This window comes from Actinomycetota bacterium (assembly GCA_005888325.1).
Lineage (GTDB): Bacteria > Actinomycetota > Acidimicrobiia > Acidimicrobiales > AC-14 > AC-14.
The window spans coordinates 1-42,668 of the sequence record VAWU01000030.1 but is presented as its reverse complement, the minus strand read 5'-3'; the positions used below and the strand labels follow the sequence as shown (position 1 = coordinate 42,668).

Below are 42,668 nucleotides of genomic sequence, written 5' to 3'. Positions count from 1 at the left end.
GCGCATCGGACGCTTCCGGGAGGCGGCGGTGGAGCTCGAGGCTGAGGCCGAGGCTCAGCCCGCGGGCGCCGCCGCACTGCTGAGCGAGGCCCGGCAGCTGCGGGGCCGGCTCAACTAGCGCCCTGACGGCACTAGCGCGTCACTGGTACAGCGACACCATCGCCGCGGCGGTGGTGGCCAGCCGAGACCGGAGCGAAGGCGGATCGATCACCTCGACCTCGGCACCCAGCTGCAACAGGTCGTCGTACGCCTCCTCGAGGTTCTCGAAGGCGACGGTGCACCGCGCACGGGGCTCGTCGAGCCCGTCTCGCTCGCTGATCGAGCGCCCACCCTGACGCTCGAGCCCGCACAACCACGCGTAGCCCGCATCCGACACGCGGACCACCACCTCGACCGTCGGGACGCTCGCCTCATAGTGCTCGACCGTCGCCTGCCAGAACCGGGCCAGGTCGAAGTCGTCGGGCCGCTCGAACTGTTCCTCGAGCAGCGAGACCTCCTCGACGCGCGAGAGCCGGTAGGTGCGGAGCTCACCCTCGCGTCGGGCCACCAGATACCAGACCCCGGCCTTCAACACGAGGCCGAGCGGTTCCAGGTTTCGGGTCGCGGCCTCCTTCGCCCCCGGGTGCCGGTAGCGCACCGTGATGCGCCGGTCGTCCCAAACTGCCGCGGCGACCTCGACGAGATGGGGCTGGTTGCGTCCCCCACGGAACCAACGCGGGGCGTCGAGGTGGAATCGCTGGCGCGCCAGCGACGCGCGCTCGGCGAGCTCCTCAGGCAGTGCGGCCAGCAGCTTGAGCTGGGCCGCGCCGAGCACGGTGCCGAAGCCGAGCTCGCCGACCGGCCCGGCGACGCCGGACGCGAACAGCGCCTCGGCCTCCTTTGCCGTCAGCCCCGTCAATCGGGTGCGGTAACCGTCGATGAGCTGGCACCCCCCGTTCGGCCCCGCCTCCGCGTAGACGGGCACCCCCGCCGCGCTCAACGCCTCGAGGTCGCGGTAGATCGTCCGCACGGAGACCTCGAGCACCTCGGCCAGCTGGGCCGCCGTCATGCGGCCACGCGTCTGGAGCAGGAGCAGCAGCGAGACCAGCCGGCTGGCTCTCATCGGCTCACGTACCCGACGCGGCTGCCGTACCTGCGCTTCGGCGCTCGCACCGGTCCACTCTAGATGGATTCCACTGACAGGGGATGTCAGTGGGAGAGGCGCAGAATCACATCGATGTCATCGCTCGACGCCGAGGAGGACACGATGCACCCATTGCTGGCCGGCGACCTCGCCCGGCAGCGGATCGACGCGTGCGAGCAGCGGGCCGAGCACCGCCATCTCATCGGCAACCGGCCCCACGGGCCGGGTGCGGCCGTTCGCATGGCGGTGTGGGCTGCCGCCTCTTCCTGTCCGGGCACCGCGAGAGGGGCGCCCTCCCGTCCGGTTGACGCGGGGGTGTCGGCTACGCCACCTCGACGACCGACGAGGGGTCCCACGCCGCCAGGTCCGCGAGGCGGGTGTCGTTCGAGAAGACCTCGACGATCGGCTGGTGCACACCGAGCCGCTTCTGGAGCCGCTCAACGTGCAGCATCTGGTCCCACAGCACCAGCGTGGCCACCACGCCGGCCACGCCGGCGCGCGCCGTGCGTCCCGAGCGGTGGAGGTAGCCCTTCTGGTCCTCCGGCGGGTCGTAGTGCACGACCACGTCGATGGCGTCGACGTGGATGCCGCGAGCGGCGACGTCGGTGGCCACGAGCACCTGCTGCGTGCCGGCGGCGAAGTCCTTCAGCGCCTTCTCCCGCAGGCTCTGGCGCAGGTCGCCGTGGATGGCGTGCGCCTGCACCCCCTCGCGCCGCAGTTGGAGAACGAGGCGGTCGGCACCGCGCTTGGTGCGGACGAACACGAGCGTGCGATTGGCGCCACGCGCGATCGCGGCGGTGACCTTCACCTTGTCCATCTGGTGGACCGCGAGGAAGCGGTGCTCCATCTCCTCGACCGTTGCCTGGGTGGAGACCACTTCGTGATGCACGGGATCGTGCAGGTAGTGGCGGATGAGATAGCGCACGTCGCCGTCGAGCGTGGCCGAGAAGAGCAGGGTCTGCGCGGGGTGATCGAGCTTGCGCAGCACCCATTCGACCTGCGGCAGAAAGCCCATGTCGGCCATGCGGTCGGCTTCGTCGATGACGACGAAGTCGACGTCGGACAGCTTCAGGGCGCCGCGGTCGAGGAGGTCGATGAGTCGCCCGGGTGTCGCCACCGCGATGTCGAGCCCGGCCTGGAGCGCGCTGATCTGGCGCTCGACCGCGGCGCCGCCGTAGAGCACACCCACCGTGCGGTCACGCGCCGCAGCGATCGGTGCAAGTGCATCGCTCACCTGCAACGCGAGCTCGCGGGTGGGCACGAGAACCAAAGCGCGGGGACGGCACGGGGCCGCCTTCTCGGTGCGTTCGATCATCGGAAGGCCGAAGGCGAGGGTCTTGCCCGAACCGGTCTTCGCCTTGCCGCACACGTCGCGACCGGCCAGGCCGTCGGCGATGGTCAGCGCCTGGATGGGAAACGGATCGGTGATGCCGGCGGCCGTGAGGGCTCGCACCACGTCGGGCGAGAGCCCGAGCGTGGCGAAGGTGGTCGTCATCAGGTGTCGTGTGCTCCTGTCGTCTCGTCGGTTCGGTGGGTCGTCCTCCAGGGCGACTCCGACGAGAGACGGTGCGTCTTGACGGCTGCTCTCGAACGACGGTGAACGCTGATGAGGTGACCCGCGAGGGCACCGGGACGGTGCTCGCCCGCAACTACAGAAACAATGCTAACAGACGACGGCGTCGATCAGCGGTACGACGGGACGAAGCGCGGCCACGGACGGGCCTGCTCGTAGAGCCGCGCCAGACGAAGCACGACCTCGTCCGCGTGACGGCGACCCACGACCTGCAGGCCGACCGGCAACCCTTCCGACGTGAGCCCCGCGGGAACCGACACCGCCGGGTTCCAGCACAGGTTGGCGAGCATCGTGAACGGCACCGGGCCGCAGTGAGACGCGTCGCGCCCGTCGACCTCCATCGGCATGGGCCCCGCAGCCGCGAAGGCGGCGACCGCGGTCGACGGCAACAGCAGGATGTCGACGTCGCGGAACAGATCGGCCACGGCTTCCTCGAGCGCCCGGCGGTGCCGGAGGGCGCGCGCGTAGCGGGGAACGGTCCACTGCTCGCTCCTCTCGAGACCGGCGCGCACCAGGCCGGTGAAGTCGGCCGCGCGCTCCGGCCACATCCCGGGCTCGAGGTCGAGCCAGGGGTCGACTGCGCCCGCCGACAACCATGTGCGCATGGCGTTGTCGACCGCGAACGGTCGCTCGACGAGCTTCAGCCCGGCCGCGTCGACGAGCGCGTGCGCCGCGGCATGGCAGAGATCGGCCACCTCCGGGTCGACCACCGCGAAGCCGAGGTCGAGCGACCACGTGGCCCGCAGGCCGCGCACGTCCAACGACTCGATGGCCTCCTCGTAGCGAACCGTCGGTACCGGCAACGAGGCCCGGTCGCGGTCGTCGGGGCCCGCGGCCACGTCGAGATGGCGCGCCGCGTCGGCCACGGTCGTGGTGAGCGCGCCGAGGACCGACGTCTGTGACAGCGCCGCGTCCTCATGCGCGATGCGCCCATAGCTGGCCTTGTGCCCGAGGAGGCCACTGAACGCGGCGGGGATGCGCGTCGAGCCGCCGCCATCGCTCGCGGTGCAGAAAGGCACCATGCCCGACACCACCGCGGCCGCCGACCCGCCGCTCGAGCCCCCGGGCGTGCGTTCGAGGTTCCACGGGTTGCGCGTCGTGCCCCACGCCTTGGTGTGTGTGAACGCAGTGCTGCCGAACTCGGGAGCCGCGGTCTTGCCCACGGGCACCGCGCCGGCGCGGCGCAGCCGGCCCACGTGGATGGAGTCGGCCGCGACCGGCGGGCGGCCCTTGTACAGAAGCGAGCCCTGCGACGTCGGCATGCCCTCGCAGTCCTCGAGGTCCTTCACACCGAACGGCACCCCGGCCAGCGGGCCCGGGTCTTCGCCGCGTGCGATCGCCGCGTCGACCGCCTCGGCGGCGCGGTGCGCGAGCTCGGGGTCGACATGGACGAAGGCGTTGAGCGGTGCGTTGTGGGCGTCGATGGCGGCGAGGCACTCGTCGAGCACCTCGACCGCCTTCATCTCGCCCGCGCGCACCGCCTCGGCCGTTTCGATGACGGTTCGCATGCGCGCATCTTGCCACGGTGACCGCAACAGCAACCGGTGCGGTCGTCGCGCCGGCCGCTAGCCCGCGCGGCATCAGGCGGCGGCTCGGCCGGCCGCCTCGTCGGCCGGCTCGAGCGCCAGGAACAGCACCTCGCGCACGTCACCCACGAGGTGGAACTTCATCGCGTCGCGGACGGCCTCGGGCACGTCGTCGAGGTCGGGACCGTTGCGCTCGGGCAGGATCACCTCGCGCAACCCGGCCCGGTGCGCCGCGAGCACCTTCTGCTTCACCCCGCCGATCGGCAGCACGCGACCCTGCAGGGTGACCTCACCGGTCATGCCCACGCTCGAGCGCACCGGGCGACCGGTGAGCAGGCTCACCAGCGCGGTCGTCATGGTGATGCCGGCCGATGGCCCGTCCTTGGGCACCGCGCCCGCGGGCACGTGCAGGTGGAAACGGCGGGCGAGCGCGTCGCGGCCCACTCCGAGGTCGCCGGCGTTCGAGCGCACGTAGGACAGCGCGATCTCGGCCGACTCCTTCATGACGTCGCCCAGCTGGCCGGTGATGCCCAGCCCGGCCTCGCCATCCATCGCGATGGCCTCCACGAAGAGGACGTCGCCACCCGTGCCGGTCACCGCCAGGCCCGTCGCCACGCCGGGAAGACGGGTGCGGTCGGGCACCTCGAAGAAGAAGCGCGGCCGGCCGAGGTAGGTGCGCACGTCGGCACCGTCGACGGCGAGGGGCGCGTCGGCGTCGCCCGACGAGATCCGGGTCGCGGCCTTGCGCAGCAGACGCCCCAGCTCACGCTCGAGGTTTCGCACGCCCGCCTCGCGGGTGTGGTCGGTGACGATCGTGTGGAGTGCGTCGTCCGTCAGGACCACCTCGTCGGGACCGAGCCCGTTGCGCTCGAGTTGACGCGCGAGCAGATGGTGGCGGGCGATGGCGACCTTCTCGTCCTCCGTGTAGCCGTCGAGATGCACCAGCTCCATGCGGTCGAGCAGCGGCCCCGGGATGGTGTCGGCCAGGTTGGCCGTCGCGAGGAACAGCACCTCGGACAGGTCGAGGTCGACCTCGAGGTAGTGGTCGCGGAAGGTGTGGTTCTGCGCGGGGTCGAGCACCTCGAGCAGCGCCGACGAGGGATCGCCCCGCCAGTCGCTGCCCACCTTGTCGACCTCGTCGAGCACGATCACCGGGTTCATCGTGCCCGCCTCCTTGAGCGCGCGCGCGATGCGGCCGGGCATGGCCCCGACGTAGGTGCGCCGGTGGCCGCGGATCTCGGCCTCGTCGCGGATGCCGCCCAGCGCGAGACGCACGAACTTTCGTCCGAGGGCGCGCGCGATCGACTCGCCCAACGACGTCTTGCCGACGCCGGGCGGTCCCACCAGGGCGAGGATGAGGCCGTTGCCGCGGCCCACGAGCTGCACGCCCTGCTGCGCCCGCCGCTGACGCACGGCGAGCTCCTCGACGATGCGATCCTTCACGTCGTCGAGGCCGGTGTGGTCGGCGTCGAGGATGCGGCGCGCCTGGGCGATGTCGAGCCGGTCGTCGCTCCGCTTCCCCCAGGGCAGCTCGAACATGGTGTCGAGCCAGGTACGGATCCAGCCGTGCTCGGGGCTCTGCTCGGCGGTGCGCTCGAGTCGGTCGATCTCCCGTTCGACCGCGCCGCGCACGTCGTCGGGCAGCTCCACCTCGTCGAGGCGGCGACGGAACTCGTCGGTCGCGCTCTCCTCGCCATCCTCGCCGAGCTCCTTGCGGATCGCCGACAACTGCTGGCGCAACAGGAACTCACGTTGCGTCTTCTCCATGCCGTCGGCGACGTCGGAGCGGATGCGCTCCTTGAGCGTGAGGTCGGCCAGCGTCTCGCGCGCCCAGGCGAGCACGAGCTCGAGGCGCTGCTCGACGTCGAGCGTCTCGAGCACCTCGACCTTGCGCTCGAAGCTCAGGTCGGGCGAATAGCCCGCGGTGTCGGCCATTGCCGCGGGGTCGGTAATGCCGCGCAACGACTCGGCGACCTGTCGGGCGCCACGGTGCTCGAGGATGTTCTCGATGACGGCGCGGTACTCCCGCGCCAGCTCACCGGCGCGCGCAGACACCGAAGCCGTCTCGTCGACGAGCTCGGCCTCGACCCAGAGGCCGGGCCCCTGCCCCGCGACGCCCGCTCCGATGACGGCGCGCTGCAGGCCGCGGACGACGAGGGCGCGGATGCCGCTCGGCAGGTCGCCGGCGTCTTCGATGTGGGCCAGGGTGCCGACGCGCGCGTAACCCCGCTCCGTGCGGGGCACGAGCAGGACGCGACGGTCGCCGGCCAAGGCGGCATCGGCTGCGGCCCGGGCCTCGCCCGTCTCGAGGGCGAGCGTCACCACCATCTGGGGCAGCACGACCCCTGTGGTCAGGGGCAGGACCGGAAGTGTGTGGGTGCGTTCGGAAGTTTCCACGACTTTGGGCTCCTTCGAAGTGAGAACCTTGAAGTGCTCAACTATCGAGGCGTACCGGCTATTCCGTCCCGGCGGGCAGCGGGATCCATCGCTCCGACCATGCGCCCAGCGCTTCGAACACCGGCACCAGCTCGCGGCCCTTCGCCGTCAGCCGGTAGTCGACCCGGACGGGCGTGCTCGGGACGACCACCCGTTCGACGATGTCCTCCGCCTCCAGCTCCTTCAGGCGCTCCGAGAGGAGGCGGTCGCTGATGCCGGGGACGGTGTCGGCGATCTCGCTGAACCGGCGGCTTCCGGTCATGAGCGCCCGCACGACGGCGCCCGTCCAGCGCCGGCCGATGACCTCGACGGCCCGCTGGAAGCGGGGGCAGTACGGAGAGATCTCGGTCGCATCCATCAGGAACCTAAGCTTACTGGAAATAATTGACCTGCGAAAGGGTTAGTGACGGCGTCAACCCATTCCGACAGATCGAGAGGAACGTGCCCACCATGACAAACGCAACCTCCACCCACAGCGTCGAGGCCCACGAGGTGCCCGCCGCAGGTAACTGGAACATCGACCGGTCCCACACCTCTGTCGAGTTCGTGGCTCGCCACCTGATGATCGCCAAGGTACGGGGCCGCTTCACCGACGTCGAGGGAACCATCGAGATCGGCGAGGATCCCGAACAGTCGTCCGCCCACGTGACGATCCAGGCAACCAGCATCAGTACGGGCGACGAGGCACGTGACGCCCACCTGCGCTCCCCTGACTTCCTCGACGTCGAACGCTTTCCGACGCTCGAGTTCCACAGCACCACCGTCAAGAACGACGGCTCGCAATGGTTGTTGGCAGGCGACCTCACCATCCGTGACGTCACCCGCCCAGTGGTGCTCGAGGTCGAGTTCGACGGCGCCGCGGCCGACCCGTGGGGCAACAGCAGGATCGCGTTCAGCGCGACGACCCAGGTGAACCGCGAGGACTTCGGGCTCACGTGGAACGCGCCGCTCGAGGCCGGTGGCGTGGTCGTCGGGCCCAAGGTGCGAATCGACCTGAACGTCGAGGCCGTCAAGGCCTGAGCTCAGAGCAACTGGAGGAAGCGGGCGGCGAGGGGCGCGGCGACCTCGCCGCCGAAGCCACCACCCTCGACGAGAACCGCGAACGCCAGATCGCTGCGGAACCCGACGAACCAGGCGTGCGTCTGGGGCGGTTGCCGCGTTCCGAACTCGGCGGTGCCGGTCTTCCCGTACACGGGAGCGCCCGCGACGTTGGCGGCCGTGCCCGTTCCCGACGTGACGACGAGGCGCATGAGCTCGCGCAAGGTCGGCGCCACCGGAATCGCCTTCACCGGGCCCGGTGGCGCCGACCGCACGAGGCGCGGGGCCTTCCACGTTCCCGACGAGACGCCCGCCGCGACGGAAGTCATGTGGAGCGGGCTGGCCTCGACCCGCGCCTGGCCGATGGCGGAGGCCGCCCGTTCGACGACGTCCTTCGGTGGCGGGAACCGAGCCGAAAAGGCCGGCACCGGCAGGTCATAGCCTCCGAACCCGAAGGTCGCGGCCGCCGCACCGAGCGCGTCGGCGGGCAACCCGGTGGCCACGTTGATGAACGCGGTGTTGCACGAGCGGTAGAACGCGGTGCGGAACGGGATGGGCCCGAACGCTTCGCCCTCGGCGTTGACGAAGCGCCGGCCGCCGACGACGACCTCGGGCGGGCACGACACGCTCGCGTCGGGCGACTCTCCGGAAGCGAGCGCGGCGGTCGCGGTGACGATCTTGAACGTCGAGCCCGGCGGGTAACGGCCCTGGATGGCGCGCGGGAAGCCGCCCGCAGGTCTGCTCACGACGGCACGCACCTCACCGCTCGGCGCGTCGATCGCGACCAGCGCCGCCGGCTGGGTCACGCCCTGCAGGGCCTGCCCCGCCACCCGCTGGATGCGGGGGTCGATGCCCGTCTGCACTGACTCGGGCGGCCCACCCGCGGTCCGCAGCAGCGTCTCGACGACCGCGCCATCGCCTTCGACCACGCGCAGCTCGCTCGCGGGCTCCCCTGCCAGGCGGCGCTCGTACGCGGACTGCAGCCCCGACTGACCCACGACGTCGCCGGCCCGGTAGGGCGCGCCGAGCGCCGCGGCCTGTTGGGGTGTTGCCTTGCCGACCGCTCCTGCGATCGTGCGCAGGTCGGGATCACGCACGTCGAGGGGCGCACCGGCCGCGTCGAGGAGGCCCGCCCGGGGCGCGAACAGCCGGGCCCGGTCGAAGCGGCGGCCGCCTGTGAGCTGCGGGTGCAGCACGGCCGGCGTCCAGCGCACGCGCCACGTGCCGTCGCGGCGCCGGATCGGCAGCCGGCCGGCACACCGGTAGGGGCCGAAGCCTTCGAGCTGCAGCTGGGCCGTGAAGGTGGCACCGGGGTCGGCCCCCTCGAAACGGACGACGCCGTGGCGGTAGCGAGCCTGCTGGATCCCCAGCGTGGCCGACGCGTCGGAGTAGGTGCGCACGAACGAGCGGGGAGGTGCATCCACCAACCGGCGCATCGCGGTCCAGTCCGAGCGCGACCACAGGCGCAGCCAGCTCTCCACCAGCGCGACCGCCTCGCGACGCGACTGGCGGCGGGCCCGGTCGCGCCGTATCGCCGTTCCCTCGACGACCCCCACGGCGACGAGCGCGATGACGACGACGCCGACGACCCCGCGCTTCACCGGCTGCGGTCCTCCGCCTCGCCTCGCTCCTCGCTCACGTGACCTGCACGGTGTGCCCTTCGCGCCAGCTGCGGAGCACCAGATAGGGCCCCTTGAGGGCGGCGTGGTCCCAGCTGCCGAAGCCCATCATGGTGCCCTCGCGCCCGCTCGTCGCCGGCAGTTGCTTCACGTGCTCGAGGCCGTCGCGGATGCCGTCGCGCGTCAGATGAACGGCGCGGGCGATGCCCTCGCCGAGGAGACGACCCATGTCGTAGGCCGCCACGCCGATCGGTCCCGCGGCCGACGGGCGCGAGCGCTCGCGCAGTCGGGCGCGCATCTCGTTGTCGTCGGCGACGGTGTCGACGTAGACCCAGCCCTCCCATGCGGCGCGCCAGTCGTGCTGTGCGTAGCCGAACATGAGCGCGGAGTTGGCGACGACGGGAACATCCCATCGCTCCGCCTGCAACGCGAGAGCCACCGTGCGCGCCGAGACGCCCAGCCCGAGGTACAACAGCCCGTCGGGATCAGCGGCACGGAGGCGGGACACGAGCGCGCTCGCGTCCTGCGCCAGCGGCGAGATGGCGGCGGTGCCCGTCACCTCGAGGCCCAACAGGCCGCGCGCCTGCTCGAAGAAGTCCGCGTAGCGCCGGCCCACGGGCGAGTGATCGTGGATGACCGCTACCGTCCGCCGGCCCTGGTCGACGAGGTACCGCGCCAGCACCGCGGGCTCCTCCTCGAGCGAGCCCACCTGGTAGTGGAACATGAGCTCGCTCCGGGTGTGCTCGCCTCCGGTGTAGTTGATGCACGCCAGCCCCGCGTCGTCGGCCAGGTCGCGCACGATGAGCCCGTTGTCGCTGATCGACGGCCCGAGGATGGCCAGTACCCCCAGCGCCTCGAGGTCGTCGAAGCCGTTCTCGACGTCGCGCGCGGTGCCGAGCGGAAGCCCGCGCGCGAGGTGGGGCACGAGCTCGACCGCGCGGTCGATGCGACCCGTCGACGCCACGTCGTCGAGGCCCAATCGCACCGCGTCGAGGAAGCTCGCCCCCTCGTCGGCCTGGGGGAAGTCGAACAGCGAGCCGACGAGGATGGGTGCGGCCGTCACTTGCATGGCCGGCAGTGTATTGATAGGTCACGTCCGTGTTCGTGAGCGACGAGGTCCACGACCGGGCGGAGCGTTTCGGTGACCGGACGGCTCTACGGGTTGACGGCGTGCGGGTCGACGGCGCCTCGGAGATGAGCTTCGCGGCGTGGGACAGGCGCGCCAACGCCGTGGCCCGGGGGCTGACCGCCGCGGGTGTGCGCAAGGGCGACCGGGTCGCGCTCCTCATGACCAACCACGACGCGTGCGCGCTGCAGGTCGCCTACGTCGCCGTCCTGCGGGCGGGCGCGGTCGCAGTGCTCGTCAACCCGCGCTACGCCCGGCGCGAGATCGAGCACGTCCTCTCCGACAGCGGGGCGAGAGCGGTCGTCACCGCGGGCGACCAGACGGCTCGCGCCCACGAGCTCACGAGTGGTGCGCCCGGCGTCGCAGTCCTGCCGTACACCGATCTCGTCGATCGCGACGACTCAGCGTTCCGGGTCGACGTCGACGGCGACGACCCAGCCGACATCTTCTACACGTCGGGCACCACCGGCCTGCCCAAGGGCGTCGCTTCGACCCACGACAACGCCGCTCATCATGCGATGGAGCCGCTCAAACGGGGGGGCACGTTCCTGCACGCCATGCCGCTCTCGACGTTCACCGGTGTGATCGGCGCCCAGCTCACACCGATGCGGCTGGCGGTGACGAGCGTCGTGCAGCCCACGTTCGAGACCGGTCGCTTCGCCGAGCTCATCGAGCGCGAGCGGGCCATGTTCGTGCTGATGGTGCCGGCGCACATCCTGCTCCTGCTCGAGTCGGGCGCGCTGCGCGACCGCGACACGTCGTCGGTCGTCGTCGTGATGTTCGGCGGTGCGCCCACGCCACCCGCGGCCGTCGAGGTGCTCGCAGCTGCGTTCCCGAATGCGACGCTCACCCAGGGCTACGGCCTCACCGAGGGTGGCAACAGCGTGTGCGTGCTCCCGCCCGGTGAGGCCCTGAACCGCCCGGGCTCGGTCGGGCGGCCCATGCCCGGTGTCGAGATCCGCATCGTCGACGAGCTGGAGCACGAGGTGACGACCGGTGAGGTGGGCGAGATCACGCTCAAGCTGCCCGCGGGCCGGCGCTCGTACCACAACGACCCCGACGGCACCGCCCGCACGTGGCGCAACGGCTGGGTGTTCACGGGTGATCTCGGTCGTCTCGACGACGAGGGCTACCTGTTCATCGTCGACCGGAAGAAGGACATGGTGCTGCGCGGGGGCTACAACATCTACTCGGTCGAGGTCGAGAGCGCGCTGTTCGAGCATCCTGACATCGCCGAGGTCGCCATCATCGGTGTGCCCCACGCGATGCTGGGCCACGACGTCTGCGCGGTGGTGCGGCTGCGCGACGGCGCGCCGGCGCTCACGCTCGACGACGTGCGCGCGTTCGTCGTCGACCGCCTGGCCGACTACAAGCGGCCCCGCCGCCTGGTGCTGCGGGCGGAGCCGCTGCCCCGCACCGGCATGGGCAAGGTCGACAAGGCGCGGCTGCTGGCCGAGTTATCGTGACTCGACGTCGGGGGGCTGAGACGTCAGGGGTCCGGGAGGCAACATGAGCAATATCGACATCGACGACCTGATCCTCGTGAGCGTCGACGACCACGTGGTCGAGCCACCTCATCTGTTCGACGGGCGCCTCGAGGCGCGCTTCCAGGACGGCGCCCCCCGGCTGATCCGCAAGGACGACGGCACCGACGTCTGGACCTACGACGGCCGCGAGATCCCCAACATCGGGCTCAACGCGGTCGCCGGCCGCCCACCCGACGAGTACGGCATGGAGCCGACCTCGTTCGACGAGCTGCGAGCCGGTTGCTACGACATCGACGAGCGCGTGCGCGACATGAACGTCAATGGCGTGCTCGGCTCGATGTGCTTCCCGTCGTTCCCGAACCTGTGCGGTCAGCTGTTCGCCCGCTCGTCCGACAAGGAGCTGGGCCTCGCGGTGCTCCGGGCGTACAACGACTGGCACATCGACGAGTGGTGTGGCAGCTACCCCGGTCGCTTCATCCCGCTCGCCATCCCCCCGATCTGGGACCCCCAGCTGATGGCAGACGAGATCCATCGGGTGGCGGAGAAGGGCTGTCACGCGGTCTCGTTCTCCGAGAACCCCGAGAAGCTGAAGCTCCCCAGCCTCCACAACGAGCACTGGGACCCCTTCTGGTCCGCCTGCAGCGACGAGGGCACGATCGTCTGCATGCACATCGGCTCGTCGTCCACCCTCGTCGTCACGTCGGTCGAGGCGCCGATCGACGTGCTCATCAGCCTCCAGCCGATCAACATCGTGCAGGCCGCCGCCGACCTGCTCTGGTCGCCGGTGTTGCGGAAGTACCCAACGCTCCGGTTCGCGCTGTCCGAGGGCGGCATCGGCTGGATCCCCTACTTCCTCGACCGCGTGGATTGGATCTACCAGCGCCACCACCAGTGGACGGGGCAGGACTTCGGCGACATGCTGCCGAGCCAGGTCTTCCGTGACCGCATCGTCACCTGCTTCATCGATGACCCGTCGGGCCTCGAGAGCCGTCACCGCGTGGGCGTCGACACGATCTGCTGGGAGTGCGACTACCCCCACTCGGACTCCACCTGGCCCATGTCGGCCGAGACGCTGGCCAAGTCGTTGAACCCGCTCGACGACCTCACCCGCGCCGAGGTCGACGCCATCACCCACGGCAACGCCATGCGCCACTTCCGCTACGACCCGTTCGCCCACCGCCAACGCGAGTCCTGCACCGTCGGCGCGCTGCGCGCCGAGGCGAGCGACGTCGACATCACGCCGCGCAGCCACGGCAAGCGGGCTCAGAAGATGACGAAGGCCACCGACATCGCGCGCGTGCGCAAGAGCTGACTGCGCCTACACCAGTCGCGCGTTCAGCGTGATGTCGACGGCGGCCAGTGCCTGCGAGACCGGGCAGCCGACCTTGGCCGCCGCGGCCTCCTTCTGGAAGGCAGCGTCATCGATGCCGGGCACGTCCGCCTCGGTCTCGAGCTCGATGGCCGAGATCCGGAAGCCGGCGTCGCCCTTGTCCAGGTGCACCTTGGCGGTGGTGTGGACGCGGTTGGGCACGTGGCCGGCGCGCGACAACGCGCCCGACAGCGCCATGGAGAAGCAGCCCGCGTGGGCCGCGGCGATGAGCTCCTCGGGGTTGGTGCCCGTGCCGCTCTCGAAGCGCGACGCGAACGAGTACTGCCCTTCGAAGGCCCCGCCCCCGAACCGCATCGTGCCCTTCCCGGACGGGAGGTCGCCCTCCCACTGCGCGTCTGAAGTGCGTACCGGCATCCTTCTTTCTCCTTAGCTCGCGTGCTCGATGGTGAAGGCCACCTCTTGGCCGTGGGAGAGCTCGAGGTTGTGGCCGTCGGGGTCAGCGATGAACATCCAGTAGCCGACAGGAGGTCCGGAATCGTGGGGACCGAGCACCGTTCGTCCTTCTGATCGCGCCTGCTCGCCCCGCCGGTCGACCTCGTCGCGGCTCTCGCAGGCCACACCCAGGTGGGCGAACCCACCGAGCCCCCCGTCGACGCGCGTCGACTCGACGAGCACGATCACGAACGGACGGGTGAGGTCGCTGAGCCACACGACCGTCGTGCCCGCGGCCTCGTCGCGCCTGCGGTGCACGACCTTCATCGCCGCGTAGCGCTCGTAGAACTCGACGCTGGCGTCGGGATCGGTGACCGGGAGGGCCACGTGGGTGAGGCCCATGTCGATGTCCGTCATCGGCGACACCCTATGGCTCGCCCATGATCGACGGAAGATCCTCGGCGTGGACGACGACGAGACGACGGGTGGCGCGGGTGAGCGCCACGTACAGGCTGCGGGGCCCCTGTGCCGACTCCGCGACCAGCCGGGCCGGTGAGACCACGATCACCACGTCGAACTCGAGGCCCTTCACCATTCCGACGTCGACGAGCGTCACCGGCGCCGAAAGGCCGCGGCGGGTCGCGTCGCCGAAGTCGACCTCCGCGACCCGCAGCGCCTCGGCGAGGTCGTCGCGCTGGGACACCGCGCAGACGACGGCGATCGTGCCTCCCGATGCCGCCTGGGCCGCGGCCACCTCGGCCACGCATGCGGGAAGCGCGGGGGGATCGCAGCGCACGAACCGAGGCGTCGCCCCGGTCGAGCGCACCGACCGAGGGGGTCGTGCACCGGGGACCGCGGCGGCCAGCACGCGGTCGGCCACCGCCATGATCTCGGACGGCGTGCGGTAGTTGACGCTCAGGCCGACGAGCTGCCAGCCCCGCCGGGGCTCGAGGTGGCGCACGACGTCGTCCCACGTCGACGCGGCCCAGGTGCCGGTGGCCTGGGCCAGGTCGCCGACCACGGTCATCGAGCCCGACAGCGACCTGCGGGTGAGCATGCGCAGCTGCATCGGCGAGAGGTCCTGCGCCTCGTCGACGACGATGTGGCCGTACGTGCGCAGCTCGTCCTTGCCGCGCGCCGGCCCCAGCCGATGGCGCGCCTCGTCGAGCAGCGCCATGTCGGCAGGCGTCCACGCGACGTCTTCGAGCGAGGCGCGGCGCGGCCGGTGCAACGCGGCGCGCTCCTCCGGCCGAAGCCCGGCCCCCGCCAGCTCGAGCAGCGGACGCGCGCCGAAGAGGTCGTGCAGGAGCTGCATCGGTGTGAGCACCGGCCACATGCGCTCGAGCGCCTCGAACACCTCCGGCTCGCGCCGTAGCACGCGACCCATCTCCTCGACCGACAGTCCCGCCGCGCCCTCCGCGCTTACCCATTGCTCGTGCAACCGATCGAACAAGAGCCGCTCGACGAGACGCCGGCGCGCGTTGTGGGGGCCCGACCGGCGGCGGGCGGTCGATACGATCTCGGCCGTGTCGCGCGCCGCGAGACGCAGCACCCGGCGGCCGAACGGCACCTCGACGCCGCGGCGCAGGGGCCGCTCGCGATCGCGCACGGCCTTGGCGACGACCGCGGCCATGCGCCCGTCGCCCTTGAGCCGGGCGACGTCGATCGGTTCCGTGCCCGTTGGCGTCACCTCGGGCACGAGCGATGCGGGCGTGGCCAGGTGGACGCCCGTCTCACCCAGCGACGGCAGCACCTGCTCGATGTAACGGAGGAAGAGGCGGTTGGGCCCGACGACGAGCACGCCCTGACGCTCGAGCAGGAAGCGGTGGGTGTAGAGGAGGTAGGCGGCCCGGTGCAGCGCAACCGCGGTCTTCCCCGTGCCCGGGCCGCCCTGCACGACGAGCACACCGGTCAGCGGGGCCCGGATGATCTGGTCCTGCTCGGCCTGGACGGTGGCCACGATGTCGCGCATGAAACCCGTCCGCGACCGCTCGAGCGCGGCGAGGAGCGTCGCCGGGCCCGCGAGGCGACCGTCGCCCGCCGCGTTCTCTCCGTTGCCTTCGGGGCCGGCCTGGCCCGCAGTCGTCGGACCGAACAGCTCGTCCTCGAGGTCGACGACGCGGCGCCCGTCGGTGACGAGGTGGCGGCGACGCCAGAGGCCCATGGGATGGCGACCGGTGGCCCGGTAGAAGGGCTCCGCGGCCGGCACCCGCCAGTCGATGACGAGCGGCGTGTGGTCGACGTCGGCGACCGCCAGGCGCCCGATGTGGTACGCCTCGCCGTCGTCCCGGTCGATGCGCCCGAAGCAGATGGCCTCGTCGCCGACCCCCAGGCGCTCGATCCGCTCGAGCGCGTTCGCCACCATCACGTCGCGCTCGACGAGCGCTTGGGGCGTGCCGATGCCGCCCTGGCCCAGCGCGGCCCTCAGCGCCTGTTCGGCGGCGGCGCGGGTGGCGGCGAGACGCTCGTACGCCAGGGCGACGTGGGCCTGCTCGGACGCGAGGTCGGGATGGGAAGGCATCGATCGACGAGAACGGCCCGTCCCGGGCCGAACCGTCGAGTCTACGACTTGCGCGGGGCCAGGTACTTCGGGTCGAGCGTGCCCAGCTCTACGCCGTTCTCGAAGCGCACGCGATACCGGATCCACTCGAGGCCGGCCACCGCGGCGACGACCCCGTGGGTGCCGACCGGGACGCCGGGCAGCTCGGCAGCCGCCTCGACCTTGTCCTTCAGGTGAAACGGGAGCCCGTCGGCATCGGCCATCGCGACAACGTAGCGTCGGCGCGCGTGCGCATCGGTGACCTCGAGCTCGCACCGCTCTCGGACGGGACGGCCGTGCTCCCGCGAGAGTTCTACGTCGACCTCGACTGGTCGGCGCACCGAGAGCTCCTCGGCGCCGACGGTCGCATCCACATGCCCATCGGCTGCTATCTGGTCCGTGGCGGCGATCGCACCGTCCTGCTCGACGCGGGTCTCGGCGCGCGGACCACTGACTGGGCGCGCGGCGGTGACCTCCCCGCGCAGCTGGCCGCAGCGGGGTGCGCGCCGAGCGACGTCGACCTCGTCGTCTGCACCCACCTCCACCGCGACCACGCGGGCTGGCTGATGCACGAGGGCGCGCCCTACTTCGCCAACGCAACCGTGCGGTTCGGCGTGGGGGATTGGAAGATGTTCGTGACCGATGCGGACCCGACCGATCACATCCGCGTCGCCATGGAGGCGCTCGATGCCGCGGGCCGGCTCGAGCCCATGGACGGCGACATGGTGGCGCTGGCGCCGGGCATCACCGCCCGGGCCACACCCGGCCACACGTCGGGCCACTACTGCCTGGTGCTCGCGTCGGGTGACGAACGGGCCTTCCTGCTCGGCGACGCCGTCGAGTGTCCCCTGCAGCTGACCGAGCCCGACTTCTACGCCCTGAGCGACGTCGACCCCGACCTGGCCCGGCGCACGCGGGAGGCCGTCTGGCGCGAGGTGGAGGGCACCACCGACCTGGTCGCGGCCGCCCACTTCCCCGACCTGCAGTTCGGCCGGGTGCTCACGGGCGAGGGCAGGCGGTGGTTCACGCCTGCGTGAGATGGTCGTCGACCGCGGCCACCTCGGTCGGCGTGAGGATCAGCGGGTTCCCCATCCGCGGCACCCGCAGCACCTCGGCTGCCGCGAACCGCGGGTCGGAACGCAACTCTGACCGGGGCACGACCGGGTCGAGCGGACGCACGTCGAGGCCGACGCGCAGCCGGCGGCGCTCACGCGTGGGAACGGGCCGCGCGGTCACCACGCCCGCGGCCCAGATGCCCGGCGTCCAGGACGCGCCCCGCGGGCCGGTGACCCACACGAAGCAACGGTCGCCCGGCGCCATCAGCTCGGCGCGGTAGCCCTCGGCCACGCCCCATCCGTCGATGACGCGGCCCGCGGCCAGATGGCCGATGACGTCCCACACATCGGGGTTGGCCTTCAGCAGCCAGCCACCGATCTCGACCCCGCTCGCCGTCCGCTTGCCGTGCACGGAACCCTCCGATCGCATCCGAGTTTCACTCCTAGACGTGCAGCACGGAAAGCATCAAGCTGGCGACGTCGCAACTGGCGCCCCCGAACTCACCTTGTGACCAGCCAGCAGACACCTTGCGGAAGGGAGCACGCATGTCCACGATCCGCCTCCACGAAACGACCACCTCGACGCCGGAGCAGTTCGTGGCCGGCCTCACCGACTTCGGTCCGGGCCGCTCGAAGCTCTTTGGCCGCAGTGCCGACAAGTACCTCAAGGTGCATGACCGCGGCCCCACTCAGGCCGACGTCACGGAGGGCTCCGGCGGCATCTGGGAACGCCTCCACTACGACTGGTCCGATCCCAACCGCGTCGTCATGACGACCACCGACTCCAACACGTGGGGAGGCGCCTCAGGCCACACCTACACCTTCACGCCGCGGTCCGACGGAAGAACCGACCTGGACGTCGTCGTGGTCCGCGAAGGCAAGAATCTCAAAGGGCGGGCGCTCGGCGGCGTGCTCGGCATCGTCGGCAAACGCGTACTGGGAAAGACACTCGCACAAACCGTCAAGGCCATCGAAGCCCGGAACGACGCCTCTCCCGGGGTCACGTCATGACGACAACAGCTCGGCGAAGCGCGGTTTTCAATACTCAGCAACCATCCCAGGGAGGCAGCCATGAGCACCACTGACGCGAGCGTCGGAAGCGTCGACATGAAGCTCGAGACGGTCGTCGTCCCCGTCTCGGATGTCGACCGCGCCAAGAAGTTCTACGAGAGCCTCGGATGGAGGCTGGACGCGGACCTCGGGAACGAGGACTTCCGGGTGGTCCAGCTCACCCCGCCGGGCTCCGCGTGCTCGATCCAGTTCGGCATCGGCCTCACTTCGGCTGCCCCCGGTTCGGCTCGAGGTCTCCTTGTCGTCTCTGACATCGAGGCGGCGCACGATGAGCTCGTCGGCGAGGGTGTCAATGCGAGCGACGTCTTCCACGACGGCACCGGCGGTTACAACCGCTTCGACCCCGACACTCGGGCGAGCGGCCCCGATCCGAAACGGCGCACCTACGCGTCGTTCGCGGAGTTCAGCGATCCGGACGGAAACGACTGGCAGCTGCAGGAGATCACCAGCCGACTGCCCGGTCGCGTCGACGCGGCGACGACCTCGTTCAGCTCGGCCGGGGATCTGGCGAGCGCGATGCGGCGTGCGGCGGCCGCACACGGCGAGCACGAGAAGCGTACGGGTGCGGCTGATCCGAACTGGCCGGACTGGTACGCCGCGTACATGGTGGCGGAGCAGGCGGGTAAGGGGCTTCCGACGTGACCGACTACGACGTCATCGTTCTCGGCGGCGGCGCGCCCGGCGAGCACTGCGCCGGCGCGCTGGTGGAGGGCGGACTTCACGTCGCCGTCGTCGAACGCGAGCTCGTGGGTGGTGAGTGCTCCTACTGGGCGTGCATCCCGTCCAAGACCCTGCTTCGTCCGGGTGAAGCCGTGCACCACGCGAACGAGGCTGCGGCGAGCGCGCGGATCGACGTCTCGGCCGCGCTTGCGTGGCGGGACTTCATGGTCTCGAACCACACGGACACCAGTGCCGAGAAGTGGCTAACCGACCGTGGCATCGACGTGCTTCGCGGCAACGGCCGGCTCGCCGGGCCGGGGACGGTCGAAGTCAGCGGCACGCGGTACACGGCCCGGCACGTCGTCGTGGCCACCGGAGCGGAACCGATCGTGCCGCCGGTTGACGGACTCCGGGGGCTCGAGGGCGTGTGGACGAACCGCGAGGTGACCGCGATGACTGCGGTCCCCCGCCGCCTGCTGATCCTGGGCGGCGGTCCGGTCGGCGTCGAGATGGCCCAGGCCGTGCGCCGCCTCGGCGGCGAGGTGGCCCTCGCCGACATGGCCGAGCGCGTGCTCGCCAGGGAGCCCGCACCGCTGGGTGACGCGCTCGGCGACGTCCTCTGTCACGACGGCATCGAGCTGGTGCTCGGCGTGAGCGCGACACAGGCGCGGCGTGACGGCGACGACTACGTCGTGGCCTTCGACGACGGCCGCGAATTGCGGGGTGACCGGCTGCTCGTCGCGACCGGTCGCCGTCCGCGTGTCGACGGCATCGGGCTCGAGACCGTCGGCATCGCGGCCGACAGCCACGGAATCCCGGTCGACGTGCACCTGCGCGCCGCCGATGGGGTCTGGGCGATCGGCGACGTGACCGGCATCTGGCCATTGACGACGACCGGGAAGTACCAGGGCGACATCGTCGCCGCGAACATCTTGGGCGAGCCACGCGTAGCCAACTATGAAGCCCTCCCGCGTGTTGTCTTCACCGATCCGCAGGCCGCGTCGGTTGGCGCGCTCGAGGCGCGCTTCACTGCCAGCGCGCCGGTTTCGGGCGTCGCGAGGACCGCTACCTACACACGCGCCTATGCCGAGTCGAACGGCTTTCTGACCCTCCTCAGTGACGGCGACTGGCTCACGGGCGCGTACGCGCTCGGGCCAGAGGCGGGCGAGTGGCTCCAGCAAGCCACGTTGGCCATCCGCGCGCGTGTACCGCTCGACGTGCTGCGCGACACGATCCAGCCATTCCCCACCTTCTCCGAGATCTATGCCGACGCGCTGAGGGCGCTCCGCGTCGAGATCGCCGCAGACAGGTAAGGGGCCCACCATGCGCTCCGACATCGCACCCGGCGGCACGTTCCCCGACTATGAGCTGCCCGATCACACAAACATCCCGCGCCGGCTCAGCGACCTGCAGGGCGCCGATCCGATGATCCTTACGCTTGCGCGCGGCCACTACTGCCCGAAAGAGCACCAACAGCACCTCGAGCTGGCGGCGTTCCAGCCGAAGGTCGCGGTGGCCTACACACAGATCGTCACGATCGCGACCGACGAGCACCACGAGCTGCAGGAGTTCCGCGCGTCGGTTGGCGCCCAGTGGACCTTCCTCTCCGACCCCGGGCGGACGATCCAGAAGGACCTCGGCATTCAGGAGTACACCGACCCTGATCACAATCCGATGAATCCGCACACGCTCGTGCTCAAGCCGGGCCTGGTCATTCACAGCATCTACAACGGCTACTGGTTCTGGGGTCGCCCGTCGGTGTACGACCTCTGGCGTGACCTGCGCACCGCGACGAGCGAGATCCGCCCGGACTGGGACTTGGGCAAACCGGGGCTCCGCGACGCGTGGGACGCGGGCGACTGGTCGCGGTTCCACGGATGGGATCGGCGGGCCCGCGAGCGCCCTACGGCGCCGTGATGCAGCACCTGACCGAGAGAACACACGGGTCGCCCTCCAACCTCATGCCGTACGGGCGGCCTCGGCTTCGGAGATCGCCCAGGCCGCGTTGACCAGGCCGATGTGGCTGAACACCTGGGGGTGTAGTCCAAGACCTCATTCGCCTCATCGGGGCAGGCCGCCACCCAGAGAGCCTCGATCGTGAAAGCGCGTCCCGGACCCAGGCGTAGCGGTAGTCGCAGTTGCGGGCGCCCGCCGACAACCTCGGGCAGCGAGGTGATAGCTGCGGCACAGATCGCACCGGTGGGTTGAAACAACAGCGCCTGGAGCACGCGTCCGCTGTGGCGGACCAGATCTCGCCACGGGCCGACATAGGCCTGGTGCAGCTGTGACCACGACTGCCACGCCAACACCGTGTCGTCCAGCCGCACTGCGATCTCGGTCGCTCCACACCCGAGCCTTCCCCGCGTCGGCCCGCTTGTTGTGATGCAGGGCGACGCTCATCTCTGCGCCTCAGGCACGGACGACGGGTGCTTCCACGTCGTCGTAGGCCCGAGCCGCCACCAGCAGCCCGTCGGGACCACGCTCGAACACCGCGATGCCCGCCTGGGGCGGCAGGTCGTAGCTGCCCCAGCGGACGCAGTTGTACTCCAAGGCGCACCGCACCCCGTCGTCGGTCACGGCACAGTGCTGGAGACCGATGCCGCCGCCGGCGCGAAAGCACCTCGAGAAGAACGAGCGCAGCTCGAGGGTGCCGCGGTGCAGGTAGTCGGGCCCGATGGGCTCGCGGAAGTACCCGTCCGTCGCGAACGTGTTCACGATCGCGTCGGCGTCACCGGCCTCCAGGGCAGCCTGGTAGCGGCCGACCACATCACCAGGATGGGCGTGCCCCGGTTCGAGTATGGGTTCCCTGACATGGCGGCGTCCGTCGACCGGCCATTGGCTGCAGTAGGTGCGGAACACCACCGACCGATCGTCGGTGGACTCGGCGACCACTGCCAGCGGCCACAGCACCTCCTCCCCGTCGTGGGAGAGGCGCGCCAGCAGCTCGACAACGGCCCGCCCACCCTCACGCGTTGAAGCCACGGCCTCGGTACTGGCGTGGCGCTCCGTCAACCAGGCTTGATTGTGTTCGACGAACTGCCGCAACTGCTTGTGGCCGCGTATCTCGCCGGCGCGGGGGTCGTAGATCACGACCTTCCCCGGCCACACCGTCTCCAAGGCGTGGGCATCGCCCTTGGTCAGTGCAGTGAAGTACTGCGCGACCGGATCGGCCTGACCTGCGGCGCGAACCTCTCGGCGCGCCAGCTCCGCGGCAGCGACGAAGTCCGGAAACCACGGCATCGCAACCCTCCCCGCTCATGGCTCTGCCGGCAACAGCACGAACATGACCACGCTATCCGCGAGCGCGCGCTTCTTGATTCGTGCATTCTTTCAACGGGTCGGGGTCAGGGGGTCTGGGCCAGCGCCTCGAGCATCGCCGCGGTGTCGATGGCAAAGTGGGCCGCGACGGCCTTGCCGTCGCGCACCGTCCACCGGTGCACGTCGGGGATGTCGGACGCCACGCCGTTGGCGCGCACGGTGCCCCGCGTGCGCCCCCACTGGATGACCTCGCCGTCGGCCGCGAAGACGGCATCGATGCTCACCGCCGAGTCGATGGTCCCGCTGAGCGCGAGCGCGAAGGTGGCGAAGCCGTCGTGGCCGACATGGCGGCCACCCCAGGGCAGCGCCGGATCCTGGGTGACGACGAACGTCGGGTCGATAAGCTCGAACCGGCGCCCGACGTCACGCGCGGCCATCGCCGTGTACACCTCGCGCACGAGCTCGATGTCGGACATCGTCGCCTCGCTCGACGTCGCGACCGGCGCTTACGAGCAGCCGCTGGTGGTGCCGCAGCTGCCACACACGTAGCACGACCCGGCGCGCTGCATGACGTTGCCGCACTGGTAGCAGTACGGCGCGTCAGCGGCCGCGGGCTCCACCGCGGGCGTGAGGTCGATCGACTCCGCGTACACCGGCGGGGACGGGTCGGGCACGACCTCGCTGCCGGTCGCCGATGGCATCGACGCCTCGTCGACGCCGGGCAGCGTCGGCTGCATGCGCTCCCCCACCGACAGGATGCCGAGCTCCATGCGCTCGTCGAGCGGCAGGTACTCGACGGCCAGGCGGCGGAAGATGTAGTCGACCAGCGAGGTGGCGAAGCGGATGTCGGGGTCGTCGGTCATCCCCGCGGGCTCGAACCGCATGTTGGTGTACATCTCGACGAAGGCCTTCAGCGGGACGCCGTACTGCAGGCCGTGGCTCACCGAGATGGCGAAGGCGTCCATGATGCCGGCGAGCGTCGAGCCCTGCTTCGACACCTTGAGGAACAGCTCACCCGGCCGGCCGTCCTCGTACTCGCCCACAGTGACGTAGCCGTGGCAGTCGGCCACCCGGAACGAGAACGTGGAGCTGCGCCGCTTGCGCGGCAGCTTCTGGCGTGTGGGCTCGTTGACCACGACCTTCTCGATGATGCGCGCGATGGGCTGCGGTGCCGCCGCCGGCGCGTCCTTCTTGGTGTTCGCGAGTGGCTGCGCCACCTTGGAGTTGTCGCGGTAGATGGCGACGGCCTTCAGGCCCATCCGCCAGGCGTCGACGTGGAGCTGCTCGAGCTCGTCGACGGTGACCGACTCGGGCACGTTCACGGTCTTGGAGATCGCACCCGAGATGAACGGCTGCACCGCCGCCATCATCCGCACGTGGCCGAGGTGGTGGATGGTGAGGTCGCCCATCGAGCAGGCGAACACCGGCAGGTGCTCGGCGGCGACGTGGGGCGCGCCGACGATCGTCTTGTGCTCGTCGATGTAGGCGATGACCTCGGCCACCTGACCGTCGTCGTAGCCCATGCGGCGCAGGGCACGGGGCACGGTCTGGTTGACGATCGACATCGTGCCTCCGCCGACCAGCTTCTTCGTCTTGCACAGCCCGAGGTCGGGCTCGATGCCGGTGGTGTCGCAGTCCATCAGGAGACCAATGGTGCCCGTCGGCGCCAGGACCGAGGCCTGCGAGTTGCGCACCCCTGCGACATCGGCCAGGTCGACGGCTTCGTCCCACGTCTCCTGGGCCGCAGACAGCAGCTCGGTCGGCACCTTCTCCTCGTCGATCGCGGCGACCTTCTCGCGGTGTTGTCGCAGCACACGGTTCATCGGCTCGCGGTTCTCGGTATAGCCCGCGAAGGGGCCCATGCGGGCGGCCGTGCGGGCAGAGGTCACGTAGGCGCGACCGGTCATGAGCGCGGTGACAGCGCCCGCCCAGGCGCGCCCCTCGTCGGAGTCGTAGGGCAGGCCGAGGGCCATCAGGAGCGCGCCGAGGTTGGCGTAGCCCAGCCCGAGCTGGCGGAAGCGGCGTGACGTGTCGGCGATCTTCTCGGTCGGGTAGTCGGCGTTGCCAACGAGGATCTCCTGCGCGGTGAACATCACGTCGACCGCGGCCTCGAAGCCCTCGACGTCGAAGCGGCCGTCGTCGTCGAGGAACTTCAGCAGGTTCAGCGACGCGAGGTTGCACGCGGAGTTGTCGAGGTGCATGTACTCGCTGTTGTGCACCACCGCGGAGTGGGCGATCGTCGCGCCCTCGCACGTGACCGCGAAGTTGTGGAGGCCGTCGACCTCGAGGTCGTACACGGGCACGGCCTCGTCGAGCACGATCTCGGTGACCGACGCGACCTCGTCGGCCACGGCCTGGCCGTTGTCGTCGACCGCCTGCAGCTTGGTGCCCGCCACGAGGTGGTGGGCCTGGATGTAGTCGCCGGTGAACGTGAGGAACCGGTGCTCGGGCGTGCACTGCAGCGACAGGCCCCGCTCGGTCGTGACCGCGACGAGGCGGTCGGTGCGACCCGCGACCCACGCGAAGGTGATCGGCGCGGCGACGAAGCACCCGTGGACGCGGTCGTAGGACACGGTGGCCGGGAGCTCCTCGCCGGCGAACGCCATCTTCTCCAACTGGTCGAACCGCACCGCGCCGATCGACGTGGCGACGAGGGTGTCGCCCACGAAGCAGCACGGGTTCGACGCGTTGATGCGGCCGCTGTTGGACGCCGTGTGCCACTGGTTGATCGTGGTGTCGAACTGCATGCCCGGATCGGCGCACTCCCACGTGGCCTCGGCGATCTGACGCATGAGGTGGCGCGCCCGCACCGTCTTGATGACCTCTCCCGTGGTGACCGCCTTCAGCGGCCAGTCAGCGTCGTCGAGCACGGCCTGCATGAACTCGTCGGTGACGCGCACCGAGTTGTTGGCGTTCTGGTACTGCGTCGAGTGGCTGTCCTTGCCGTCGAGATCCATGTCGAAGCCCGCATCGCGCAGGGCCCGCGCCTTGCGCTCCTCGACCGCCTTGCACCAGATGAAGTCCTCGATGTCGGGATGGTCGACGTTGAGGATCACCATCTTGGCGGCGCGACGCGTCTTGCCCCCGCTCTTGATCGTGCCGGCGGACGCGTCGGCACCGCGCATGAAGCTCACGGGGCCGGACGCGGTGCCGCCGCCCTTCAGCGACTCGTAGGAGGAGCGGATGTTGGACAGGTTGATGCCCGACCCCGACCCCCCCTTGAAGATCGTGCCCTCCTCGACGTACCAGTTGAGGATCGAGCTCATCTTGTCGTCGACCGCGAGGATGAAGCACGCCGCGCCCTGCTGCGGCTCGCCCTTCACCCCGATGTTGAACCACACCGGTGAGTTGAACGCCGCCTTCTGGTGGAGCGTGAGGTGCTTCAGCTCGTCGTTGAACGCACGCGCCTCGGCCGCGTCGACGAAGTAGCCGTCCTTCGCGCCCCACCGCGTGATGGTGTCGGCCACCCGGTCGATGACCTGCTTGAGCGAGTGCTCCCGCTCGGGCGATCCGAGCTGACCGCGGAAGTACTTCTGGGCGACGATGTTCGTGGCGTTCTGCGACCACGTCACCGGGAACTCGACGTCGAGCTGCTCGAAGGCGACGGTGCCGTCGCGGAAGTTCGAGATGCGCGCGTCGCGCCGCTCCCAGGCCACCTCGTCGTAGGGGTGGGCCCCGTCGGTGGTGAAGTGCCGGCGGATGCCGATGCCTGCCTGCTCGGGAGCGATCGCCATGAGACTTGCTGCCTCCACTGGGTTCGGATCTCGGTCGGGATGGGGAGTGGCGCTTCCTGTTCCTGCCGTGCCTGTCGTACCTTGCTTGGCCTGCCCACCTTGCCTGAACCACAAGATGTAGTGGGCACTCAGGGGTCGAGCCACGAGATGCGGGCCAATTACAGCACCGTAATTACGTGCCCGTCAACCGATGACCAGCGGTGAATCCGCTGGTCAAACCGTGTTCGCGAAGGTTTGCAGTCGTGATTCGACTCACGAGCCGGGGCCGTCGTCGACGCCACCGCCGTCCGCCAGCAGGCCCGCCTCGCGCTCGAAGTCGCCGACCTCCTCGAAGCCCTTGTAGACGCTGGCGAAACGCAGGTAGGCGACGTCGTCGAGGTGCCGGAGCCGCTCGAGCGTCGCCAGGCCGATCTGGTGGCTCGTTGGCGCAGGCCCGAGGAGCCGCACCGCCTCTTCGACCGCCACGGCCACGGCGTCGATCGCCTCGTCGGACACGGGGCGGTTCTTGGTGGCGGCCCGGATGCCGGCCACCACCTTGGCCCGCTGGAAGGGCTCGCGCTCGCCCGAACGCTTGACGACGAGCAGCGACACCTCCTCGACCCGCTCGTAGGTCGTGAACCGACGTTCGCATGCGAGGCACTCGCGCCGGCGACGGATGGCGCCGCCTTCGTCGGCGAGGCGCGAGTCGACGACCTTGTCGTCGAGGCCCGCGCACCAGGGGCAGCGCACGGAGGAGAAACTACCGCCGGCGCCTCCGGTGGGCGCGACCCGTGGCCGGCTGCCGTGGTGGGTACCGGGTCAGGCGTCGGCCGGATCGCGCCGGCGGGCGAGCCATGCCCGTTCTGCGGTGCGGAACGCCTCCGTCGCCTCATCGGGGTCGAACGCGTGCTCGGTGAGCGTGTCGATGGTCCACGCGCTCCTCGGCGTGCCGAAGAAGTCGCCCCCGTACACGTGGATCGCCGCGGTGAACGCGTGCTGGCGCGGGTTGGTGACCGCGTGGATGACGTCGGTGCCGAGCAGGAGGACGTCCTGCTCGCGGAGCTGCCGTCCACCCGACGCGACGATCGCGTCGGCTTCGCGGCGATAGAAGGCGTTGTCCTCCTGGCCGTGGTAGACGCCGATCGCGGCCCACATGCGGTGATCGTGCGGGAACAGCGCCATGCCCGGCGGCCAGACGACGTGCAGGATCGTGAGATCCGGTGCCGTGTGGACCGGGACCAGGCCCACCTCGGTGTTCGCCGCGAACACCTGCTCGAGCTCGCGTGGGCTCGATGTCGCACGCGCCAAGACATCGCGCACTGCGAGCTGTGGCTGAGCCTCGCGCAACGCCCCCTTGCAGGCATCGACGAACTCCGCGATCTCGAACGCCACGACCGCGAGGCTAGCTGGCCTCTCGGATGTGGATGACCTCGCCCACCGCCAGGCCCGAGGAGCCGCGCTCGGCGACGAGGCGGTCGACGACGGGTCGGACGTCGCCTTCCGGTTGCAGCCGGCGGGCCACCGACCAGAGGGTGTCGCCGGGTTGCACGACGTAGTCGGCGGTCGCCGCGATCGGGTTGGCTGGCGCGGCCGGCGGCTCGTGGGTGATCGAGCCGCCGGCCGCACGCAGGACCAGGCCGACACCCGCGGCGAGCAGGAGCGCGGCCAGGAGCACGGCGACGCGCCGCGGCCAGAACGTGGGCGGGGGCGGGCCGGCGAGCCGCAGCTCGGGCCGGCCGGGGGGACGGCGCTGCGGGCTCGGGCAGAGGGTGGCGACGGTGCTCCCGGAGGGCATGGGCACTTCCTCCCCATTGAACGATCGAGATGGACCGATCGAGGTAAAAGGATGGTCGAACGGGTGTTCGCCAGTGCCCCCACTCAACCACGAACGTGTGTTCCCGTCAACCCGAAACCGAACAGGTGTTTGTCTCGCGCCGGCGCGGCTGTTACCGTCGTACGGAACACACGTTCGATCGGGCGCTCGGGGTCGCCGACTCCGGCGCCGAACGTTCGAGAAGGAGAGGTGTCGCGTGCCTGACCGCCGACCGGGGAGCCGACCGGAGAGCAGACCGGACAACCGGGCCGAGGGTGCCCCCACCGCCCGCCAGCTGGCGATCCTCGAGTTCATCGCGAGCCAGATGCAGGAGCGGGGCTTCCCGCCGTCGGTGCGTGAGATCGGCGAGGCCGTGGGCCTGACCTCGACCTCCACCGTCCACGCCCACCTCAACACGCTCCAGCGTCTCGGCCTCCTGCGCCGCGACCCGAGCAAGCCCCGTGCCATCGAGGTCAGGTGGGACCCGCTGTCCGGCGCCGCCCTCCAACGCCGGCCGACCACGCACGTCCCCCTCGTGGGCGACGTGGCCGCGGGCACCGACGTGCTCGCGCAGGAGAACGTCGAGGAGCTCCTCCCGCTGCCGCTCGACTTCACCGGCGACGGGCAGCTCTTCATGCTGCGCGTCCGGGGCGACTCGATGATCGAGGCCGGCATCCTCGACGGCGACTACGTCGTGGCGCGCACGCTCGACCGCGAGCCGGCGAAGGGCGACGTGGTCGTCGCCGGCATCCCGGGTGACGAGGCCACGGTCAAGACCTTCACGCGCAAGGGCGCCAAGATCGTGCTCCTGCCCGCCAACAAGCGCCTCAAGCCGATGGAGTTCGCGCACGCCGACGTGCACGTCTACGGCAAGGTCGTCACCGTGCTGCGCCGCCTCTGAGCTGCGCGCCTCTGACAGGCGCGGCTACGCGCCCTGCTCGAGCAGCGCGCGTAGTCCCGCGTGCACGGCCTCCAGGTCGGCGCGCGTGACGTGCTCGGCCGCGGTGTGGGCCACGTTGGGGTCACCCGGCCCGAAGTTCGTGGCGGGGATGCCGTGGGCGGCGAAGCGCGACACGTCGGTCCAGCCCAGCTTGGCGCGCGGCGCCTGACCCGTCCGCATCACCAGCGCCGCCAGCAACGGGTGACCCAGCGCAGGCGGGGCGGGCGCAGCCAGGTCGACGACCTCGAAGCCGTCGACGTCGCCCACGACCGAGCGCACGTGGGCCACGGCCTCGTCGGGTGTGCGGTCGGGAGCGAAGCGATGGTTGAGCCAGACGACGGCCCGGTCGGGCACGACGTTGCCGGCCACGCCACCCTCCACGCGCACGGCCTGCAGGCCCTCGCGGAACTCGCACCCGTCGATGACCACGCGGCGCGGCTCGTAGGCCGACACGCGCACCAGCACCTCGCCGAGACGGTGGATGGCGTTGCGCCCGAGCCAGGCGCGTGCAGTGTGCGCCCGCTCGCCGTCGACCCGGACCTCGACGCGCAGCGTGCCCTGGCAGCCCGCCTCGATGCGCGCGCCCGTGGGCTCGGCCAGCACGGCGGCGTCCGCGGCAACGAGGTCGGGGCGCTCGGCGAAGAGGCGGTTGATCCCGTTGAAGCGCGCTTCCACCTCCTCGCACTCGTAGAAGATGTAGGTCACGTCGACGGCCGGCGCGCTCACCGTGCGGGCCAGCTCGGCCAGCACGGCCACGCCCGACTTCATGTCGCACGACCCCAGCCCGTGCAGCACGTCGCCCTCGATGCGCGCCCGGTCGTTGCCGTTGACCGGCACCGTGTCGGTGTGGCCGGCCAGCACCAGTCGCTGTGGCCGCCCGAGCGCGGTGCGCGCCGCCACGTTCTCGCCCACCCGCTCCACCTCGAGCCACGGCACCGCGCGCAGCAGCTGCTCGAGGTGATCGGTGATGGCCCGCTCGTCATGGCTCACCGACGGGATGTCGACGAGCTCGGCCGTGAACGCCAGCAGGTCGGTCACGTGGTCACGCCGTGCTCGCGCAGGACATCGTTGAGGTGCTCGCGCTCGCCCGGCTCGTAATGACGCACGACGAGGGCGCAGGGCAGCCAGAACTCACCGCCGGCGAACTGACGGCGCCGCTGGGCCTGGACCGCGATCGACCAGGGGGGCACGTCGCCGCGACCGACCTCCTCGCCGGTCTCGGCGTCGACCACCGGGATGCCGGGGTTCAGGATCACGCCTTCGCCCAACACCGCGCCACGTCGCAGGCGCGCCCCCTGCGTCACCATGCACCGGCTACCGATGAGGCAGTCGTCCTCCACGATCACGGGCGCCGCCTGCGGGGGCTCGAGCACGCCACCGATGCCGACACCCCCCGAGAGGTGGACGTTGGCGCCGATCTGGGCGCACGACCCGACCGTCGCCCAGGTGTCGACCATGGTGTTGTCCCCGACCCGCGCCCCGATGTTGACGTAGCTCGGCATCATCACCACGCCGCGCCCGAGGAACGAGCCCCAGCGCGCCGATGCCCCGGGGACGACACGCACGCCGGACGCCGCGTAGTCCTTCTTCAGCGGGATCTTGTCGGCGAACTCGAACGGCCCGACCTCGAGCGTCTCGATGGCCGACAGCTTGAAGAGCAGGAGGATCGCCTGCTTCAGCCACTGGTGCACGACGACGGCGCCGGCCGCGTCGACCTCGGCCACGCGTGCGTCACCGCGGTCGAGCAGGTCGATGGCCGCCCGTACGACGGCGAACGCGTCGCGGTCGCCCGCCGCCACATCCGCCCGGCGCTCCCACAGCTCGTCGATCTGGGCTTCGAGGTCGGCCATCAGCCGGCCGACACCAGTTGCTCGACGACCGGCCGCCAGTGCCCGATGCCGGGCACGACCGCGCCCGGCACCTTGGCGCAGTCGTCGGCGCGCCGCAACGCGAGCAGCGCATCGCGGTCGGATGACTCGTCGAAGGCGCGCCGCGCGGCTTCGTCGAGCTCGCCGCCCTGACGGGCGAGCGTCTCCACGCTCCGCCCGCTCAGCGCGTGACGGTAGGCGGGGTCGGTGCTGACGAGATAGCGCTTGGCCGCGACATGGCCGCCGACCAGCCGGGCGACGCGCCCGCCCAGCAGCGGCGCGACCAGCCGCGCCCCCTCGCGGTCGTGGCTGGCATCCGCGCCCGGGTCGACGGCGTGGTACACGTCGTGCACGAGCCCGGCGACCTGCAGCTCGAGGTCGTCGGGCGCCTCCTGCGAGAGCAGGTGCGCGCACTGCAGCGCGTGAGCCAGCAGGTCGACCGCCTCGCAGTCGTCGTGCGCCACGCTCGTGTCCAACAGGTCGAAGAGGTCGTCGACGGCGGTCAGCTCCACCCGCCAGACGCTATCGGCCTAGCCGGTCGCCTGGGTGTGGCGAGGCGAGATCAGCACGCCGAGGAGGCCCACCGCCCAGTCGGCGGCCAGCGCCAGCATCGCGGTGAGCCCGGCGCCGACATATAGCAGGTGGTCGCGCTGGTTGTTGATGCCGATCTCGATGATCGCGCCCAGGCCTCCCGCCCCGATGAATGTGCCGAGCGCGGCAGTTCCCACGTTCACGACCGCAGCCGTGCGGATGCCTGCGATCATCACCGGCATCGCGAGAGGCAGCTCGATCCGCCACAGGGTGCCCGCCGACCCCATGCCCATGCCGCGCGCCGCCTCGACCGTCGCGGGGTCGACACCGCGCAGGCCCACGAGGGTGTTCTGCAGGATGGGGAGCAAGGAATAGATCCACAGCGCGAAGACGGCGGTCCGGAAGCCGAGCCCGGTCACGGTGAGCATCAGCGCGAGCACGGCGACCGTCGGCACCGTCTGGCCGATGTTGGCGACGAACAGGATCGGGGTGCCGGCCCGCCGGAGCGCCCGGCGGGACATGACGATGCCCAACGGCACCGCGACCAACGTCGCGAGCGCGGTCGACACCGCGCTCATCTGCAGGTTCTCCCACGCCCGGGCGCGCAGGTTGGCGGTGCTGAGCACCGCGCTCTCGCCGGAATCGAGCCGGCCGTGGTTCACCCACCAGAGGATCGCTCCGGTCACGACGAGGAGCAGGACCGGTGTGACCGCCAGACGCCAGCCACCACGCCTCACGGCTCGACTCCGCGCCCCGTGACTTCGTGTTCGATCGCTTCGTGGCCCATCGAGTGGCGCATCGCCGCGTGCAACGAGTCGGGGGTCAGCACGCCGAGGAAGCGTCCTCCCTCGAGCACCGCGACCCATCCGGCGTCGTGCAGCAGCATCACGGACAGCGCGTCCTTCAACGTCGCGTCGGTGCCCACCCACGCCTCCATCCGCTGGGCCAGGTCGCCGACGCGGCCGTCGCCGTTGGCTCGTGCGCGGTTGAGGTAGCCGTGCAGGTCGCCTTCGGCGTCGAGGACGATGGCCCAGGGTGCGGCGTCCGCGTCCATCGCCCGGCGCGCCTCGTCGAGGGACGCGTCCAACGCGACGACGGGAGGCTTCGCGAGCTCGGCGACCTCGATGCCGGTCACGTTGAGCCGCTTGAGGCCGCGATCCGCGCCGACGAAGTCGGCGACGAAATCCGACGCGGGGTTGCCGAGCACCTCCGCGGGCGTGTCGTACTGCTCGAGGACGCCGCCCTGCCGCAGGATCGCGATCCGGTCGCCGAGCTTCACGGCCTCGTCGATGTCGTGGGTGACAAAGATGATGGTCTTGCGCACCTCACCTTGGAGGCGGATGAACTCCCGCTGCAGACGGTCCCGCGCGATGGGGTCGATGGCACCGAAGGGCTCGTCCATCAAGAGCAACGGTGGGTCCGCGCCCAACGCCCGGGCGACCCCGACGCGCTGACTCTGACCGCCGGAGAGCTGCTCCGGGTAGCGGTCGCGGAACTGCTCGGGCTCGAGCCCGACCAGCCCGAGGAGCTCGTCGACGCGGGCGCGGATGCGCGTCCGGTCCCAGCCCAGCAGCCGGGGCACCGTCCCCACGTTGTCGGCGATCGTCAGATGCGGGAAGAGCCCGACCTGCTGGATGACGTAACCCATGCGTCGTCTGAGCTTCACCGGATCGACGCGCGTGACGTCGTCGCCGTCCAGGAAGATGCGCCCCCCGGTGGGCTCGATCAACCGGTTGACCATCTTCATGGTGGTCGTCTTGCCGCATCCCGACGGGCCGACCAGCACGCAGATCTCGCCTTCTGGCACCTCGAGCGAGAGATCGTCGACGGCCAGCTGGCCGTTGGGATACCGCTTGCTCACGTGTTCGAGCCGGATCACGCCGCCACCCGAAGGGGCGCGGTGCGGCTCTCGCGGGGCGCATGCCTCCGCAGGAAGCGCTCGACGACCGCGAGGCAGCCGTCGAACGCGAGCGCGAGCGCGACGATCGTCACCGTCCCCGCCAGGATCTCGGTGCGATCCCCCGAGCGCAGCCCGTCGAAGATGAACGTGCCCAGGCCCCCGGCGGTGATCAACGCGGCGATGGTGGTGATGCCGACGATCATCACCGTCGCCACCCGGACACCGGCGATGATCACCGGGAGCGCGAGTGGCAGACGCACCCGCCAGAGCGCCTGGCGCCCGGTCATGCCCATCCCACGCGCCGCCTCCACCACGTCGGCCGGGACCTCGGCCAGGCCCACGATGGTGTTGCGCAGCACGGGGAGCAGCGCGTACAGCGCGAGCGTCGCGACCGCAGGGCGAAAACCCAGGCCCAGCGGTGCGATGAGGAGGCCGAAGAGGGCGAAGCTCGGGATGGTGATGATCACGCCGGCGACCGCGAGCGCGACGCCGGCCAACCGAGGCCGGCTCGACGCCAGCACCCCCACTGCGACCGCCACGGGCACCGCGAGCACGAGCGCGGTCCCGACCAACCGTGCGTGGGTGGCCCCGTTGCTCCAGAATTGCGAGCCGTGGTCGAGGATGAAGTTCCAGACGTCCACGTCCACGTCCTTTGCCCGCTGTTCGCGTTGAAGAGGCCGCACGTCTCGTTGTGGAGGCCGCACGCTAACTTACCTGCGCAACCCCCCTACAAGGAGAGTCGAGTGATGAAGCGTCTCGTTGCGTGGCTGGGCGTGCTGGTGTTCGCCCTGCTGCTCGTCGGCTGCGGTAGTGACAAGAAGAGCTCCTCGTCGGCGAAGACCACCACGGTGGTGCAGAAGATCCCCGACACGTCGCTGACGGCGCTGGCCGCCTATGTGAAGAGCAAGCCCAACACCAAGCTCTGTGTGGACTCCGAAGGCGGGTTCCGGGCCGACGTGCTGCCCCTCGTCAAGACCACGTACGGGCTCGAGTTCACCAACATCCAGCAGCTCGGGTACGAGCTCATCCCGCCCGCGGTGAAGAGCGGTCAGTGCGACGTCGGCATCGTGTACTCCACTGCGGGGCTCATCGCCAAGAACGACCTCAAGGTGCTCGACGACGACAAGAAGGCGTTCGGCGCGTACACGCCCGCACCCACCATCAAGACCGCCAACCTCTCGAAATACCCGACGCTCCAGGACGACCTGAAGCAGCTCACCGACGCGCTCGACACCGCAACCATCACCGAGCTCAATGCGAGGGTCGATGTCGACAAGGAGACGGCCGAGAAGGTCGCGGGCGACTTCCTGAAGGAGAAGGGCATCGTGAAGAGCTCGCCGTCGGGCTCGGGGAAGGGCAAGATCACCGTCGGCTCCAAGCTCGACACCGAGGCGCAGCTGCTCGGCCTCATGCTCAGTCAGACGCTTACCAACAAGGGATACGACGTCACGAACAAGATCCCGACCGGCAACACCGACATCACGCGCACGGCCCTGGTCAACGGTGACATCGACATCTACTGGGAGTTCACCAGCAGCGGACTGAACATCGTCAAGGAGAAGCCCATCGGCGACCCGCAGGCGGCGTACGCCAAGGTGAAGCAGCTCGACGCGGCCAACGGGATCACCTGGCTCCAGGCCGCGACCATGAACGACACCTACGCGCTGGCGGTAAAGAAGACCTCCTGACCTCAGGCGGTGAGGCGCCGCCCCACCACCTCGAGTCGGTCGGTGGGTTGCACGAGGGCGATGCGCACGTGGCCCGCACCGGCGACGCCGTACAGGTCGCCGGGGGCCACGAGCGCGCCCCCCTCGCGGAGGAGACGCTCGGTGAACCCCCAGGCGTCGCCTTCGGGCGCCTCGACCCACAGGTAGAACGTGCCGCCGGGTGCCGGGGCCTTCACGCCGATCGCGTCGAGCACGCCGATCATCAGGTCGATGCGCTCGCGGTAGCGCGCCCGTTGCTCCTCGACGTGGCGGTCGTCGTCCAGCGCGACGGTCGCCGCGGCCTGCACCGGTCCCGGCACCATCATGCCCACGTGCTTGCGGACCTCGGCCAGGTAGGTGACCAGCTCCGGGTCGCCGGCGTAGAAGCCGGCGCGCACACCGGCGAGGTTGGAGCGCTTGGACAGTGAGTGCACCGCCACCACGCCGTCCAGCCCGTGCTCGAGGATGGTGCGACGAGGCCCTTCCCACGTGTACTCCACATAGCACTCGTCGCTGAAGACGGGAACGTCGTGCGCCCGGCCCCACGTGGCCGCGGCAGCGAGATCGTCGATCGCGCCCGTCGGGTTGCCCGGCGAGTTGACCCAGAGGCAGAGGGCGCGCGCCGCGTCGGCAGCCGCGACGGTGTCGAGGCGGAGGCGCCACTGGTCGTCGACCGCCACCGGGACCGACCGGCACCCGGCGAGCAACGCGCCCATCTCGTAGGTCGGATACGCGATCGCGGGGTGGAGGACGGTGTCGCGCGCCGGCGTGCGCAGCTTCAACCAACTCGGCAGCGTGCCCACGAACTCCTTGGTGCCGATGCATGCGGCGACACCACTGGGATCCACGTGCACGTCGAGTCGCCGGGCCATCCAACTGCACGCGGCCTCGCGGAAGGCAGGGGTGCCGATCGACGGCGGGTAGCCGCGTTCGGTGCCGGAGTCGGCGACGGCGCGGCGGACCGCGTCTGCGGGCGGGTCGCACGGTGTGCCGATCGAGAGGTCGACCAGGCCCCCCTCGTGCGTGTCGGCCAGTGGCTTGAGCCGGTCGAGGCGCTCGTAGGGGTAGGGCGGCGGGCGAAAGCCGTCGCTCATGCGCTGCGGAACTCCGCGAAGCGCTCGGCCCCGGCGGTGTCGAGTCGCGCCCGCAGATGGGTGGCGTCGGGACGATGGTCCTCGGACAGGACCTCGCCGGCGCGGTGCACCGCGGCGAGCACGTCGCCCCGCCCGTAGGGAACCACCAGCTCGACGACCCTCGACAGCGCGCGCAACTGGTCGCCCACCACGACGAGGAGCTCGTCGATACCGGTGCCCGCCAGCGCGGAGATGGCCACCGACCCGTCGTGGCGGTCGACGAGGCGCTTGATGTCGGGTGCAGTGTCGGCCTTGTTGAACGCGAGGAGCTCGGGGACGTCGGCTGCACCGATCTCGGCCAGCACCGAGCGCACCGCGTCGATCTGCTCGCGCGGGTCCGGCGCGGTGCTGTCCACGACGTGCACGAGGAGGTCGGACTCCTTCACGATCTCCAGCGTCGAACGGAACGCCTCGACCAGCTGGTGCGGAAGCTTGCGCACGAAGCCGACGGTGTCGTTCACGAGCACGGCCTCTCCCCCGGGCAGCTCGAGGCGCCGGGTGCGCGGGTCGAGCGTGGCGAACAGGCGGTTCTCGACGAGCACGCCGGCATCGGTGAGCCGGTTGAGGAGCGTCGACTTTCCGGCGTTGGTGTACCCGACGATCGACACCGTGTGCAGCTGTGCCCGCCCCCGCGCCTTGCGTTGCGTGTCGCGTGTTCGGCCCAACTGTCGCAGCTCGCGCTCGAGCTTCGTCATGCGCCGCAGCAGCCGCCGACGGTCGACCTCGAGCTGCGTCTCGCCCGGTCCGCGCGTTCCGATGCCGCCCGCCTGCTGGCTGAGGCCCTTGCCCCGCCCGCGCAGTCGGGGCAGGCGGTAGCGCAGCTGGGCCAGCTCGACCTGAGCCTTGCCCTCCTGGGTGCGCGCGTTCTGGGCGAAGATGTCGAGGATCACGGCGGTGCGGTCGATAGCCGTGCGCCCGAGGATCTTCTCGAGGTTGCGGCTCTGCGCGGGCGTCAGCTCGTCGTCGAACACAACCGTGTCGGCGTCGACCTCGAGTGAGATCTGCTTCAGCTCCTCCGCCTTGCCCTTGCCGACGTAGGTCGCGGGGTCGTGGGTGGCGCGCCGCTGCAGGACCCGCGCGGCCTCGTCCGCGCCCGCGGTGTCGACGAGTAGCGCGAGCTCGTCGAGATGGGCTTCGGCTTCGTCGACGGTTGTCGGCGGTGTGGCCACGCCGACGAGGACGATCTTCTCCCGGATGGAGCGTTCGATCAGGCTCATGCGACGTACGCCTCGATGGTGGCCACGTGGAGGGCGGGCCCGGTGAGCGTGACACCGTCGTCGCTGAGCTCCACGACCGCCGCGCCGCCGGGTTGGTAGACCACGACCCGTTCGCCGACCAGCCCGAGGTCGTAGGCCGCAGCCGCGGCCGCGCACACGCCGGAGCCACATGCGAGCGTCTCGCCGACGCCGCGCTCGTGTACCCGCATGGCCAGCGAGTGGGGCACGAACGTCGGGGCGATGATCTCGACGTTGAGGTCGGGATGCCGGCGCCCGAGCGCAAGGAGATCGACCGTCGCCGGGTCGTCGACGACGATGACGAGGTGGGGGTTGCCCATGTCGACGAGCGTCCCCTCACCGTTGCCGCCGACGACCTTGGCCGGGCCCATCTCGACCGAGATCTCGTCGCCGAGGATCCGCAGGCGTCTGAGGCCTGCGTCAGTGAGGACGGCGACCTCGGGACCGGCGCACCAGTGCGCGTCGACGAGGGCGCGGGCGAGGCAGCGGAGCCCGTTGCCGCTCGTCTCGGCCGGGCTCCCGTCCGCGTTGCGAAGCTTCATCGCCGCGTGAGCGCCCGTGGCCACGTCGGCTCTCGTCGCGCGAATGACGCCGTCGGCGCCCACGCCGAGATGCCGGTCGCACAGGGCGCGCGCGGTTGCCTCGTCGACCGGCCGGGTTCCCTCGTCGTCGAGGAGGATCAGGAAGTCGTTGCCCAGGCCCTGGTACTTCTCGAGGCGCATCATCGGTCGCTCCAGCTTCCCAGCAGCGCGGGGAGGACGGCGAGCGGGTTCTCCTCGACGTCGAGCCAGGTGATGCGCGGGTCGCGCCGGAACCAGGCCCGCTGCCGGCGGGCGAAGGCACGGGTGCGCCGGGCCGTCTCCGCGACCGCGTCGTCGAGCGTGCACCGGCCTTCGAGGTGAGCCAGCAGCTCGCGGTAGCCGAGGGCCTGACGGGCGGTGCGCGAGAGGGGCGCGCCCGCGGAGACGAGGGCACGGACCTCGTCGAGGAAGCCGGCCGCCAACTGCGACTCGAGGCGCCGGGCGATGCGCGCCTCGAGGCTCTCCCGAGGGAGCGAGAGACCCGTCAGCCGGAACGCCGTGGGCGGGTACGCGTCGAGCCCGGGGCCGTAGGAGGAGAACGTGCGGCCGCTGCCGACGGTGACCTCGAGGGCCCGGACGATCCGGCGGCGGTTCGTGGGCTCCATCCGCGCCGCGGCGGCCGGATCGAGCTCGGCCAGACGGCGGTGGAGGTCGGCCGCGCCGGCGGGTGTGGTGGCGACGGCGTCCAGCCCCGCCCGCACCTCCGGCCACTCGCCGGGCACGGCGAGGCCGTCCACCACGGCCTGCAGGTAGAGGCCGGTGCCGCCGACGAGCAGCGCCCGATGGCCACGTCGCTCGATGCCGGCGATGGCGTCGCGCGCCTCGGCCTGGAAGCGCGCCACGGAGAACGCCTCCCACGGCTCGACCAGGTCGAGGAGGTGGTGGGGCACCTCGGCCTGCTCCGCGGGTGTGGGCTTGGCGGTGCCGATGTCCATCCGCCGGTACACCTGCATCGAGTCGACCGACACCAGCTCGACGTCGTCGAGCCGGCGGGCGACCTCGAGCGCCACCGCGGACTTGCCCGAGGCGGTCGGGCCCACGATGGCGAGGTGACGTGCGGGTCGCGTCACGGCACCAGGCTCTGCGCCAGCTCGACGAGGTGGCCGTCGGGATCACGGACGTACGCGGTGCGCTGCCCCCACGGCCGGTCGGTCGGCGGCACCGCGGGCGTGGCGCCCGCACCGATGAGCTCGGTGTACGCGCGGTCGACATCGTCGACCTTGAAGCCGATCTCGAACGCGGCCACGTCGGCGTCGGGGACACCCAACGTCTCGGCCATGGCCGAGCGCTCGTACAGCGCGAGCCGGCACGAGCCTGTGTCGAGCTGGGCGTACGGCCCCGAGCGGTGGCCGAGCGGCAGGCCGAGCGCCTCCGTGTAGAAGGCGACGGCGGCGTCGAGGTCGTCGACGACGAGGATCGTGTAGTCGAGCGTGGTCAGGCGCACGATTGCCGTTCGTCGCGGTGTTTACGAGCCTGCCGGGTGGCCTGTAGGGAGGGGCCCGGATGGGAGGGGCCCCCGAAGGGGGAGGGGCCCATTCGGGAGGGCCCTCGGAGGGACAGGACCCGGCCGGCGGGGGCGATGTCGGCCGGTCGCGTGTGCCCCCTCAGGGACACGACCCGACCGGCGGGGCCGCGGATCAGCCCACCGCCACGGGGATGCGTGTGCGGTGGCGGGGGGCATCCGTCACCTCGACCAGCTCACCCCGCAGGAAGTGCGCCGCCGCGTCGGTGATGCGAACGCGGGCAAAGCTCCCCTGCCGGGGCGGGGTGCCGTCGCCGGTCGAGAAGTGCACCAGCTTGTTCTGGCGGGTGCGACCGGTGACGACCGACGCGTTCTTCTTGCTCGGGCCCTCGACGAGCACCTCCTCGGTGCGACCGACCCGCGCCCGGTGGCGGGCGAGGGCGGAGCGCTCGACCACGACGGCCAGACGCTCGAACCGGTCTGCGGCGACCTCGGGGGCCACGAAGCAGTCGTCGCGGCCGGCGGCCTCGGTGCCGGGGCGAGGCGAGAAGACGAAGGTGTACGCGCTGTCGTAGCGGGCTTCCGCCACCACCTCGAGCGTGCGCTCGAAGTCGTCGTCGGTCTCGCCCGGGAAGCCGACGATGAGGTCGGTGGTCACGGCGAGGTCGTCGACCTCGGCGCGTGCGGCGGCCAGCTTCTCGAGATAGCGCTCGGCCGTGTAGCCGCGGTGCATCGCCGCCAACGTGCGGTTCGAACCGGCCTGGAGCGGAAGGTGCAGGTGCTCGCATACCGCGGGTGTCTCGGCCATCGCCGCGATCGTCTCGGGCCGCAGGTCCTTCGGGTGCGGGCTGGTGAAACGGACGCGGCGGATACCGTCGGCCGCGCCGACCGCGCGCAGGAGCTGGGCGAAGAGCGGGCGGCGCCTGGTCAGGTCGCGGCCGTAGGAGTTCACGTTCTGCCCGAGCAGCGTGATCTCCACGGTGCCGGCGGTCGCGAGCGTTTCGGCTTCCCCGACGATCTCGTCGAACGGACGGCTGATCTCGCGCCCGCGCACGGCCGGCACGATGCAGAAGGCGCAGCGGTTGTCGCAACCGATCTGGACGGTCAGCCACGCCGAGTGTGGCAGGTCGCGCCGCGCCGGGAGCGCGCTGGGAAAGGCGTCTGACTCCTCGAGGATCTCGGTGACCGGACCCTCGCGCGCGGCCCGGCGGAGCAGGTCGAGCGCGTTCGCCACGTTGTGCGTGCCGAACACGGCGTCGACATGCGGTGCTCGCTCTCGGATCAGTTCGCGGTCCTTCTGGGCCAGGCATCCCCCGACCGCGATCTGCATGTCGGGTCGCCTCGCCTTGAGCCACTTCAGGTGCCCGAGGTGGCCGTAGAGCTTGTTGTCGGCGTTCTCCCGAATGCAGCAGGTGTTGAGCAGGACGACGTCGGCCTGCTCGACGTCGTTGGTCGCCTCCATGCCCTCGTGCTCGAAGAGCCCCGCCAACCGTTCCGAGTCGTGCGCGTTCATCTGGCACCCGAAGGTGCGAATCAGGTACGTGCGGGACACGGGCCCAAGGTTAGGCGAGGGGCTCCGCGCTCAGTCGCGGCTCTCCGGCCCTCGGGGCCGCGGCGCCACGTTGGCGATCGTGCACCGAGAGCCTGATGGCCGTGCGCCCCTCGCCGTCGATCTCGATGTCGGCGAAGGACGGCACGCACACCAGGTCGATCTCGGACGACGCGAGGAACCCGCGGGCGATCGCGACGGCCTTGATGGCCTGGTTGAGGGCGCCCGCCCCGATGACCTGCACGTCGACCGACCCGCGCTCGCGCACCGCGCCGGCGACCGCACCCGCTACCGAGTTGGGGTTCGACTTGCTCGACACCTTGAGCTCCACCACGCCTCCCCAGACGGCACGCGGGTGCCATTGCGTCGATTCGAGTGCGACGCAGCAGACCCCTTTGTAGTCGCCCGGAGACGGTCAGTCGAGGGTGATGGGCTCGTCGTCGTTCGGGCCGAACCCGTCGGCCGGGGTGACCGCCTTCGCCTCGCCGCCGGAAACGCCGACCGCGTCGCCGATGCCCACCTGCTGGCGGATCTGCTCGGAGATGGCCACCATCAGCTCGGGGTTCTCGGTGAGGAAGACCTTCGCGTTCTCCCGCCCCTGGCCCAGCTGCTCGCCGTCGTAGGTGTACCAGGCGCCCGACTTCTTCACGATGCCGAGATCGACCCCGATGTCGATGAGCGAGCCCTCACGGCTGATGCCCTTGCCGTACATGATGTCGAACTCGGCCTGCTTGAAGGGCGACGCCACCTTGTTCTTCACGACCTTCACCCGGGTGCGGTTGCCCACCACCTCGACGCCGTCCTTGATCGACTCGATGCGGCGGATGTCGAGTCGCACCGAGGAGTAGAACTTCAGCGCCCGCCCGCCGGGGGTCGTCTCGGGTGAACCGAACATCACCCCGATCTTCTCCCGCAGCTGGTTGATGAAGATGCAGATGGTGTTGGTCTTGCTCAGCGTGCCGGTGAGCTTGCGCAGGGCCTGCGACATGAGGCGGGCCTGGAGGCCCATGTGGCTGTCGCCCATCTCGCCCTCGATCTCGGCCCGCGGCGTGAGCGCGGCCACCGAGTCGACCACCAGCACGTCGATCGCGCCCGAGCGGATCAGCATGTCGGTGATCTCGAGCGCCTGCTCGCCCGTGTCGGGCTGGGAGATGAGGAGGTCGTCGACGTTGACGCCGATGGCTCGGGCGTAGACCGGGTCCATGGCGTGCTCGGCGTCGATGTACGCGCAGATGCCGCCGTTGCGCTGCGCCTCGGCCACCACGTGCATGGCGAGCGTGGACTTGCCGGACGACTCGGGCCCGTAGATCTCGACCACCCTGCCCCGGGGCAAACCACCGACCCCGAGAGCGACGTCGAGGGACAGTGCGCCGGTGGAGATGGCCTCCACGTCCATGTTGGTGCGCTCGCCCATACGCATGACCGAGCCCTTCCCGAACTGCTTGTCGATCTGGCTCATGGCCATCTCGAGCGCCTTGTCTCGCTCCACGACTGGGTTCCCTTCTCGACTCGCCGGATTGGACGGCCACGACCCTACGCGGGGGGTGTGACAATCACATCGGTGGAACTCCAGCAGCGTAATTCCGAACGCCTGTTCGATCAAGGACCGAATGGGCGTGAGGTGGGCGAAGAGGCCTGGCCGGCGCAGTCCAGGGCGTCAGCCGCAGACTCCAGATCGTCGTACGGGTGCCAGCTAACGCTGGACCAGCTGTCGGGCGGGGCAGCCGCGCCCCGACAACCTCTGGAAAAATTTCGTTTTGACTTGCGATCGAACGTATGTTCGAGTAGAGTGACGTCAGCGCTTCCCCGCATCGGTGATTCCTCGCGTCCGCGGGAGAAGCGATGTCGGTGCTCGACGAGCTGCAGGCGACGGTGGCGACCCAACGGGCCGTCCTGTCCGCGCTCGAGCCCGGCTGTCTCAGCGGTCCCGACGCGCTGCGCCTGTTGGAAGTCATCACCGAAGG

At 70.6% G+C, this 42,668-nt stretch carries 42 protein-coding genes and 1 pseudogene; 10 read left to right on the top strand and 33 right to left on the bottom strand.

The annotated features are described in order from the left end of the window. Positions 1-139 precede the first annotated feature (139 nt). The 5 genes from E6G06_12010 to E6G06_11990 all read right to left on the bottom strand — a co-directional run bounded on the left by E6G06_12010 (position 140) and on the right by E6G06_11990 (position 7,016). Positions 140-1,102, bottom strand: a complete 963-nt coding sequence (locus E6G06_12010; protein TML90519.1) for a WYL domain-containing protein — start codon at positions 1,100-1,102, stop codon at positions 140-142. Positions 1,103-1,445: 343 nt separating this feature from the next. After that, positions 1,446-2,618, bottom strand: a complete 1,173-nt coding sequence (locus E6G06_12005; GenBank protein TML90518.1) for a DEAD/DEAH box helicase — start codon at positions 2,616-2,618, stop codon at positions 1,446-1,448. A 188-nt stretch (positions 2,619-2,806) separates the two neighbouring features. Beyond that, entirely contained in the window at positions 2,807-4,204 is a 1,398-nt protein-coding gene (locus E6G06_12000) for an amidase (protein TML90517.1), read from the bottom strand. A 72-nt stretch (positions 4,205-4,276) separates the two neighbouring features. Next, a complete protein-coding gene (lon, locus tag E6G06_11995) occupies positions 4,277-6,550 on the bottom strand; it encodes an endopeptidase La (protein ID TML90593.1) in 2,274 nt (757 codons plus the stop codon). A gap of 127 nt (positions 6,551-6,677) precedes the next feature. Continuing rightward, positions 6,678-7,016, bottom strand: coding sequence for a helix-turn-helix transcriptional regulator (locus E6G06_11990; protein TML90516.1), 339 nt, complete (start codon positions 7,014-7,016; stop codon positions 6,678-6,680). Positions 7,017-7,108: 92 nt separating this feature from the next. On the opposite strand from E6G06_11990, the gene E6G06_11985 reads away from it, so the two are divergent. Further along, positions 7,109-7,678, top strand: a complete 570-nt coding sequence (locus E6G06_11985) for a YceI family protein (protein ID TML90515.1) — start codon at positions 7,109-7,111, stop codon at positions 7,676-7,678. A 2-nt stretch (positions 7,679-7,680) separates the two neighbouring features. Here E6G06_11985 and E6G06_11980 read toward each other — a convergent pair whose 3' ends face one another. Both E6G06_11980 and E6G06_11975 read right to left on the bottom strand, forming a co-directional pair. After that, a complete protein-coding gene (locus E6G06_11980) occupies positions 7,681-9,297 on the bottom strand; it encodes a hypothetical protein (protein ID TML90514.1) in 1,617 nt (538 codons plus the stop codon). Between the two features lie 34 nt (positions 9,298-9,331). Beyond that, complete coding sequence (locus tag E6G06_11975; GenBank protein TML90513.1) at positions 9,332-10,384, bottom strand: amino acid ABC transporter substrate-binding protein; 1,053 nt, start codon at positions 10,382-10,384, stop codon at positions 9,332-9,334. Between the two features lie 29 nt (positions 10,385-10,413). Here E6G06_11975 and E6G06_11970 point away from each other — a divergent pair, with 29 nt between their 5' ends. Beyond that, entirely contained in the window at positions 10,414-11,907 is a 1,494-nt protein-coding gene (locus E6G06_11970) for a long-chain fatty acid--CoA ligase (GenBank protein TML90512.1), read from the top strand. Positions 11,908-11,959: 52 nt separating this feature from the next. After that, positions 11,960-13,240, top strand: a complete 1,281-nt coding sequence (locus tag E6G06_11965; protein ID TML90592.1) for an amidohydrolase — start codon at positions 11,960-11,962, stop codon at positions 13,238-13,240. A 6-nt stretch (positions 13,241-13,246) separates the two neighbouring features. Here E6G06_11965 and E6G06_11960 read toward each other — a convergent pair whose 3' ends face one another. From E6G06_11960 to E6G06_11945, 4 genes are read right to left on the bottom strand one after another with little or no spacing between them, the layout of a single operon-like run. Beyond that, positions 13,247-13,672, bottom strand: coding sequence for an OsmC family protein (locus tag E6G06_11960; protein ID TML90511.1), 426 nt, complete (start codon positions 13,670-13,672; stop codon positions 13,247-13,249). Positions 13,673-13,684: 12 nt separating this feature from the next. Then, positions 13,685-14,107, bottom strand: coding sequence for a VOC family protein (locus E6G06_11955; GenBank protein ID TML90510.1), 423 nt, complete (start codon positions 14,105-14,107; stop codon positions 13,685-13,687). Positions 14,108-14,117: 10 nt separating this feature from the next. Then, positions 14,118-16,211: a hypothetical protein gene (locus E6G06_11950; protein TML90509.1), complete on the bottom strand. Its 2,094-nt coding sequence runs from the start codon at positions 16,209-16,211 to the stop codon at positions 14,118-14,120. 41 nt (positions 16,212-16,252) lie between these two features. Further along, positions 16,253-16,453, bottom strand: a complete 201-nt coding sequence (locus tag E6G06_11945) for a hypothetical protein (protein ID TML90508.1) — start codon at positions 16,451-16,453, stop codon at positions 16,253-16,255. A gap of 24 nt (positions 16,454-16,477) precedes the next feature. On the opposite strand from E6G06_11945, the gene E6G06_11940 reads away from it, so the two are divergent. Then, positions 16,478-17,266, top strand: a complete 789-nt coding sequence (locus E6G06_11940) for an MBL fold metallo-hydrolase (protein TML90507.1) — start codon at positions 16,478-16,480, stop codon at positions 17,264-17,266. On the opposite strand, the gene E6G06_11935 is transcribed toward E6G06_11940, so the two are convergent. Beyond that, complete coding sequence (locus E6G06_11935; GenBank protein ID TML90506.1) at positions 17,253-17,714, bottom strand: EVE domain-containing protein; 462 nt, start codon at positions 17,712-17,714, stop codon at positions 17,253-17,255. The genes E6G06_11940 and E6G06_11935 overlap by 14 nt on opposite strands. A 116-nt stretch (positions 17,715-17,830) precedes the next feature. Here E6G06_11935 and E6G06_11930 point away from each other — a divergent pair, with 116 nt between their 5' ends. Genes E6G06_11930 through E6G06_11915 form a run of 4 tightly spaced genes read left to right on the top strand, consistent with a single transcriptional unit; the run spans position 17,831 to position 20,932 of the window. Then, positions 17,831-18,295: a hypothetical protein gene (locus E6G06_11930; GenBank protein TML90505.1), complete on the top strand. Its 465-nt coding sequence runs from the start codon at positions 17,831-17,833 to the stop codon at positions 18,293-18,295. A gap of 60 nt (positions 18,296-18,355) precedes the next feature. Continuing rightward, complete coding sequence (locus E6G06_11925; GenBank protein TML90504.1) at positions 18,356-18,997, top strand: glyoxalase; 642 nt, start codon at positions 18,356-18,358, stop codon at positions 18,995-18,997. Then, positions 18,994-20,328 carry an NAD(P)/FAD-dependent oxidoreductase gene (locus E6G06_11920; GenBank protein ID TML90503.1) on the top strand — a complete coding sequence of 445 codons (1,335 nt, stop codon included), beginning with the start codon at positions 18,994-18,996 and terminating at the stop codon, positions 20,326-20,328. Before E6G06_11925 ends, E6G06_11920 begins: the two co-directional genes overlap by 4 nt. A gap of 10 nt (positions 20,329-20,338) precedes the next feature. After that, positions 20,339-20,932 (top strand): redoxin domain-containing protein, encoded by a 594-nt coding sequence (locus tag E6G06_11915; protein TML90502.1) that lies wholly within the window; start codon positions 20,339-20,341, stop codon positions 20,930-20,932. A 134-nt stretch (positions 20,933-21,066) separates the two neighbouring features. Here the strand turns inward: E6G06_11915 and E6G06_11910 are convergent. From E6G06_11910 to E6G06_11880, 7 genes and pseudogenes are all read right to left on the bottom strand, one after another. Then, positions 21,067-21,370, bottom strand: a pseudogene (locus tag E6G06_11910) (glycoside hydrolase family 15 protein). 54 nt (positions 21,371-21,424) lie between these two features. Then, complete coding sequence (locus tag E6G06_11905; GenBank protein ID TML90501.1) at positions 21,425-22,255, bottom strand: hypothetical protein; 831 nt, start codon at positions 22,253-22,255, stop codon at positions 21,425-21,427. 104 nt (positions 22,256-22,359) lie between these two features. After that, complete coding sequence (locus tag E6G06_11900; GenBank protein TML90500.1) at positions 22,360-22,749, bottom strand: hypothetical protein; 390 nt, start codon at positions 22,747-22,749, stop codon at positions 22,360-22,362. Between the two features lie 30 nt (positions 22,750-22,779). After that, complete coding sequence (locus E6G06_11895; protein TML90499.1) at positions 22,780-26,007, bottom strand: hypothetical protein; 3,228 nt, start codon at positions 26,005-26,007, stop codon at positions 22,780-22,782. A gap of 252 nt (positions 26,008-26,259) precedes the next feature. Then, positions 26,260-26,736: a transcriptional repressor NrdR gene (gene nrdR / locus E6G06_11890; GenBank protein ID TML90498.1), complete on the bottom strand. Its 477-nt coding sequence runs from the start codon at positions 26,734-26,736 to the stop codon at positions 26,260-26,262. Positions 26,737-26,805: 69 nt separating this feature from the next. Further along, complete coding sequence (locus tag E6G06_11885; GenBank protein ID TML90497.1) at positions 26,806-27,378, bottom strand: hypothetical protein; 573 nt, start codon at positions 27,376-27,378, stop codon at positions 26,806-26,808. 10 nt (positions 27,379-27,388) lie between these two features. Further along, on the bottom strand, positions 27,389-27,781 hold the full coding sequence (locus E6G06_11880; protein TML90496.1) for a LysM peptidoglycan-binding domain-containing protein: 393 nt from the start codon (positions 27,779-27,781) through the stop codon (positions 27,389-27,391). Here E6G06_11880 and lexA point away from each other — a divergent pair. Further along, entirely contained in the window at positions 27,780-28,700 is a 921-nt protein-coding gene (gene lexA, locus E6G06_11875; GenBank protein TML90591.1) for a transcriptional repressor LexA, read from the top strand. The two genes, E6G06_11880 and lexA, sit on opposite strands and share 2 nt — an antisense overlap. A gap of 24 nt (positions 28,701-28,724) precedes the next feature. Here the strand turns inward: lexA and E6G06_11870 are convergent, their stop codons facing one another. From E6G06_11870 to E6G06_11845, 6 genes are read right to left on the bottom strand one after another with little or no spacing between them, the layout of a single operon-like run. Further along, positions 28,725-29,777: a succinyl-diaminopimelate desuccinylase gene (locus tag E6G06_11870; GenBank protein ID TML90495.1), complete on the bottom strand. Its 1,053-nt coding sequence runs from the start codon at positions 29,775-29,777 to the stop codon at positions 28,725-28,727. Beyond that, entirely contained in the window at positions 29,774-30,589 is an 816-nt protein-coding gene (locus E6G06_11865) for a 2,3,4,5-tetrahydropyridine-2,6-dicarboxylate N-succinyltransferase (GenBank protein TML90494.1), read from the bottom strand. The genes E6G06_11870 and E6G06_11865 overlap by 4 nt, the downstream gene beginning before the upstream one ends. Continuing rightward, complete coding sequence (locus E6G06_11860) at positions 30,589-31,119, bottom strand: metal-dependent phosphohydrolase (protein ID TML90493.1); 531 nt, start codon at positions 31,117-31,119, stop codon at positions 30,589-30,591. Before E6G06_11860 ends, E6G06_11865 begins: the two co-directional genes overlap by 1 nt. Positions 31,120-31,137: 18 nt before the next feature. After that, positions 31,138-32,004, bottom strand: coding sequence for an ABC transporter permease (locus E6G06_11855; GenBank protein TML90492.1), 867 nt, complete (start codon positions 32,002-32,004; stop codon positions 31,138-31,140). After that, the gene (locus E6G06_11850) at positions 31,872-33,017 is read right to left on the bottom strand and encodes a betaine/proline/choline family ABC transporter ATP-binding protein (protein TML90491.1); all 1,146 of its coding nucleotides are present in this window, start codon (positions 33,015-33,017) and stop codon (positions 31,872-31,874) included. The genes E6G06_11855 and E6G06_11850 overlap by 133 nt, the downstream gene beginning before the upstream one ends. After that, complete coding sequence (locus E6G06_11845) at positions 33,014-33,661, bottom strand: ABC transporter permease (protein ID TML90590.1); 648 nt, start codon at positions 33,659-33,661, stop codon at positions 33,014-33,016. The genes E6G06_11850 and E6G06_11845 overlap by 4 nt, the downstream gene beginning before the upstream one ends. A gap of 123 nt (positions 33,662-33,784) precedes the next feature. Here E6G06_11845 and E6G06_11840 point away from each other — a divergent pair, with 123 nt between their 5' ends. Next, on the top strand, positions 33,785-34,726 hold the full coding sequence (locus tag E6G06_11840) for a hypothetical protein (protein ID TML90490.1): 942 nt from the start codon (positions 33,785-33,787) through the stop codon (positions 34,724-34,726). 2 nt (positions 34,727-34,728) lie between these two features. Here E6G06_11840 and E6G06_11835 read toward each other — a convergent pair whose 3' ends face one another. The 8 genes from E6G06_11835 to recA form a co-directional block, all read right to left on the bottom strand. Next, positions 34,729-35,838: a succinyldiaminopimelate transaminase gene (locus tag E6G06_11835; protein TML90489.1), complete on the bottom strand. Its 1,110-nt coding sequence runs from the start codon at positions 35,836-35,838 to the stop codon at positions 34,729-34,731. Next, positions 35,835-37,094 carry a GTPase HflX gene (hflX, locus tag E6G06_11830; GenBank protein TML90488.1) on the bottom strand — a complete coding sequence of 420 codons (1,260 nt, stop codon included), beginning with the start codon at positions 37,092-37,094 and terminating at the stop codon, positions 35,835-35,837. The genes E6G06_11835 and hflX overlap by 4 nt, the downstream gene beginning before the upstream one ends. Further along, on the bottom strand, positions 37,091-37,837 hold the full coding sequence (dapF, locus tag E6G06_11825) for a diaminopimelate epimerase (protein TML90487.1): 747 nt from the start codon (positions 37,835-37,837) through the stop codon (positions 37,091-37,093). The genes hflX and dapF overlap by 4 nt, the downstream gene beginning before the upstream one ends. Next, a complete protein-coding gene (miaA, locus tag E6G06_11820; GenBank protein ID TML90486.1) occupies positions 37,834-38,763 on the bottom strand; it encodes a tRNA (adenosine(37)-N6)-dimethylallyltransferase MiaA in 930 nt (309 codons plus the stop codon). The genes dapF and miaA overlap by 4 nt, the downstream gene beginning before the upstream one ends. Then, a complete protein-coding gene (locus E6G06_11815) occupies positions 38,760-39,131 on the bottom strand; it encodes a VOC family protein (protein ID TML90589.1) in 372 nt (123 codons plus the stop codon). The genes miaA and E6G06_11815 overlap by 4 nt, the downstream gene beginning before the upstream one ends. Before the next feature lie 199 nt (positions 39,132-39,330). After that, the gene (miaB, locus tag E6G06_11810; GenBank protein ID TML90485.1) at positions 39,331-40,707 is read right to left on the bottom strand and encodes a tRNA (N6-isopentenyl adenosine(37)-C2)-methylthiotransferase MiaB; all 1,377 of its coding nucleotides are present in this window, start codon (positions 40,705-40,707) and stop codon (positions 39,331-39,333) included. Between the two features lie 10 nt (positions 40,708-40,717). Continuing rightward, positions 40,718-41,038 carry a stage V sporulation protein S gene (locus tag E6G06_11805; GenBank protein TML90484.1) on the bottom strand — a complete coding sequence of 107 codons (321 nt, stop codon included), beginning with the start codon at positions 41,036-41,038 and terminating at the stop codon, positions 40,718-40,720. A gap of 81 nt (positions 41,039-41,119) precedes the next feature. Then, positions 41,120-42,193, bottom strand: coding sequence for a recombinase RecA (gene recA / locus E6G06_11800; protein TML90483.1), 1,074 nt, complete (start codon positions 42,191-42,193; stop codon positions 41,120-41,122). Positions 42,194-42,668: the final 475 nt, after the last annotated feature.

What these genes read in the sequence shown, in the direction of transcription:
- E6G06_11930 (TML90505.1), top strand. Translation starts at nt 17,831, where the DNA reads ATGTCCACGATCCGCCTCCACGAAACGACCACCTCGACGCCGGAGCAG.
- E6G06_11935 (TML90506.1), bottom strand. Translation starts at nt 17,714, where the DNA reads ATGCGATCGGAGGGTTCCGTGCACGGCAAGCGGACGGCGAGCGGGGTC.
- E6G06_11905 (TML90501.1), bottom strand. Translation starts at nt 22,255, where the DNA reads ATGCCGTGGTTTCCGGACTTCGTCGCTGCCGCGGAGCTGGCGCGCCGA.
- E6G06_11955 (TML90510.1), bottom strand. Translation starts at nt 14,107, where the DNA reads ATGACGGACATCGACATGGGCCTCACCCACGTGGCCCTCCCGGTCACC.
- E6G06_11960 (TML90511.1), bottom strand. Translation starts at nt 13,672, where the DNA reads ATGCCGGTACGCACTTCAGACGCGCAGTGGGAGGGCGACCTCCCGTCC.
- lexA (TML90591.1), top strand. Translation starts at nt 27,780, where the DNA reads ATGGGCACTTCCTCCCCATTGAACGATCGAGATGGACCGATCGAGGTA.
- E6G06_11975 (TML90513.1), bottom strand. Translation starts at nt 10,384, where the DNA reads ATGCAAGTGACGGCCGCACCCATCCTCGTCGGCTCGCTGTTCGACTTC.
- E6G06_11840 (TML90490.1), top strand. Translation starts at nt 33,785, where the DNA reads ATGAAGCGTCTCGTTGCGTGGCTGGGCGTGCTGGTGTTCGCCCTGCTG.
- E6G06_11865 (TML90494.1), bottom strand. Translation starts at nt 30,589, where the DNA reads ATGGCCGACCTCGAAGCCCAGATCGACGAGCTGTGGGAGCGCCGGGCG.
- E6G06_11895 (TML90499.1), bottom strand. Translation starts at nt 26,007, where the DNA reads ATGGCGATCGCTCCCGAGCAGGCAGGCATCGGCATCCGCCGGCACTTC.
- E6G06_11915 (TML90502.1), top strand. Translation starts at nt 20,339, where the DNA reads ATGCGCTCCGACATCGCACCCGGCGGCACGTTCCCCGACTATGAGCTG.
- hflX (TML90488.1), bottom strand. Translation starts at nt 37,094, where the DNA reads ATGAGCCTGATCGAACGCTCCATCCGGGAGAAGATCGTCCTCGTCGGC.
- E6G06_11925 (TML90504.1), top strand. Translation starts at nt 18,356, where the DNA reads ATGAGCACCACTGACGCGAGCGTCGGAAGCGTCGACATGAAGCTCGAG.
- E6G06_11880 (TML90496.1), bottom strand. Translation starts at nt 27,781, where the DNA reads ATGCCCTCCGGGAGCACCGTCGCCACCCTCTGCCCGAGCCCGCAGCGC.
- E6G06_11855 (TML90492.1), bottom strand. Translation starts at nt 32,004, where the DNA reads ATGGGTCGCGGTGCTCGAGGGAGGACGCTTCCTCGGCGTGCTGACCCC.
- E6G06_12000 (TML90517.1), bottom strand. Translation starts at nt 4,204, where the DNA reads ATGCGAACCGTCATCGAAACGGCCGAGGCGGTGCGCGCGGGCGAGATG.
- lon (TML90593.1), bottom strand. Translation starts at nt 6,550, where the DNA reads ATGGTGGTGACGCTCGCCCTCGAGACGGGCGAGGCCCGGGCCGCAGCC.
- E6G06_11985 (TML90515.1), top strand. Translation starts at nt 7,109, where the DNA reads ATGACAAACGCAACCTCCACCCACAGCGTCGAGGCCCACGAGGTGCCC.
- E6G06_11835 (TML90489.1), bottom strand. Translation starts at nt 35,838, where the DNA reads ATGAGCGACGGCTTTCGCCCGCCGCCCTACCCCTACGAGCGCCTCGAC.
- E6G06_11900 (TML90500.1), bottom strand. Translation starts at nt 22,749, where the DNA reads ATGTCCGACATCGAGCTCGTGCGCGAGGTGTACACGGCGATGGCCGCG.
- E6G06_11990 (TML90516.1), bottom strand. Translation starts at nt 7,016, where the DNA reads ATGGATGCGACCGAGATCTCTCCGTACTGCCCCCGCTTCCAGCGGGCC.
- E6G06_11945 (TML90508.1), bottom strand. Translation starts at nt 16,453, where the DNA reads ATGGCCGATGCCGACGGGCTCCCGTTTCACCTGAAGGACAAGGTCGAG.
- E6G06_11950 (TML90509.1), bottom strand. Translation starts at nt 16,211, where the DNA reads ATGCCTTCCCATCCCGACCTCGCGTCCGAGCAGGCCCACGTCGCCCTG.
- E6G06_12010 (TML90519.1), bottom strand. Translation starts at nt 1,102, where the DNA reads ATGAGAGCCAGCCGGCTGGTCTCGCTGCTGCTCCTGCTCCAGACGCGT.
- E6G06_12005 (TML90518.1), bottom strand. Translation starts at nt 2,618, where the DNA reads ATGACGACCACCTTCGCCACGCTCGGGCTCTCGCCCGACGTGGTGCGA.
- dapF (TML90487.1), bottom strand. Translation starts at nt 37,837, where the DNA reads ATGATGCGCCTCGAGAAGTACCAGGGCCTGGGCAACGACTTCCTGATC.